This is a genomic window from Amycolatopsis sp. NPDC114503 (assembly GCF_055633655.1).
Map to the genome: position 1 here is coordinate 299,438 of NZ_JBVKDT010000004.1, position 43,086 is coordinate 342,523.

At 70.1% G+C, this 43,086-nt stretch carries 37 protein-coding genes; 18 read left to right on the top strand and 19 right to left on the bottom strand.

From position 1 onward, the window contains the following. Nucleotides 1-130: 130 nt before the first annotated feature. The 4 genes from ACZ7OI_RS18585 to benA are packed head-to-tail and all read right to left on the bottom strand — an operon-like array spanning nucleotide 131 to nucleotide 7,172. Nucleotides 131-2,764 (bottom strand): LuxR C-terminal-related transcriptional regulator, encoded by a 2,634-nt coding sequence (locus ACZ7OI_RS18585; protein ID WP_470265440.1) that lies wholly within the window; start codon nucleotides 2,762-2,764, stop codon nucleotides 131-133. A gap of 29 nt (nucleotides 2,765-2,793) precedes the next feature. Next, a complete protein-coding gene (gene benC, locus ACZ7OI_RS18590) occupies nucleotides 2,794-5,283 on the bottom strand; it encodes a benzoate 1,2-dioxygenase electron transfer component BenC (RefSeq protein WP_470265441.1) in 2,490 nt (829 codons plus the stop codon). Nucleotides 5,284-5,295: 12 nt separating this feature from the next. After that, nucleotides 5,296-5,805: a benzoate 1,2-dioxygenase small subunit gene (gene benB, locus ACZ7OI_RS18595; protein WP_344285087.1), complete on the bottom strand. Its 510-nt coding sequence runs from the start codon at nucleotides 5,803-5,805 to the stop codon at nucleotides 5,296-5,298. Next, nucleotides 5,802-7,172: a benzoate 1,2-dioxygenase large subunit gene (benA, locus tag ACZ7OI_RS18600; RefSeq protein WP_470265442.1), complete on the bottom strand. Its 1,371-nt coding sequence runs from the start codon at nucleotides 7,170-7,172 to the stop codon at nucleotides 5,802-5,804. The genes benB and benA overlap by 4 nt, the downstream gene beginning before the upstream one ends. A 234-nt stretch (nucleotides 7,173-7,406) precedes the next feature. Here benA and ACZ7OI_RS18605 point away from each other — a divergent pair, with 234 nt between their 5' ends. Genes ACZ7OI_RS18605 through catC form a run of 4 tightly spaced genes read left to right on the top strand, consistent with a single transcriptional unit; the run spans nucleotide 7,407 to nucleotide 10,587 of the window. Further along, complete coding sequence (locus ACZ7OI_RS18605) at nucleotides 7,407-8,315, top strand: LysR substrate-binding domain-containing protein (protein WP_344285081.1); 909 nt, start codon at nucleotides 7,407-7,409, stop codon at nucleotides 8,313-8,315. Continuing rightward, nucleotides 8,312-9,415: a mandelate racemase/muconate lactonizing enzyme family protein gene (locus ACZ7OI_RS18610; protein ID WP_470265443.1), complete on the top strand. Its 1,104-nt coding sequence runs from the start codon at nucleotides 8,312-8,314 to the stop codon at nucleotides 9,413-9,415. The genes ACZ7OI_RS18605 and ACZ7OI_RS18610 overlap by 4 nt, the downstream gene beginning before the upstream one ends. A gap of 32 nt (nucleotides 9,416-9,447) precedes the next feature. Further along, nucleotides 9,448-10,293 (top strand): catechol 1,2-dioxygenase, encoded by an 846-nt coding sequence (catA, locus tag ACZ7OI_RS18615; protein WP_470265444.1) that lies wholly within the window; start codon nucleotides 9,448-9,450, stop codon nucleotides 10,291-10,293. Between the two features lie 15 nt (nucleotides 10,294-10,308). Further along, nucleotides 10,309-10,587, top strand: a complete 279-nt coding sequence (gene catC, locus ACZ7OI_RS18620; RefSeq protein ID WP_037367634.1) for a muconolactone Delta-isomerase — start codon at nucleotides 10,309-10,311, stop codon at nucleotides 10,585-10,587. A gap of 33 nt (nucleotides 10,588-10,620) precedes the next feature. Here catC and ACZ7OI_RS18625 read toward each other — a convergent pair whose 3' ends face one another. The 6 genes from ACZ7OI_RS18625 to ACZ7OI_RS18650 form a co-directional block, all read right to left on the bottom strand. Beyond that, nucleotides 10,621-11,238 (bottom strand): ABC transporter ATP-binding protein, encoded by a 618-nt coding sequence (locus tag ACZ7OI_RS18625; protein WP_470265445.1) that lies wholly within the window; start codon nucleotides 11,236-11,238, stop codon nucleotides 10,621-10,623. Then, entirely contained in the window at nucleotides 11,235-11,897 is a 663-nt protein-coding gene (locus ACZ7OI_RS18630; protein WP_470265446.1) for an ABC transporter ATP-binding protein, read from the bottom strand. The genes ACZ7OI_RS18625 and ACZ7OI_RS18630 overlap by 4 nt, the downstream gene beginning before the upstream one ends. Beyond that, nucleotides 11,884-14,535, bottom strand: a complete 2,652-nt coding sequence (locus ACZ7OI_RS18635; RefSeq protein ID WP_470265447.1) for an ABC transporter permease family protein — start codon at nucleotides 14,533-14,535, stop codon at nucleotides 11,884-11,886. Before ACZ7OI_RS18635 ends, ACZ7OI_RS18630 begins: the two co-directional genes overlap by 14 nt. A gap of 151 nt (nucleotides 14,536-14,686) precedes the next feature. Continuing rightward, nucleotides 14,687-15,481, bottom strand: a complete 795-nt coding sequence (locus tag ACZ7OI_RS18640; protein ID WP_470265448.1) for a crotonase/enoyl-CoA hydratase family protein — start codon at nucleotides 15,479-15,481, stop codon at nucleotides 14,687-14,689. Beyond that, nucleotides 15,471-15,884: a Zn-ribbon domain-containing OB-fold protein gene (locus tag ACZ7OI_RS18645; protein ID WP_470265449.1), complete on the bottom strand. Its 414-nt coding sequence runs from the start codon at nucleotides 15,882-15,884 to the stop codon at nucleotides 15,471-15,473. The genes ACZ7OI_RS18640 and ACZ7OI_RS18645 overlap by 11 nt, the downstream gene beginning before the upstream one ends. Before the next feature lie 14 nt (nucleotides 15,885-15,898). After that, nucleotides 15,899-17,080, bottom strand: a complete 1,182-nt coding sequence (locus tag ACZ7OI_RS18650) for a thiolase family protein (RefSeq protein WP_470265450.1) — start codon at nucleotides 17,078-17,080, stop codon at nucleotides 15,899-15,901. A gap of 220 nt (nucleotides 17,081-17,300) precedes the next feature. Here ACZ7OI_RS18650 and ACZ7OI_RS18655 point away from each other — a divergent pair, with 220 nt between their 5' ends. The 4 genes from ACZ7OI_RS18655 to ACZ7OI_RS18670 all read left to right on the top strand — a co-directional run bounded on the left by ACZ7OI_RS18655 (nucleotide 17,301) and on the right by ACZ7OI_RS18670 (nucleotide 23,740). After that, nucleotides 17,301-18,371 (top strand): acyl-CoA dehydrogenase family protein, encoded by a 1,071-nt coding sequence (locus ACZ7OI_RS18655; protein ID WP_470265451.1) that lies wholly within the window; start codon nucleotides 17,301-17,303, stop codon nucleotides 18,369-18,371. Between the two features lie 3 nt (nucleotides 18,372-18,374). Beyond that, on the top strand, nucleotides 18,375-19,568 hold the full coding sequence (locus ACZ7OI_RS18660) for an acyl-CoA dehydrogenase family protein (RefSeq protein WP_470265452.1): 1,194 nt from the start codon (nucleotides 18,375-18,377) through the stop codon (nucleotides 19,566-19,568). Nucleotides 19,569-19,589: 21 nt separating this feature from the next. Then, a complete protein-coding gene (locus ACZ7OI_RS18665) occupies nucleotides 19,590-21,962 on the top strand; it encodes a CaiB/BaiF CoA-transferase family protein (RefSeq protein ID WP_470265453.1) in 2,373 nt (790 codons plus the stop codon). Between the two features lie 803 nt (nucleotides 21,963-22,765). Next, nucleotides 22,766-23,740 carry a LysR family transcriptional regulator gene (locus ACZ7OI_RS18670; RefSeq protein WP_470265454.1) on the top strand — a complete coding sequence of 325 codons (975 nt, stop codon included), beginning with the start codon at nucleotides 22,766-22,768 and terminating at the stop codon, nucleotides 23,738-23,740. Between the two features lie 51 nt (nucleotides 23,741-23,791). Here the strand turns inward: ACZ7OI_RS18670 and ACZ7OI_RS18675 are convergent, their stop codons facing one another. From ACZ7OI_RS18675 to ACZ7OI_RS18695, 5 genes are all read right to left on the bottom strand, one after another. Next, nucleotides 23,792-24,220, bottom strand: a complete 429-nt coding sequence (locus ACZ7OI_RS18675) for a MarR family winged helix-turn-helix transcriptional regulator (protein ID WP_470265455.1) — start codon at nucleotides 24,218-24,220, stop codon at nucleotides 23,792-23,794. 33 nt (nucleotides 24,221-24,253) lie between these two features. Further along, a complete protein-coding gene (locus ACZ7OI_RS18680; protein WP_470265980.1) occupies nucleotides 24,254-25,447 on the bottom strand; it encodes a CaiB/BaiF CoA transferase family protein in 1,194 nt (397 codons plus the stop codon). Nucleotides 25,448-25,506: 59 nt separating this feature from the next. Next, the gene (locus tag ACZ7OI_RS18685) at nucleotides 25,507-26,265 is read right to left on the bottom strand and encodes an NPP1 family protein (protein WP_470265456.1); all 759 of its coding nucleotides are present in this window, start codon (nucleotides 26,263-26,265) and stop codon (nucleotides 25,507-25,509) included. Between the two features lie 72 nt (nucleotides 26,266-26,337). Continuing rightward, complete coding sequence (locus tag ACZ7OI_RS18690; RefSeq protein WP_470265457.1) at nucleotides 26,338-28,170, bottom strand: FUSC family protein; 1,833 nt, start codon at nucleotides 28,168-28,170, stop codon at nucleotides 26,338-26,340. 130 nt (nucleotides 28,171-28,300) lie between these two features. Beyond that, the gene (locus tag ACZ7OI_RS18695) at nucleotides 28,301-29,488 is read right to left on the bottom strand and encodes an FAD-dependent monooxygenase (protein WP_470265458.1); all 1,188 of its coding nucleotides are present in this window, start codon (nucleotides 29,486-29,488) and stop codon (nucleotides 28,301-28,303) included. Nucleotides 29,489-29,622: 134 nt separating this feature from the next. Here ACZ7OI_RS18695 and ACZ7OI_RS18700 point away from each other — a divergent pair, with 134 nt between their 5' ends. After that, nucleotides 29,623-30,090, top strand: coding sequence for a MarR family winged helix-turn-helix transcriptional regulator (locus ACZ7OI_RS18700; RefSeq protein ID WP_470265459.1), 468 nt, complete (start codon nucleotides 29,623-29,625; stop codon nucleotides 30,088-30,090). A gap of 6 nt (nucleotides 30,091-30,096) precedes the next feature. Here ACZ7OI_RS18700 and ACZ7OI_RS18705 read toward each other — a convergent pair whose 3' ends face one another. Beyond that, the gene (locus ACZ7OI_RS18705; protein ID WP_470265460.1) at nucleotides 30,097-31,014 is read right to left on the bottom strand and encodes a hypothetical protein; all 918 of its coding nucleotides are present in this window, start codon (nucleotides 31,012-31,014) and stop codon (nucleotides 30,097-30,099) included. 72 nt (nucleotides 31,015-31,086) lie between these two features. Between ACZ7OI_RS18705 and ACZ7OI_RS18710 the strand changes: the two genes are divergently transcribed. The 4 genes from ACZ7OI_RS18710 (at nucleotide 31,087) to ACZ7OI_RS18725 (ending at nucleotide 35,717) form a co-directional block, all read left to right on the top strand. Next, nucleotides 31,087-32,169: a zinc-binding metallopeptidase family protein gene (locus ACZ7OI_RS18710; protein WP_470265461.1), complete on the top strand. Its 1,083-nt coding sequence runs from the start codon at nucleotides 31,087-31,089 to the stop codon at nucleotides 32,167-32,169. Nucleotides 32,170-32,180: 11 nt separating this feature from the next. Continuing rightward, nucleotides 32,181-33,005: an alpha/beta fold hydrolase gene (locus tag ACZ7OI_RS18715; RefSeq protein ID WP_470265462.1), complete on the top strand. Its 825-nt coding sequence runs from the start codon at nucleotides 32,181-32,183 to the stop codon at nucleotides 33,003-33,005. Nucleotides 33,006-33,028: 23 nt separating this feature from the next. Then, nucleotides 33,029-34,003 (top strand): pirin family protein, encoded by a 975-nt coding sequence (locus ACZ7OI_RS18720; RefSeq protein WP_470265463.1) that lies wholly within the window; start codon nucleotides 33,029-33,031, stop codon nucleotides 34,001-34,003. A 118-nt stretch (nucleotides 34,004-34,121) separates the two neighbouring features. Beyond that, nucleotides 34,122-35,717 (top strand): eCIS core domain-containing protein, encoded by a 1,596-nt coding sequence (locus tag ACZ7OI_RS18725; RefSeq protein WP_470265464.1) that lies wholly within the window; start codon nucleotides 34,122-34,124, stop codon nucleotides 35,715-35,717. A gap of 36 nt (nucleotides 35,718-35,753) precedes the next feature. On the opposite strand, the gene ACZ7OI_RS18730 is transcribed toward ACZ7OI_RS18725, so the two are convergent. After that, nucleotides 35,754-36,650: a phosphatase PAP2 family protein gene (locus tag ACZ7OI_RS18730; RefSeq protein WP_470265465.1), complete on the bottom strand. Its 897-nt coding sequence runs from the start codon at nucleotides 36,648-36,650 to the stop codon at nucleotides 35,754-35,756. A gap of 112 nt (nucleotides 36,651-36,762) precedes the next feature. Between ACZ7OI_RS18730 and ACZ7OI_RS18735 the strand changes: the two genes are divergently transcribed. The 3 genes from ACZ7OI_RS18735 (at nucleotide 36,763) to ACZ7OI_RS18745 (ending at nucleotide 39,345) form a co-directional block, all read left to right on the top strand. Next, a complete protein-coding gene (locus ACZ7OI_RS18735) occupies nucleotides 36,763-37,443 on the top strand; it encodes a response regulator (RefSeq protein WP_470265466.1) in 681 nt (226 codons plus the stop codon). Nucleotides 37,444-37,519: 76 nt separating this feature from the next. Beyond that, nucleotides 37,520-38,866 carry an ATP-binding protein gene (locus ACZ7OI_RS18740; RefSeq protein WP_470265981.1) on the top strand — a complete coding sequence of 449 codons (1,347 nt, stop codon included), beginning with the start codon at nucleotides 37,520-37,522 and terminating at the stop codon, nucleotides 38,864-38,866. After that, a complete protein-coding gene (locus ACZ7OI_RS18745) occupies nucleotides 38,863-39,345 on the top strand; it encodes a hypothetical protein (RefSeq protein WP_470265467.1) in 483 nt (160 codons plus the stop codon). The genes ACZ7OI_RS18740 and ACZ7OI_RS18745 overlap by 4 nt, the downstream gene beginning before the upstream one ends. Here the strand turns inward: ACZ7OI_RS18745 and ACZ7OI_RS18750 are convergent. Beyond that, on the bottom strand, nucleotides 39,342-39,941 hold the full coding sequence (locus ACZ7OI_RS18750; protein WP_470265468.1) for a TetR/AcrR family transcriptional regulator: 600 nt from the start codon (nucleotides 39,939-39,941) through the stop codon (nucleotides 39,342-39,344). The two genes, ACZ7OI_RS18745 and ACZ7OI_RS18750, sit on opposite strands and share 4 nt — an antisense overlap. Nucleotides 39,942-39,997: 56 nt before the next feature. Here ACZ7OI_RS18750 and ACZ7OI_RS18755 point away from each other — a divergent pair, with 56 nt between their 5' ends. Further along, a complete protein-coding gene (locus tag ACZ7OI_RS18755; protein ID WP_470265469.1) occupies nucleotides 39,998-41,233 on the top strand; it encodes an FAD-dependent oxidoreductase in 1,236 nt (411 codons plus the stop codon). A 724-nt stretch (nucleotides 41,234-41,957) separates the two neighbouring features. Here ACZ7OI_RS18755 and ACZ7OI_RS18760 read toward each other — a convergent pair. Beyond that, nucleotides 41,958-42,518 (bottom strand): NADPH-dependent FMN reductase, encoded by a 561-nt coding sequence (locus ACZ7OI_RS18760; RefSeq protein ID WP_470265470.1) that lies wholly within the window; start codon nucleotides 42,516-42,518, stop codon nucleotides 41,958-41,960. 94 nt (nucleotides 42,519-42,612) lie between these two features. Between ACZ7OI_RS18760 and soxR the strand changes: the two genes are divergently transcribed. Then, nucleotides 42,613-43,080 carry a redox-sensitive transcriptional activator SoxR gene (gene soxR, locus ACZ7OI_RS18765; protein WP_470265471.1) on the top strand — a complete coding sequence of 156 codons (468 nt, stop codon included), beginning with the start codon at nucleotides 42,613-42,615 and terminating at the stop codon, nucleotides 43,078-43,080. Nucleotides 43,081-43,086: the final 6 nt, after the last annotated feature.

The following is a 43,086-nucleotide window of genomic DNA, read 5'->3' on the forward strand; positions in this document are numbered from 1 at the left end:
TTGTGTTTGTGGGTGTTTTTTCAGGTCCTTTTTCCTTCTTGGACAAGCCGCCCCAGACCGTCATCACAATGGGCTTCGGGGTGCCCCCACCAAACGAGGCGCAATGTCGCCGCCAGGCGACGAGCCGCCCCTACTCCCCCTCCCCAGACCGCAACACAGCCAACTCAGTCCTCCCCCGAATCCCCAACTTCGCATAAATCCGGGTCAAGTGATACTGCACAGTCTTCACCGACAAAAACAACTCCGCAGCCACCTCCCGATTGGACTGCCCCCGAGCCACCATCCGAGCCACCGCCTCCTCCTGCGGCGTCAACAAATCCACCCCGCCCCTAGGCACATGCACGCCCCCGGCCCGCAACTCCCGCTCACACCGAGCCACATACGTCACCGCCCCCATAGACGCGAACCCGTCCCGAGCAGCAACCAGCTGCGTATCCGCCCGAGCCCGCCGCCCCAGCCTCCGCAACGTCTGCCCATAAGCGAACGCGATCCGAGCCTGGTCATACCGCAACGGCAACCCCGCGATCAACTCCACCGCGGCATCAAACGCCGCCACCGCCCCCACATGATCATTCCGCGCCCCCAACAACCGACCACGAGCAGCAGCAAGACGAGCCCGAGCAGAAGCATGCTCCCTCTTCCCCGCCGCCCGCTCATGCGGAGCCAGAAACACATCCGCTTCCTCGGACCGTCCACTAAGGACAAGCGCATGCGCGTAAAGATCCTGCCAAGGCCAATGCCCAGGCTCATCAACCGAAGTAGCCGACGACAACCGGGTCAACGGATGCAACGCCCGCAACACCCCAGCAGAATCCGCCGCAGCCTCAGCGACCTGCGCCCGCGCCAACAAAGCCGGAACCCGCATGATCTCGTAATCCAGCGATCCAGCAGCGCAAGCCAGCAACGCTTCCTCAGCCCGAGCCTGATCCCCCCGCAACGCATGCACCGCGGCCGAAGTCCACTGCAGCAACGGCGCGGTAACCACAATCCCAGTCCGGTCAACCAAAACCAGCGCTTCCCGAACCACCCGCAACGCGTCGTCCCATTCCCCGCTCAGGAACAACGTCCGCGCCAGCCAAGCCTGCGCCCACAAGGAAATCCGCGCCGACCCGCCCAAATAACTAGTAGGCACAGCACTTTCCAAATCCACCCGGGCGTCGTCGATCCGATCCGTCAGCAGATTCAGCCACCCTCGCGCCATCACCACCCGCTGCGCCTGCGCACCATGCCGAATCCGCTCGGACAACTGCCCGTAATCCCGCCGAGCCTGCTTGGCCCGTCCCGAAGCCGCGAGTCCCAGCCCCCGAATCGCCGCAGCCTCCACCGCGGCCGGGGTCTCGGGTACGGCCAATTCAAGGGCCCGATCCGCCCACCGCACCAGGTCCTCGGCGGAGTACCGGCAAAGTGCGTCAAGCACATACCGCTGACATATCAACGCAGCCGTCTCCGGATCCCGCGAAGCGTTGACGATATCCCAGGCCCGGCTCAACCGTCCGCCAGCTTCAGCGGCCCGGCCACGCACGACCGCGAGATAACCCAGCACCGCATCTCGCAACGGCGTCTCCCGCATGCTCTCGACTTCCGGAGCGAGCGCAGCAGCCCGAAACACATCGCCAGCGCCAATCAACGCGTCGACAGCCCGAGTGATCCGAGCCTGCCGCAGCTCAGCGTCCTCAGTAAGCCGCCCAGCGTCGTTGAGCAGCACCGCAGCCGTCCCCCAAGCCCCTGCCGCCGCCCGCTCGACCGCCAGCGCGTCAAGCCGATCCGCGACACTCGCGTCCGGCACCGGACTGGCCGCGACCAGCAACCGCAAACTCCGCGCCGGATCGTCGACCAGCTCCGCCGCCCGCCGCTGCAGCTTCGACCGCCGCTCCGGCCCCAGACCGGCGAGCACCGCCGCGCGAACCATCGGATCCGGCGGCCCCACCTCGGCAAGCCCCCGCGGCGCGAGCTCGACCAGCCGCGCCGCACAAGCCTCGTCCAGCACCGGCAGCGGATCCCCCTCGAGATCGGCCAACGACGCCGCCGACCGCACCGCCGTACCGGCACCGAGCACCGCAGCAGCCGCGACAAACCGTTCCGCCGCAGGGGAAAGCTGTGCGACCGTCTCCCGGACCGAAGCAGCGACGGCGGCCGGAGCAGGCAGGTTGGGATCGAACCCGGCCCAGATACCCCGCGGCACCTCGGTCAGCAGCTGCACCACAGAGCGCGGCCGGCCAAGAGTGTGCCGGCACAACCGTTCAGCCATCGTCGGATGCAAGGCGATACCGCGCGCCGAGGCCATTTCGGACACTTCCGCGGCGTCCAGAGGCGGCACGCGCACCTCGTCGCCGGACATCCGGGCGAGCAACTCCAGAACGCCCGCACGAGCGCGAGAATCCCCTGTGGCCGCGGTGAACAACACCGTGGCGCGAACCGCCGGATGATGCCGCAGCAGCGACGACAACGTCCGCACCGAGTCCACATCGGACAGGTGCGCGTCGTCGACCACCAGCAACGTCCCCGGCACCAGTTCCGCCGCGATCCGCCCCGCGACCGGCAACGGCCCGCCGTCTGCCGAAAGGCCCGGGAACAGCTGCTGCAGCACGGCGAACACGCTGCCGCTCTCCCATTCGGCTGCGGTCGCCCAGAGCACCGGCCCGGGGAACGCGTCGGCGGCCCGCCGCGCCAGCGTGGTGCGCCCGCATCCGGCCGGACCGCACAGCAGCACCGCCCGCCCCGCCCGGGACAGCAGGCCGGCCAGTTCCTCCGCCGCTGTCGTCACGGTCCTCCCCGCTTCGCCGGATGCCGCCGTCAGCCGAGATCGCCCCCGGCCACGGGCAGGACGGTGCCGGTCACGTACGAGGCCTCGTCCGAGGCCAGGAACGCGATCGCCGCGGCCTGCTCGTCCAGGGTGCCGTACCGCTTCAGCAATGACGACCCGACAGTCTGGTCGATGTGCGCCTGGAACCACTCCCGTTCCTGGTCAGTGGCCGGATCGGGGCCGCCGCGCGGAATCCGCCGGGGCGGGGCTTCGGTGCCGCCCGGCGCGGTCGCGACCACGCGGACGCCGGCGTCGGCGTACTCGAACGCCAGCGACGCGGTGAGCGCGTTGATCCCGCCTTTCGCCGCCGAGTACGGGATCCGGTGGATGCCGCGCGTGGCCGCCGACGACACGTTCACGATCACCCCGCCGCCCCGCCGCGCCATCGACGGCAGCGCGGCCCGGCAGGAGAACAGCGTGGTCAGCAGGGACCGACGGACCTCGGCTTCGATCTCGTCCGGGCCGAACTCGGTGAACGGCTTGAACCGCAGCGCACCGCCGACGTTGTTGACCAGCACGTCGATCCGGCCGAACCGGGCCAGCGCCGCCTCCGCGACCGCCTGCGCGCCCTCCCAGGCCTCCAGGTCGGCGACGACCGCGGCGGCCTCGGGCAGCTCGTCGGCCAAGGCGCTGACCAGACCGGACCGGTCGGCGAGCACCAGCGCGCCGCCCTCCGCGGCGATCCGCCGGGCCGTCGCCTCGCCAATCCCCTGCGCGGCACCGGTGACCACCACGACCTTGCCCGCGAAGCGTCCTGGCGACAGGAATTTCGGTCCCGCCGCCGCGCCGCCCATCGCCCGCCGAGTGGTGACCTTCGACCGTTCCGCGTGCTCGGCCACCAGCCGTCGCGCGGTCGCCCGGTCTCCGGACTCGAACGCGGCGACCAAGTCCAGGTGATCCTGCGTGCAGCGCGGATGGCACCAGGTCGCGTTGCGCAGCGTCTCGGCCATGTGGCCTTTCACGCCGAGTGCCTGATATGCCTGCAGCAGGTGCTCGTTGCCGGTGAGCGTGAACAGGTAGTCGTGGAACGCCGCGTTGGTTTCGGTGTAGGCAGCGGCGTCCAGGAACCGGTCACCGTCCACATAGGGCACTGTCGACTCGGCCAGCAGCCGGTATCCGGCGAGCTGGCCCGACGTCAGCCGTCCGATGGTCAATTCGAGCGCACCCAGTTCGAGCGCTTGGCGGGCCTCGAAAACGGCGTCCGATTCATGCACCGACGGGTGTTCCTCGCCGATTTCGTACTCGCCCGGCGTTTCGTCGGCCGCGGGCAGCATTTCCTGGCCCGCGATCGTCCGCGCGACCCGTGCTTCTTCCGCCGCGGACAGCGCCGCTCCGGCCCGCAACGGGGCCAATTCGACCATCGGGAACAACTCCTGCCCGGCCAGCGCACGACCCGCGACGAACTCCAGCTCCGGCTCAGGTTCAGGATCGGCCACTGCCACCGGCTGCACCGGGATCTCAGGTGCCCGAACCGGTGCGGCGAGCGCGAACTTCTCGTAATAGAACCCCGTCGGCTCGAACCCGGCCGACGCGAAATGCCCTCGCACCGCCTCCACCATCGGCGGCGGACCGCACAGATACACCGCGACGTCGCCGCCGTGCAGGTGCTCGTCGCGGATCAGCGTGGTCACGTAGCCCTTGTTCGGCGCGGCACTTCCCGGATCCGAGACGCAGTAATCCCAGGTCAGCCCCGGAACCTCCCCGGCGAGCTTCTCCAGCGTCGCCGTCTCCACCAGGTCGTCGTCAGTACTCACGCCGTACACCAGATGCGATGGCCTGGTCACGCCAGAATCGCGCATAGTGCGCACTATGGACAGAATCGGCGCGAGCCCGGTGCCCCCGGCCAGCAGCAACACCGGCCGGTCAGTCTCGCGCAGGAAGAAACTCCCGTGCGGCCCGGTGAACGTCAATTCGTCGCCGGATTTCGCCCGGCCAGTCAGATAATCCGACATCACGCCGCCGGGCGAGAGCTTCACCAGGAAGGTCAGCCGCTCGGCTTCGGGTGCATTGCTGAACGAATACGATCGCGTCGTCTCGGTGCCGGGAACGGTGATGTTCACGTACTGCCCAGGCAGAAACGCGAGCCGATCCCGATCACGGATCTCTACCGTCAATGACATCGTCGTCGGCGAAAGCCGTTCCAGCGCGACAAGGGTGCCGTGATGCTCAGCAGCCTGCGTCTTCGCGACCGCCGACGTGCTCGCGATCTGCAACACCAGATCGGACTTCGGCTTCATACTGCACGGCAGCACATAACCGCGCTCGGCCTCGTCCGCGCTCAAGGCGTCCTCGAGATAGGAACCGCCCTCGTACTCCCCCGATTCGCAGAACGCCTTGCAGGTTCCGCACGCACCGTCGCGGCAGTCGAGCGGGATGTTGATGCGCTGCCGGTACGACGCGTCCGCGACGGTCTGATCCGGCGCGCACGTGACGAAGCGGGTGACGCCGTCCTCAAAGGACAGAGCGATCCGGTGGTTCATGACCGCCTCCGCTCAGAAGTGGTACACGTCGACGACGTGATGGATGTAATCGTTCTTGAGCACCACCGTCTTCCGCCGGATCAACGGCGACGGACCGGAGAAATCGACGGTGTAGAACGAGGTCCCGTAATACGGATCGACCGTGTGGTACCGGAAGTACATCGTGTGCCAGTTGAACCGCACGTCCACGAGATCGCCGTGCCGCTCGATCAGCTCGACGTTCGAGATGTTGTGGCTGGTCCGCGGTTCCGGAATCGACGTCGCGCTGGACCGTTCGGTGCGGATCCGGAACACCCGGTCCTCGAGGCCGCCCTTGTTCGGGTAGTAGATCAGCGAAATGTCGCGCTGCGGATCCTCGGTCAGCAGATCGTCGTCGCCCCAGGAAGGCATCCAGTACACGACGTCGTCGGCGTAGCATTCCAGCCACTTCTCGAACTCGCGATCGTCCAGATATCGCGCCTCGCGATAGAGGAACTGCTCGACGTCGTGCTGGGTGATGGTCTTCTCGGCGGCGGCGGTCATCGGGTCTCTCCTCGAACGGCCTGCTCACGGGCGATCGCCGCGCGCATGGTCTCCTGCCAATACCCGTGCTGCACCGGATAAAGGCCCTCGTCCTCGTTCTTCTGCCCGGCCGACACGACACCGTCGAGCCCGAGCGACGACGCCACCTCGTCCGGCCCGGTGAGCCAATGCCGCGCGCCGCGGCTCATGTCGTTCCACGGCGCGGCCGTCGCGCGGAAAGTGAGCTGGCAGGACCGGAATTCCTCCAGGTCGTCCGGCGTCGCCATGCCCGAAGCGTTGAAGAAGTCCTCGTACTGCCGGATCCGCCACGCCCGCGACTGCGCGCTTTCGCCCTTCGGCGCGATGCAGTAGATGGTGACCTCGGTCTTGTCCGGCGCGATCGGCCGGAAATGCCGGATCTGCGTGGAGAACTGGTCCATCAGGTACACGTTGGGATACACGCACAGGTTCCGGGACCCGCGCACCATGAACTCGCCCTTGGCGTCGCCGTACTTCTCCTTCAGCTCCGCCATCCTCGGCCACAGTGGACGGTCCTGCGGGTTGCCCGCCCAGGTCCACAGGCACAGGTGCCCGTGCGGGAACGACCAGTAGCCGCCGCCGGACTTGCCCCACGAACCGGCGTCGAGTGTCTTCGTGTCGTTGGCCGATTCGCCGGTGTTGCGCCGGGCCGTGGTGGCCGCGTAATTCCAGTGCGTCGCGGTGACGTGGTAACCGTCCGCGCCGTTCTCCGCCTGGACCTTCCAGTTGCCGTCGTAGGTATATGTGGAAGCCCCGCGTAGTACTTCAAGTCCGTCCGGCGACTGGTCCACGAGCATGTCGATCACCTTCGTGGCGTCGCCGAGATGCTCGGTCAGCGGCAGCACATCCGGGTTGAGGCTCCCGAACAGGAACCCGCGGTAAGACTCGAAGCGGGCGACCTTCGTCAGGTCGTGCGAGCCGCCGGTGTCGAACGACTCCGGGTAGCCCGCACCGTCCGGGTCCTTGACCTTCAGCAGCTTGCCGTCGTTGCGGAAGGTCCAGCCGTGGAACGGGCAGGTCAGCGTGGGCCGGTTGTCGCGTTTGCGCCGGCAGATCATCGCGCCGCGGTGCGCGCAGGCGTTGATCAGGCAGTGCAGTTCGCCGGCCTTGTCGCGGGTGAGGACGACCGGCTGGCGCCCGATCATGGTGGTGAAGTAGTCGCCCGGGTCCGGCAGCTGGCTCTCGTGCGCGAGGTAGATCCAGTTGCCCTCGAAGATGTGCTTCATCTCGAGTTCGAAGATCTCCTCGTCGGTGAAGATCCGGCGGTTCGCGCGGTAGACGCCCGCCTCCGGGTCCTCCACCACCGCGTCCGCGACTACGGAAGCGGCGTGGGCATGCGTCTCGGTCATGACTCCTCCAACGGGCCTCTGATCTGCACTGATCTGCACTGATCGGCTCCTGAGCAGGGCGTTGACCGCACTGTGCCAGCCCGTGGCCGCCGCCACACCAGGGCAAGACCCAGTCCTGACCTAGGGTGTGATTATTCGATGCCGTTTATCAATCGCACGCAAACCGCTCCTTGTCTTCACTCAATGCCGGAACTTACGGTGAGCGGGACGAGGAGCCGGTGAGGAGGCAGCCCGATGGAACTGCGCCACCTGCGGTACTTCGCCGCCGTCGCCGAGACCTGCCACTTCGGCCGCGCCGCCGAACGCCTGCACCTCGCCCAGCCCGCGCTTTCGCACGCGATCCGGCAGCTGGAGGACGAGCTGGGCGTCGCCCTGCTCAGCCGCACGACGCGGCAGGTGCAGGTCACCCCGGCCGGCCGGTTCTTCCTGGCCGAGGCCCAGCGGATCCTGGACGCCGTCGAGGCGGGGGCGCGCGGAGCCCGGCGCATCGCCGACGGCCGCCGCGGGCTCGCCCGGATCGGCTTCACCGGCACCGCCGCGCTGTCGCACCTGCCGCAGGTCGCCCGCGCGCTGCAGCACCGGCTGCCCGAGGTCGAACTCGAAGTGCACGCCGACCTGCTCACCGGCGAGCAGTGCGAACAACTGCGCGACGGCACGCTCGACATCGGCGTGCTGCGTCCGCCGGTCACCGGCGGCGACCTCGACCTGCACGTCATCGAGACCGAGCCGCTCGTGCTCGCCGTCCCGGCCGACCACCGGCTCGCGGTGGAACCGGTGGTGGCGATGAGCGATTTGCGAGCCGAAGCCTTCGTCACCTACCCGGCCAGCTATTCCGTCGTCAACGAAGCGGTGCTGCGCAGCTGCCGCGACGCCGGATTCACCCCGCAACGCGAGCACGAAGCCGCCGGTACCGCGGTGCTGCTCGCCCTGGTCGCCGGCGGTCTCGGCGTCGGCGTCGTCCCCGCGTCCGCTCGGGCGCTGCCGCTGGCCGGGGTCGTGTTCCGCGACCTCGCCGGCGCCGCCACCGTCCAGCTCGCGCTCGCCTGGCACCGCGACCGGGCCTCGGCACTGGTCCCGGCCGTGCTCGACGCGCTCGGCGAGCTGTTCCCCGTCGAAGTGCCCGTGTCAGGGAGGACACGATGAAGATCACCCGGGTGGAGGCGATCCCGTTCGCCATCCCCTACCGCAAACCGCTGCGCTTCGCTTCCGGCGAGGTGCACACGGCCGAGCACGTGCTGGTCCGCGTGCACACCGACGACGGAGTGGTCGGCGTCGCCGAAGCGCCGCCGCGGCCGTTCACCTACGGCGAGACCCAAGCCGGGATCGTGGCCGTGCTGGAGACCGTGTTCGCCCCGCAGGTGGTGGGACTGAGCCTGCTCGAACGCGAGACAGTGCACGCCAGGCTCTCCCGCACGGTCGGCAATCCGGCCGCGAAGTCCGCTTTGGACATGGCGATCTGGGACGCGCTGGGGCAAAGCCTCGACGTCTCGGTCACCGAATTGCTCGGCGGCTACACCGACCGCATGAAGGTGTCGCACATGCTCGGCTTCGACGAGCCGGCCGCGATGGTCGCCGAAGCCGAGCGGATTCGCGACAGCTACGGCATCACCACGTTCAAGGTGAAGGTCGGCCGCCGTCCGGTTTCCCTTGACACCGCGGTGGTTCGCGCCTTGCGGGAACGATTCGGCGCCGAGGTCGACCTGTACGTGGACGGCAACCGGGGCTGGACCGCCGCGGAATCCGCCCGTGCGATGCGGGAAATGGCCGACCTCGACCTGCTGTTCGCCGAGGAGCTGTGCCCCGCCGACGACGTACTCGGCCGCCGCTGGCTCGTGTCGCAATTGGACGTTCCGTTCATCGCCGACGAATCCGCGGTGACCCCGGCCGACGTGACCCGCGAGATCCTTTCCGGATCGGCCACCGCGATCAGCATCAAGACCGCCCGCACCGGCTTCACGCGTTCGCAGCGCACGCACCATCTCGCGGAAGGTCTCGGGCTGGAAGTGGTCATGGGCAACCAGATCGACGGCCAGCTCGGTTCACTGTGCACTGTCGCGTTTGGATCGGCGTACGAGCTGACGTCGCGCCGCCCCGGCGAACTGTCCAACTTCCTCGACATGACCGACGACCTGCTCGCCGAACCGCTGTGCATCGCGGACGGCGAACTGGTCATCCGCCCCGGCGCCGGTCTCGGCGCCGCACTCGACCCCGGCAAGCTCCGGCACTACCGGCAGGACCGCTGAGCCGGAAACCCCCGATGGATCAAGGAGGATTCATGACTGCCACGCATTCCCCCACCGCCGCCGCGTCCGGAGCCAACGCCACCGAACGGTTCAAGAGCGACAAGTTCGCCGGCGTCGCGGGCACCCCGAAGGAACGGGTCAGCCTGCTCGCCCGCGAGGTGCTCGAGGCCGTGCACGCGACGATCCGCAAGCACAAGGTGACCTACGAGGAGTACAACGCGCTCAAGTCGTGGCTGATCAGCGTCGGCGAGGACGGCGAATGGCCGCTGTTCCTGGACGTCTGGGTCGAGCACGTCGTCGAGGACGTCGCCACCGAGCACCGCCAGGGCAACAAAGGCACCATCGAAGGCCCCTACTACGTGCCGGACGCCCCCGAGCAGGGCGCGCGCGGTTCGGTGCCCTCGCGGGAAAACGAGCCGGGCACCCCGCTCGTCTGGACCGGGCAGGTCACCTCGACCACCGGTGCGGCGCTGGGCGGCGCGAAGGTCGAACTGTGGCACGCGGACGCGGACGGGCTGTACTCGCAGTTCGCGCCGGACATCCCGGAGTGGAACCTGCGCGGCACCTTCACCGCCGACGACGAAGGCCGCTTCGAAATCCACACCGTGCGCCCCGCGCCGTACCAGATCCCGACCGACGGCGCGTGCGGCAAGCTGATCGCGGCGGCGGGCTGGCACGCCTGGCGTCCGGCGCACCTGCACGTCAAGGTGTCCGCGCCGGGGCACGAACTGCTCACCGCGCAGCTGTACTTCCCGGGCGACGAGCACAACGACGACGACATCGCGTCCGCGGTGAAGCCGGAACTGCTGCTCGACCCGCAGACGACCGACCACGGCGAGACCATCGAGTACGACTTCGTCCTCGACCCGGCCAACTGATTCGGCAGGAGACTCATGCTTTACCACGTGCGGATGGACGTCCGCCTTCCCCCGGACCTGGACCCGGCGGTCCGCGACGCCCTCATCGCGCGCGAGAAAGAGTACAGCCAGCAGCTGCAGCGCAGCGGGAAATGGCCGCACATCTGGCGGATCGCGGGCGAGTACGCGAACTACTCGGTGCTGGACGTCGCCGACCACGACGAACTGCACCAGATCCTGTCGAACCTGCCGCTGTTCCCGTACATGGACATCCAGGTGACCGCCCTCGCGCGGCACCCGTCCAAAGTGGACTGACCCGCTCGCTGCCTGTCGTCTCAGCCCGGCGGGTCAGGCTCCGACTGCCACGACCCGGTCCGCGTGCTCGGCCAGCAGCGGATCGTGGGACGCCACCAGCACCGCCGTCCCGCGATCCGCTGCCCGGCGCAAAGCCGTCAGCACCATCTCCGCGTGCGCACGGTCCTGATGCGACGTCGGCTCATCCGCGAGCAGCACCAACGGCCCGGCCGCCAAAGCTCGCGCCACCGCACCTCGCTGCTGTTCCCCGCGCGAAACCTCGCTCGGCAATCGGTCGGCCAGTTTCGCCAAGTCCAGAGTTTCCAGCAGTTTCGACTGATCTGGCGGCTCCGTCGCGGTCCGCGCGGCGAACGCGAGGTTGTCCGCGACCGTCAGCTCCTCGAACAGCGCGATCGACTGCGGCACGAAAGCCAGCGCGTGCCACGGCTGCTCCGGCACCGGCACGTCCGGCATCGGCGGATGCGCAGTCACCGTCCCGCTGTCCGGCGTATCCCAGCCGCCCGCGATCATCAGCAAAGTGCTCTTGCCTGAGCCGGACGGACCGGTCAGCGCGACCAATTCCCCCGCCGTCAGATCCAGGCTTGTGTGCCGCAGCACCGGCATCCCGCCATGGGAACGGCTTACGTCCGACAGACTCAGCAAAGCGCTCACCGGACCCTCCCGTCCACGAGTTCCACCACGTCGTCCGCCGCCTCGGCCAGCACCGGGTCGTGCGTCGCGACCACGACGGTCTGGCCTGCCTCCGCCAACGCACGGAATGCCTCCGCGACCAATCCGGCCGAGGAACGGTCCAATTGCGCGGTCGGTTCGTCCGCCAGCACCGCGTCCGGGTCGCCGACCGCGGCGAAGGCGAGCGCGGTTCGCTGCTGTTCGCCGCCGGAGAGCTGGCGCGGGCGGTGGCCGCGGCGGTCGTCGAGGCCCAGCCGGTCGAGCAAGGACAGCGAGAGACCGGTGCCGCGCATTTTCGCCGCCAGCTCCAGATGTTCCTGCACCGTCAGGTAATCCAGCAGATTGTCGACGGGATTCTGGAATACGTAGCCGATCCGCCGCCTCCGCACCGCCCGGCGCTCCCGCGCGGACAACGCGGTGACGTCCGTCCCGCCGACCTCGACCCGGCCCTCGTCCGGTCGTTCCAGGCAAGCCAGCAGCCGCAGCAAGGTCGATTTGCCCGACCCGGAAGGCCCGACCAGCGCGGTGATCCGGCCGCGCGCGGCGGCGATCGACACCCCGTGCAACGCGGTCAGCGAACGACCGGCGGTGCGGTAGCTGTGCGTCAATCCAGTACCCCGAACAGCATCAAGCCGTGTCACGCAACACCTCCGAAGGCAAAGCCCGCGCAGCCGCGCGCTGGGCCGCGTAAGTAACGACAAGCGCGACGACCACCGCCGCGAGCAGCAACCGCCCGCCCGGCCCCCACGGCACCGGGATCACGGTGCCCGGCGGAGTCGCCGGATCGAGGTCGTAACCCTCGGAGGTCACCGAGACCGCGAGGGCCGCGAACCCGGCGCCCAAAGCGAATCCGGCCGCCAGCAACCCGCCGACCTCGTAGGCGAGCGCCCGCCAATGCGCACCCGAGGTGATCCCCATCCGACGCAGCAGCACATACGCTCCGCGCCGGACGCGCGCCCGGGCGTTGAGATACAGCAAGAGTCCCACTAGGACAACCACACCGACCAAAGCGGACACTGCGGTCAGAAATGCGAAGGTGTAGGTGACTCCGCCGTACACGCCGTGCGCGGTGACGTCGGTCGCGCGGCTCACCGTCCCGGCCGGAACCCCGGCTTTGCCCAATTCCGGCAGCACCTGCGCCGGATCGCCGCGCGCCCACAGCTCGCGGTGCACGCTCTCTCCGGCGAACTTGGCGAGAATGTCCTTGCGCAGCAGCAATTCCGGGAACCCCGCGCTCTTCCCGGGAAGCTGCGCCACCGTGACGACTCGCAGCGGCAGATCCTTGCCCTGAATGCTGAGCGTCGCTTGCGCGGGAGCGTCCGGGACTCCGGCGATGACGCCGACCGGGCTGTCGCCGGACATCTGGTCGAGCAGCTCCGGCAGCGTCGGCCCGCTGAGGTGGTCGTCCCAGAACGCGGCGGAGCCGAAGGTCGACGGGTCGACGCCGAGCACGTTCACCGTCTTGCTGCCCAGATACGCCGAGTCGTAGCGATCGACCAATGTGGACTGTCCACTGAGGCCGGGCGGGATCGCGGCGGGACCGGTCAGATGCACCACGACATCCGAACCGACCACCAACTGGCCCTCGTCGTCGAGAGTGCGCTGGACGGAGCCGGTAACCGTGGTGGCGAAGAGCGAAAGCGCCACCGGTACCGCGGTCGCCCCGACCAGCACAGCCGCTGCGGCCGGCGCCGAAGCAAGCCGTCGCCAAGCCAGGAAAGCCACTGCCCGTTCTCGCCGCACCGCGCGTATCCGGGGCAGCATCAGCCGCACGACCCGGGTCACCAGCATCGCCAGCCCCAGCACCAGCAGCAACGGCACGACGATCAGCCGCGGCGGGATCCGCGCGACCGAACCGGCCTGACCGAGCCCGGTCTGGGTGCCGTCGCCGAGGGCGAAGTAGCAGACCAGCGCCGCGACGAGCGGGAGGATTTCCCACGGCAGATGCCGGATCCGCGAGGTGCGCGCGTCGAACATCGCCCGCGTGCGGAGGACGACCGAACCGGCGATCCCGGCGAGCGTCGCCAGGAACGCGACCGCCGCGCCGCCGATCGAATAGCCGAGCGCGGACGGCGTCACCAGCGGACTCGGCCCCAGCGCGCTGACCAGCCCGCGCGCGGCGAACCAGCCGCCGATGGCGCCGAGCAGCACGATGGAACCCAGCTCCAGCAACGCTTTCCCGGCCAGCGCGCCCGGCCCGGCCCCGCGCGCGGACAGCACCGCCAGCTCGGCCCGGCGGCGTTCGGCCCAGAACGACCCGACCGTCGCCGAAATGACCAGTCCGGTCATCGACCCGGCGACGCCGATCGGCACGACCGTCGAGGCGAGCGAGGATTCGACCTGGTCAGCCCGGTCGGCGATGCCGCGCAGCGACGAAGTGAACTGCATCCGGCCGCGCTGCGCGAACAGATCCGGCTGGTTCTCGGTGCGCGCCCGCACCTGTTCGAGGCCGGCGATCGTGGCGGGCGCGTCCGCGGTGGTCAGCCCGTTCTGGTCGACCGAGGCTTCGAGAAGACTGCCGATGCCCGAGTCGGCCGGGGTCAGTCCGAACAGAGCGTCCCGCGATACGAAGGCCACCGGGAAGACCGGAGCCTCGCTCAGCGGGTTCGGCCGGTACAGCGCCTGCAGATGGCACCAGAACGGCTGGTCCGGAAGCTCGCGCAGGTCCCGGTACACCGCGGCGACCGGCATCGTCTTGACCGGAGCGCCCGGCGGCACGCCTCCCTTCGGGGACCAGCCGCCTTGGATCACCACCTGGTCGCCCGCGTGCAGCCCGCGCGCCCGCGCGAACTGGCTGGACACCCAGATGCCCGGCCCCTTGCCGCCCTCCATGACCTGCAGGTGCGCGGCGAAATCGTCCTGGTAGACCAGCCAGCTCGCGGACTGTTCCGGGTTCGGCGAGCCCGCCCGGACCGGATTGACCTTCGCCGAGCTGGAGAGCGTCGACCGCACTCCGGACAGCCGCGGCACGTCACCAGCCGCGTCACGCGCGACGGCGAGCCGAGCCTCCTCGAGCGCCTTCCCGGTCGGCCCCGTAGCGCCCGGATACGGCTGGGACATCGGCAGCCCGCCGGACCACTCGGCCCCGACCGCCCACTGGCACGCCCGGTTCATCTGGTCGTGCAGCGTCGCGTTCCCGGCCGAGGACAGAAACAGCGCCACCGCCGCCGCGGGCAACGCGACGAGCACCGCCGCCGCGATGGCGGCCACTACGACCGCCGGTTGCCGCCACCCTGTTTTCGGCGCCCGTGTCCACGGCGTCGCCCCCCACCCACGCATCTGCCGAGTCTGCCACGATCCCGGTTTCGGCGGGGGCGCTGCTCAATGTCCGTGAAGGGCTCCTTGAGGGAATCTAATTCCCTCAAGGAGCCCTTCACGGACGTTCACGCACCCGATGCGAACAGAGCGCGTCTCTCCGAGTACAGAACGCTTACTTGGCCTGCCAAACCGGCGCGCGCTTCTCGACGAACGCCAGCGTTCCCTCGCGGACGTCCTCGCTCGTCATGACCCCGACGGCGTTCTCGCGGGTGTTGTCCCACGCGCTGTCCTCGGCCGCGATCGCACCGTCCACAATGCCCAGTGCGACGCGTTTGCTGGCCTGCACCGCCAACGGCGCGTTCGCGGCGATTTTCTCCGCCAGCGCCAGTGCCTCGGTCAGCACGTCGGCGTCCGGGACCACGTGGTTCACCAGACCCAGCGTCGCCGCGCGGGCGGCGTCCAGCGGTTCGCCGGTGAACATCATCTCCATCGCGATCTTCGGCGGGATCTGCCGGGGCAGCCGGAACACGCCGCCGGCCGCGGCGAAGAGGCCGCGCTTTACTTCGGGCAGCCCGAATTTCGCCGATTCGGCCGCCACCACCAGGTCGCTGGCCAGTGCGAGTTCGGTGCCGCCGCCGAGGGCGAATCCGTTCACCGCGGCGATCGTCGGCTTCGAGATCGGGTGCCGCGCGTATCCGGCGAATCCCCATTCCTCGTTGCCCGGCGCGGCGAGCGATTCGCCCCGCGACACGGCTTTCAGGTCGGCTCCGGCGCAGAACGCCCGCTCCCCCGCGCCGGTCAGCACGACGACGCGCGTTTCCGGATCCTGCTCGGCGCGCTCCAGCGCGGTGCCGACGAGTTCGCTCAGCTCGGAGTTGACCGCGTTCATCGCGTGCGGCCGGTTGAGCGTGATGACCAGGATGTGTCCGCGCTGGTCGACGAGCGCGGCCGGGGCGTCATCGGGCATGGTCTGCCTCCTCCGCCGGCGCGAAGACCGGCACCTTCTCGTGGTCGGGTTCGGGGCCGGAGGGCACGAAGACCGCCCGCACCGGCAGCTGCCAGAGGTCCGCGTCCGGGTCGGCGTCGAGCCGGCACCACCACCACGGTCCCTCGGTCAGCTCCACGATGCCGACGACCACGCGCTCCGGTTCGCCGCCGTCGCGCGCCCGCTTGTGCACCACCGACCACGACACCACCGTGCCGGTTCCCGCCGCGGCCGTCCACTCCAGATCGTCATCGGGGTCCGGGACCGTGCGCGGGTCGAGGTATTCGCCGGTGCCGCGCCGCCGCAACAGCCGGAACTCGCCGATCGCGGTTCCGTCGAAGAACGCCGCGGACTCTTCGTCGCGGGCGACTGGGTTGATACGCATCGTCATCCCTCCGCTCACGCCGCGCCGAGCACGAGCGTGCTGTGGTGGTCCAGAATGCCGCCGTTGCCGGAGACCAGCACGGTGTCGTGCTTCGGCACCTGGCGTTCGCCGCCCTGGCCGCGCGCCTGGATGATCGCCTCGGACAGCGGCGTCATGCCCCACAGGTAGTACGACGAGAGCTGGCCGCCGCCGGTGTTCACCGCGAGCTTGCCGTCCGGGCCGAGCATGCCGGGCGTCGCGACGAACTCGCCGCCTTCGCCCTTGCCGCAGAACCCGTAGTCCTCCAGGGTGAGCAGCGCGGTGAAGGTGTAGCAGTCGTAGATCTCGGCGACGTCGATGTCCTCAATGGTCACTCCGGCCATCTCCATCGCCGCCGGACCGGACTGCGCCGCGCCGCTCACGAGACCGAGATTGTCGTTGCGGCGGAAGGAGTTCCCCGGGTGCGCCTGACCCCAGCCGAGCACCTGGACGGCAGGCTGAGCCAGAGAAGCCGCGCGCTCCGCGGAAGTCACGATCACCGCGGCGCCGCCGTTCGACACCAGGCAGCAGTCCAGCAGGTGGAACGGTTCCGCGATGAACCGTGACGCTTGATGGTCGGCCAGGGTGATCGGATCCCGCAGCTGCGCCAGCGGGTTCTTCGCCGCCCACGCGCGCTGGGCGACCGCGATCGCGCCGAGTTGCTCGCTCGTGGTGCCGTAAGTCTTCATGTGCCGTCGCGCGGCGAGGGCGTAGAACGAGTTCGGTCCGGCGAAACCGCTGGAGCCCAGCAGGCTTCCCCAGCCGGTCGGGGTCGTGCGACGGCCGCCGTAGGCCGCGCCGGTCGCCTTGCCCTGCTTGAGCGGGGCGTCCGCGAACACGCAAGCGACGGTGTCGGCCATGCCCGCTTCGACGGCCATCGCGGCGTACTGCACCATCGCGCCCGCTGTCGAGCCGAACGCCTGCATCTGGGTGAACAGACGCAGGTCCCGCAGTCCTAAGTCGACTTGCAGGCTCAGGTCCACTCCGGGCGTCGTTCCGGCGGACACCAGCAGCCCGTCGATGTCCGACAGCCCGATCCCGGCGTCGTCAGCCGCGCGCCGGACTGCTTGCGCGGCGAACTGCCGCGCGCTCGGACCGTAGACTTTGCCCAGCTCAGTGAGCCCGAGGCCGGCGATTGCCGCCCTCCGGCGCGCCGGGGTTTCCCGCCTGCTCGTCATCTCGTCGCACTCCGTTCCCGACCGGTGGTCGCACCTCCACGTTCGCATCCCGCTGACCCGGCGTAAACGACCGGTCGGGACACCGGCAGATGAGCGCCCGCGACACGTGCGCCGATGTCCCTTCCGGAAACCTGCCGGTGTCGGAATCCGTGATGTACATCGCCGTTTTCCGCACCCAGCATGGGAATCGAGATCCGGCGACGGGAAAGGCGGTCCGGCGATGGCGATCAGCGCCGCGGAAACCGAACAGCTGCGGGAGGCGGTGCGCGACCTGCTCGCGGACTGCTGCACGGAGGCCGACGTACGCCGCGTGATGGCGACCGGCTCCGGTTACGACCCGGAGCTGTGGAAACAGCTGGCTGAGCTGGGGTTGCCCGGCCTGCTGATCGCGACGGAATATGGCGGGGTCGGCCTGGGCGCGGAAGAACTCGAAGCGGTTTCGGAGGAAATCGGGGCGGCGCTGGTGCCGTCGCCGTTTCTGTCCAGTTCAGTGCTGACGGCTTCGCTCATCGACGCGGCCGGGTCCGAAGAGGACAAACGCCGTCTGCTGCCCGCGCTCGCCGACGGGTCTTCGATCGGAACCGTCGCCGTCACTGGTCCTGCCGGCACTTGGACGCCCGAAGGTGTTGCGGTACAAGCGAACGGGACCCTCACCGGGACTGCTTCCTACGTAACCTTTGGCCAGCTTGCCGACGTCATTCTCGTAGTGGCTCGCACGGGCGACGACATCGGCGTCTTCGAGGTCTCGCCCGACGCAGCCGGCTTCACCCGCACTGCGGCGACGGTATTCGACCCGACCGTACGGCTATCTCAATTCACCTTCGCTGATACACCAGCGCGGCGAGTTGGTACTGCAGGGTGGGAAGCAGTGCAGCAAGCCTTGGACACCAGCGTGGTCGCGCTGGCCGGAGAACAGGCAGGCGGCGCTCGTAAGATCTTTGAGACAACCGTCGAATATCTCAAGACCCGCGTGCAGTTCGGCCGAGCGATCGGCAGCTTCCAGGCGATGAAACACCTCGCCGCGGACCGCCTCCTGGATGTCGAATCCGCGACCTCCGCCGCCCGGCACGCCGCGTCCGACGGCAGTCCGGGCGCGATCGCGCTCGCCGGGTTCGCCTGCGCGGAAGCGTACGAAACCGTTGCCCTGTCAGCGATCCAGATGCACGGCGGGATCGGCTTCACCTGGGAACACCCGGCGCACCTGTACCTGCGCCGCGCCCGCTCCGGCGCACAGCTGTTCGGCGGCTCGCGGCTGCACCGGGAGCGTTACCTCGTTTCGAAGGGGGCCTGACTCATGACCACCACCCTGCCCAGCGCGGACCAGCTCCGCGAAGAAGTCCGCGCGTGGCTCGCCGCGGAATGGACCGGGCTTACTCCACCCGAAGACCGTTGGGATACCACCCCGGAGCGCGTGGCATGGCTGGAAAAGGTCGTCGCCGCCGGATACGCCGTGCCGACCTGGCCGGTCGAACGGTCCGGCCGCGGCTACCCGGCCGAACTGGCCGACGCGATCGCCTCGGAGTTCGAGGCGGTCGGCGCTCCCGGCGCCCGGCAGGACAAGTACAGCATCCCGGCCAACACCGTCCTCGCGTTCGGCACCGAGAAACTCAAGAACGACCTGCTGTACGACGTCCTCACCGAACGCTCCCGGACCTGCCTGTTCTACAGCGAACCCGGCGCGGGATCCGACCTGGCCGGAGTCCGCACCACCGCGGTCCGCGACGGCGACCGCTGGATCGTCAACGGCCAGAAGGTCTGGACGTCCGGAGCGAAAACCGCGGACTACGCACTGCTCATCGCCCGCACCGACTGGGACGTCCCGAAGCACAAAGGCCTCAGCTACTTCGTCGTGCCGATGCACCAGCCCGGCGTCGACATCCGGCCGCTGGTGCAGATCACCGGCGAATCCCACTTCAACGAGGTGTTCCTGACCGACGTCGAAATCCCGGCGGACTACCTGGTCGGCGACGAGGGCAAGGGCTGGCGCGTCCTGCAGACCGCACTGGCGTACGAACGCTCCATCATGGGCGACGGCGCGCGGGCGTCACGGCACGGATCGATCGCCGACGACCTCGTCGGGCTCGCCAGGGAACGCGACCGCCTCGCCGACCCGGTCGTCCGCGACAACCTCGCCAACGTGCTCGCGTTGCGCGAACTGAACGCGTTGAACAACGCCCGTGCGAAGGCCGCCGCCGAACAGGGCACGTCGAGTTCGGTGATGTCGCTGGGAAAGCTCGCGATGTCCGGCATCTTGCACGCCGAAGGACGGCTGCGCACCGACATCGCCGGCCCGGAAACCCTGCTCGCCGGGAAGGAGAACCCGGTCGCCGACGACGTGAACTTCCTGGCGCTCAACGCTTTCTTCACCTCCATCGGCGGCGGCACCGACCAGATCCAGCGCACGATCATCGCCGAACGCGTCCTCGGCCTTCCCAAGGAACCCGAGATCGACCGCGATCTCCCCTTCCGCGCCGTCCGCCGCAGCTGAGCATCGAGGAGGCTGGTTCCCTTGTCCGACACTTACGACCCGCCGCTGTCCGGGGTCCGCGTGCTCGATCTGTCCTCCGGCCCGATGACCGCGACCGGACGGCTGCTGGCCGATCTCGGTGCGCGCGTCACCCGCGTCGTGCTGCCCGGTGTCACCGACCAACGCACCACCGGCCCGGTCGTCGACGGCGTCGCGATCGGCACCGCCATCGACCGGCACGGCTTCGCGCACGCCACCGCCGACCCCGGCTCGCACGGCTGGGAACAGCTGCTGGCGGACGCCGATCTGCTGATCGAAACCACTCCGCCGGGTTCGCCCGCCGAAGAACTCCTCGACGTCCCCGGCCTGCGCACCGGGCATCCCGCGCTGGTCATCCTGTCGATCAGCGACTTCGGCCGAGCCACGACCCGGCGGCACTGGCAGGCCACCACCCCGGTGTTCCACGCGCTGACCGGCGAACTCTCCCGCTCTGGTATCCCAGGCCGCGCGCCGCTGCTGCCGCCCGGCGAACTGCCGTACCACGTCGCCGCCGCGCAAGCCGCGTTCCAGGCGGTGAGCCTGTACCTGGACCGGCTGCGCACCGGACACGGCGACCGCATCGACTTCTCCGTCCTCGACGGCGCGATGCAGGCGCTGGACCCGGCGTTCGGCATGGTCGGCAGCGCCGCCGCCGGAGTGCCGTTGAGCGACCTCCCCCGCGGACGGACCGAAGAACGCCACCGGTACCCGATTTTCCCTTGCCAGGACGGGCATATCCGGATCTGCCTGCTGTCGCGGCGGCAGTGGTGCGGGATGTTCGCATGGATGGGCAGCCCGGCCGAGTTCGCCGATCCGAAGTACGACCAGGTGCGCGAACGCTACGCGTCGCCGGAGCTGCTGCCCGCGATCGGCCGCTTCTTCGCCGACCGCACACGCTCCGAGCTGGAGTGCGAAGGCCAGCGCCACGGCGTGCCGACCGCCGCCGTGCTTACGCTCGCCGAAGCCCTGCACACCGACCAGCTCACCGCCCGCGGCTTCTTCCGCGACACCGAACTGTCGCCCGGTCTCGTCGCGCCGGTCCCGGCTGGGATCGCCGAAATCGACGGACACCGCGCCGTCGCCGCCCCGGACACCGGCGCCCGACTCGCCGCCGCGCCGATCCTGGCCGCTCGCCCCCGTCGCGGCGAAGGCCGTCCGTTGGAAGGAATCCGGGTCCTGGACCTCGGCGTGATCGTGGTCGGCGGCGACACCGGACGGCTCTTCGGCGACCTCGGCGCGGACGTCATCAAGATCGAGAACTCCTCCTTCCCCGACGGTTCCCGCGCGGCGCTGCCGGGCCTGATGTCGCACGGATTCGCCGCCGGGCACCGCAACAAACGCGCCATCGGCGTCAACCTGCGGGATCCCGAAGGCCAGGCGCTGGTACGGCGGCTGGTCGCGCAGTCGGACGTCGTGCTGACCAACTTCAAACCCGGCGTCATCGCCTCGCTCGGGCTCGACCGGGCCGCGCTGTCCGAGGTCAACCCCGGGATCGTCGTCGTGGACAGCTCCGCCTTCGGCCCGACCGGCCCGTGGGCGAAACGGCTCGGCTACGGCCCGCTGGTGCGCGCCGCGACCGGGCTCACCAGCGAGTGGATCTATCCGGGCGAACCGGGCACGTTCAGCGACGCCGTCACGGTCTACCCCGATCACGTCTGCGCCCGGATCGGCGCGCTGGCCGCGCTGGCGCTGCTCGTCCGCCGCGAACGCACCGCGAAGGGCGGGGCGGTGAGCGTCGCGCAGTCCGAGGTGATGCTGAGCCATTTCGCGGACCGGATCGCCGCCGAAGACCTGGCCCGCCGAGGACACCGCCTCGCCGGACCCGCGCACGACGCACCGTGGGGCGTGTTCCCGACCGCCGGCGACGACGATTGGCTGGCGGTCACCGTCCGCGGCGACGCGGACTGGGGCGCGTTGTGCTCAGTGCTGGACCGTCCCGACCTGGCCGCCGACCCTGGTCTGGCCACGCGCACCGGCCGAGCTTCGGCCCGCGCCCGGATCGATGCCGCGGTGGCCGAGTGGACGACGCGGCATTCCCCGTTCGCGGCGATGGACCTGCTGCAGGCCGCCGGCGTTCCGGCCGGGGCGATGCTGCGGGCGGCTGACCTGCCGGAATGGGAGCAGTACCGGGAGCGGCGCGCGTTTCGGGAGGAGTTGCATCCGCACGCGGAGGAGCCGTATGTGCTGGAGAACGTGCAGATCCACGCCGCGCACGTCGCCGATCCGCCGGTGGGGCAGGCTCCGTTGCTGGGCGAGCAGACGTTCGAGGTCGCCGCGGAGTTGCTGGGGTTGGGGACGGCGGAGACGGCTGGGCTCGTGGCGCGCGGGGTGTTGGAGGCACCGGAGGAGGGCGAGCGGGCGGCTCGCGCGGGGTGAAGGGCGGTGGTCACGTCGCGCTGGATGCCGGTGGTGCCGCACGCGGGAACAGCGACTCCGCGAAACCGCACAGGCTCACTCCGGCGACCTCGCCGCCCGATCGATTCCGGCGGCGGCGCCCGCGAGCACCTACGACGGGCCACTCCAGCCCCTCTGCGAAACCGCACTCCGCCTCGCCGCCCGATCGATTCCGGCGGCAGCGACCGCGAGCACCTACGACGGGCCACTCCAGCCCCTCTGCGAAACCGCACTCCGCCTCGCCGCCCGATCGATTCCGGCGGCAGCGACCGCAAGCACCTACGACGGGCCACTCCAGCCCCTCTGCGAAACCGCACTCCGCCTCGCCGCCCGATCGATTCCGGCGGCAGCGACCGCAAGCACCTACGACGGGCCACTCCAGCCCCTCTGCGAAACCGCACTCCAGCGGCCTCATCGCCTGCTCGATTCGAGCGACGCCGAGCAAGCTGGCCACCCACCCCAGCCATGCCCGCCAGCACACGCGACGGCCCGCCAGTCCCGCGCAGGCCTGCCGCTCCGGGGCTCTCACCAGCCGCCCGACCCATGCAGCACCGAGCAAGCTGGCCACCCACCCCAGCCGAAGCCCGCCAGCACACGCGACGGCCCGCTAGCCCCCCGCAGGCCGATCACTCCGGCGCTCACCACCCACCCGACCCCGCGACACCGCACGAACACCCCACCCGCCCCGGAGCCCGCGAGCACACACGGCCGCCAACCCCGCCCGTCGGCGAACCTGCCCCGTCCAGCCCGCATCGACAACCGGCCGAACTCCCCTCCTCCGCCGTATGATCGCCGAAACCCGCCTGCCCGCCCCGCCCGCTGGACATTGGACGATGGAGATCGACTTCACCCGCCTCAAGTACTTCGTCGCGGTCGCCGACGAGCTCCACTTCAAGCGCGCGGCGGACCGGCTGCGGATCACCCCTCCGCCGCTCAGCAAGCAGATCAAGCTGCTCGAACGCGAACTCGGCGGCCCGCTGTTCGAACGGCACTACCACGAGGTCCGGCTCACCCCGCTCGGCGAAGCGCTTCTCGGCCCGGCGCGGGCGATCCTGCGCCAGGTCGACGGGCTGAAGGACATCGCGGCGGGAGTGCTCGAAGACGGCACTCCGATCCGGGTCGGAGCCACCGCGTACGCGCCGTCGGATCTGCTCGAAGACCTGGAAACCGCGGTGGGCGGGCTGGCCGCCCCGGCGACCTTCGAGGTGGCCGGTTCGGCGGCCGAAGTCACCGCCAAACTCGTGTCCGGGCATCTGGAACTCGGGCTGATCCATCTGTCCGTCGAGGATCAGCGGCTGCGCGCCCGCACCGTCGCGGAGTACCAGGGCGCGATCGCGGTCCGCGCGGACGATCCGCTCGCCTGCCGCGACCTCGTCCACATCGAGGAACTGCGCGACCGCGAGGTGGTCATCGACTTCGCCCGGCCGAATCCGGTCATCCTCGCCGCGCTGACCAGGAGACTCGCGAAGCGCGGCGTCCGGAACATCGTCCGCGCGGTCAGCGGGCGCGGCGGCGAGCTCGAAATGGCCGCGCAGGTGTTCAACCGGAGGCTGGTCGCGCTCGTGTCCTACGCGCCGGCGTCGTTCATCGGCCGGATGTTCTCGCCGCCGGAGTTCAAGCTGGTCCGGATCGACGAGGACGGCTGGGAACCGAGCCGGCTCGCGCTCGCCTGGGCGGCCGACCGCGCCGCCGGACCGCCCCGTCCGGCCGATCTCGCCGAGGACCTCTCCGCCAAGCTGGGCCCGATCCGCCGCGGCTGACCGAGACCCTCGACGCCCTGCGGCCGCGGCATGATCGTCCACAGTGGACCGCTAGGACTCGACGAACCTGCTCAGCAGCCGCCCGAACTCGACCACGTCGCGGCGGGGCCAGTCCCGCAACCGTTCTTCGAGCCGTTCCCGTTGCGCCGCACGGGTAATCGCCAGCGCGCGGTGCCCGTCCTCGGTCAGCTCGAGCCGCTGCCTGCGCGAATGCCGCGGATCCGGACTGCGCACCAGCAGCCCGGCGTTCTCCAGTTCCGCCAGCTGCCTGCTCACGGTCGAGGGGTCGAGCCCGTACTCCTGAGCGAGATCCGCCGCGTGCGCGCAGTCCGCGAGGTCGATCGAGGACAGCATCGTGTACTGCACGAACCCGAGCCCCTCGTACAGTTCGTTCGAGCGGACCCGGGACCCGCGGGAAAACAGGATCATCGCGCGGTGGATAGCGTCCAGGGCATCGCCGTCGCGGTCTTCTCCCGGCATGTCCCCGCATGCTAGAGATGCACCATACAACTGTCAACGCGGCTCGGCGGCGATCCCCCGGCCCAGCAGATCGTCCGCGTCCGCCCCGGCTTCTTCAAGCAGCGCACGGGTATGCGCGCCGAACGCCGGAACGTCGCCCATCCGCGCCTCGACGTCCGCGAACGTCACCGGAGGCAGCAGCGCGTCGACGGTCGCGTGTTCGGTGCCGATCGTCCGCCAGCGGTCGCGGGCGCGCAGTTGCGGATCGGCCACGACATCGGCGACCTGTTTTACTTGTGCGGCAGGGATTCCCGCATTCGCCAGCCGCTCGTCCAGGTCCACAGTGGACCATCGGGAGGTCTCGGCGGCGACTGCCGCGTCGCATTCCGCGCGGTGTTTCACCCGCAGGACATTCGTGGTGAATCGCGGGTCTTCGGCCAGCTGCGGGGCTTCCAGGACCGAGGTGACCAGCGTTCGCCAGCCGCTGTCGTTCTGGACGCCGATCAGCATCTGACCGTCTTTCGTCGGGTACGCGTCATAAGGGGCGATCGAGGCGTGGCTCAGACCCATCCGCGCGGGCTGGCGTCCGGAGTACATCTGGCTGTACATCGCGTAGCCCATCCATTCGACAGTCGCTTCGAGCATCGTCACCTCGACTGTCGCGCCTTGGCCGGTTCTCGAGCGGCGCAGGAGAGCCGCCAGCACTGCTTGTGCGCAGTACATTCCGGAGGCGATGTCGGAGGTCGGGATGCCGGTCTTGACCGGGGTGTCCGGGGTGCCGGTGATGCCGATCAGGCCTGCTTCGGCTTGGACCAGCATGTCGTAGGCCTTGCGTTGTTCCCTTGGGCCGCCGGCGCCGTAGCCGGAGAGGTCTACCGCGACCAGTTCCGGGTGGTCGGCCCGCAACTCGGCCGCGCTGAAGCCGAGCCTCGCGGCCGCGCCCGGGGCCAGGTTCTGGACGAAGACGTCGGCGCAGGCGATAAGTCGTCGTACGACGTCGCGGCCTTCGGCGGTTTTCAGGTCTACAGCCAGGGATTCCTTGCCTCGGTTGAGCCAGACGAAATGCGCGCCGGTGCCGTGGACTACGTGGTCGTATTCGCGGGCGAAGTCTCCGCCGTCCGCGCGTTCCACCTTGATCACTCGCGCGCCGAGATCGGCGAGGGTGCGAGTGGCCAGCGGGGCGGCGACGGCCTGCTCGACGGAGACGACGGTGAATCCGTCCAGCGGGAGCGCGGAGTCCGGGTGCATGCTGCTTACTATTACCCGGTTTTCGCGGGAATGCCGTGTTGCGTCGGTCATGCGGGCAGTCAGCCGCGCGGGTCGAAGGGAATTCCGGCGGGCTTCGACTTCTCCAGCAGGTCCTGGTAGCGGTCCTCGCTGATCTTGATCGTCGCGGCGCCGAAGTCGGCGGACATCAGACGGTCGCGCAGGGCGGTCGACGGCCAGCCGTCCCAGCCGACCAGGGGCGGGTACCGCCAAGCGTGGTAGTGGTTCTCCGGCGGTTCGTCGTGGGCGTCGGCGAGACGGAAGAAGTGCGTGCCGGGGCCGTCCTTGTGGTACACGGTCTTCGGGTGGGTGCCGTCGAAAGCCACCTTTGAGCGCGGGTAGGTCACCTGCGACGAGTGCTGCGTGGTCGTCACGTACTCGACCTGGTTCGACGACTGGTCGATCCACGAGATCACGTGTTCCCAGTCGTGCCGGTGCCCGCCAAGACCGCTGCCGTCGACGGCCTGGTCCTTCTCGAAGTAGCTCGCGTAGACGACCGCGCACCAGCCGTGGTTGCAGGTCGACCGGGAGTAGGTCTGGGAGTTGTCCAGGTCGGACTTGTCGTGGCAGTTGCCGTTGACCGCGCCGGTCGTTTTGAGGCCCGGCGCCAGCGTGCCGTCCGGGCCGATCGCCGGCGTGGCATAGCAACCGTCGCCGTCGTAGTCGTAGGCGGGCGAAAAGGTCTGCTCGTACCCGTTGGCGTTCTGCGGCAGGTTGTGCGGCGGATCGGCGTACGCCGGGGACACCGGGAACAGCAACGCCACGGACACAGTCACCGTCACGATCGGGAGTTTCCTCATGCCCGGATGGTGACATCGCGAACGCAGACAGTGAAGGGGCGCAAGGGAAGCATCTGGTGGCCGCACGGCCCTTCAGTTCGCGAGCACCTCCGCGCCCCGATGGACGCGCAGCAGGTCAGCCCGTACGAGGTCGGCCAGCAGGCGTTCCTCCTCGTCCGCGTCGGCCGGACGCGCGGGCAGTTCGCCGCTGCCCGCCAGCGCACCCGCAGCCGCCGAAGCGAAGGACGCCATCGTCGGCGACTGGCCGTCTCGCTGGAGCAGCGCGCCTGCCGACGCCGCGAGACCGCGCAATCCCTGTCCGGCTTCCTCCAAAGCTTCTCGTTGCTCCGACGACGGCTCCCGGCTGCCGGGCTCGGGGCTCAGCAGGTCCTGATGCGTCCGGGCGGCAGCACGGAACCGGAGCCCGACCTCGCGTCGTCCTCCCCCGCCGCGCAGCCGTTCCGCCACCGACGCGAGCAGTTCGCCGGTCTCGGAGACGGCGTCGGAAAGCCGTTGCGCCGCTGAAGGTTTCGGCACCCCGGGGACCGCGGCGAAGCCGAACAGAAGCCCGATCACCACCGCCAGCACCACCAGCAGCAGGTACTCCACGAGCACCGAAACCGCGTCCAGATGTCGCGTCGTGGCGTTCATCCCGACGCTCATCAGCACCATGCAGCCGTTGAACACCATCGGTTTCACCTGCATGAACGGGAATCCGACGAGCAGCGCGACAATTCCCAGCGGCAGCAACGCCCCTGGCGGCAACAGCCAGAGCGCGACCGCCAGCACCACGGCACCGGCCACCGCGCCGGCAGCGCGCTGCCACGCCTTCGCCAGCGTGTCCCGCCATTCCGGCTGCATGAGGGCGAAGGTGGTCATCAGGAACGACACCGTGAGCGGGTCGCCAGGCCGGAACGTCGCGATCACGGCCGCGACCAGCATGCCCAGCGCACACCGCACCGCATGCCGCAGCTGCGCGGACCGCCACGAGAACACCCCAGCCGCCTCGCGCCGCAAGGCCTCGCGGACGAGATGCCGCGGGAAGTCCACAATGGACTCGTCACGGGCCAGTACCGCTTCCCGGATCGCGGACAGCCCGGCCCAGGCTTCGTCGAGCAGCGCGCCGGTATCCCCGGGCAGCGCGACCTCCGGGTCGATCCGTTCGATCTCCGGCGGATCCGAAACGGTCTTGGCCCGCACGGCTTCCGCAAGCGCGGCAACCTGTTCGTCCGCGGCGTCGAGCACACTGGACACCGCCGCCGCCTGCTCCTCGTCGAAGGCGCGCAGCCGGTCCCGCAGCAACGCCGCCGTCCCGTGATACCGCGCGCCGCCCGCGAGAACCCGCGCCTGCCACGCTCGCGGCCGGTCGGTCACCCACAAGCGCACCGCCCGCTCCGCGCTCGCGCGATCCGGTCCGGCGAGTGCGTCGGCAAGTGCGGTGCGGGTCGGCTTGCCGGGATCGCCCAGCCCCATCAACAACCGCAGCACGAACACGACGCCGACGGCCAGCGCCGGCGCACAGATGATCTGCACCGGGCTGGCCGCGCCGCTCAACTGGAAGCCGTAGCCGAACACCGAAGCCATGCCGAGTCCGAGCCCGACCGTCACGTACCGCGGCCCGAGCGCGGGCACCAGCGCCGCCACGAACACCACCAGCACGAGCAGCGCGATCGACGCGACCGGCGACACCTCGCCCAGCAGCCGCGGCCCGGCCCCGCCGAGCACGACCGCCGGAACGAACGCCGCGAGCAGCAGCAGATCCGGCCGCAACGGCCCGCCGGTGGCGGCGATGAAGCAGAACAACGCGGTCAGCCCGGCCAGCATCGCCGTCCCGCCGAGCCCGAGCGCCACCCCGAGCCCGGCCGTGCCCCCGACGACCACCAGAATCGCCACGAGCATCCCGCCGCCGCGCGCAATCGCGTTCATCCCGCTCCGTTCCCCTCACCGCGCAATGCCGCCGGGTAGCCTCGCACGCCGCACCCGGGCGCCGCGCGGTGGGGAAGCTCGCCCTCGTGCGCGGCAATTCCGGTTCTAACCGGCGTAGGCACGCACGACCTCAGACGGTCGTGCGCTCCGGCGGCAACGTGAGCATGTTGTGCACCTCGCTGTGCTCCGCCCCCGGCAGCCCGTCCAACGCCCGCAACGCCGCGTTCCGCGCCGCCACCTCCGCGTCGGTCCGCGGCGACATCACCGCCGACCCGCCCGTAGCCAGCGCTTGGTTCGCCTCCACGAACTCCCGCGACCGCTTCTCGTACGCCGCGAAGGCGACGTCGTGCGGAGCGTCCGCCAGCTCGTAGGCCAGCAGGTACGCGCCGATCATCGCGAGGCTCGACCCCTGCCCGGACAGGAACGACGTCGCGTGCGCGGCGTCCCCGGCCAGCGCGACGCGGCCCTTCGACCACACCGGCATGTGAATCTGGCTGACCACGTCGAAGAACAGATCGTCCGCCGAGCGCATCGCCTCGACCATCCGCGGTGCCTCCCAGCCGCAGCCCTCGAAGCGGCTCGCGACCAGGTCGCGCTGCGCGGCCGGGTCGGCGAACGCGGTGAAGGGCGGCTCGGCGTGAGTGAACACCAGGAACCCGTGCACCTGGTCGCGGTCGCTGTCGCCCGCGGCGTAGAGCGACGCCGACCGGCCCGCTACCGCCCAGGACATCCCCTCGTGCGACAGGCCGAGGTAGTTCGGCATGGTGAACCCGGCGAAGCAGTAGCCGAGGTAGCGGTGGAACTGCTCCTCCGGCCCGAGTACCAGAGAGCGGGTCTTCGAGTGCAGTCCGTCCGCGCCGATGACCAGGTCGAACGTCTGGCTCCGGCCGCTGGAGAAGGTCACGTCGACCGCGTCGCCACGGTCGGCCAGCGTGGCGATCGATTCCGAGAACCGGAATTCGACGTCGTCGCGGACCGCGTCGTACAACAGGCTGGTGAGGTCGCCGCGGGCCAGTTCGATGTCGTACCCGGCCTCGTCCCCGGTGATCACCGTCGGCGCGACGCTGTTCAGAACGTCGCCGTCCGCGTCGACGAACGAAAGCCTCCGGGTGGCGACATGCCGCTCCCTGGCCGCCTCCTCCAGCCCCATCCGCCGCAGCACCTCGACGGCTGGGCCGCGCATGTCGATCGGGTAGCCGCCGCCGCGCACCGCCGACGACTTCTCCACGACGGTGACCTCGAAGCCGTACCGGTTCAGCCAGTACGCCAGCGCCGGGCCCGCGATGCTCGCCCCCGAGATCAGCACACTCCTGCTCATGGTTCTCCCCTTCGCCTCGGCAGACAGTAGATGCCTACCTTAGGTATCATTTTCGAGACCGGCCGGAACCGCCTCGTGCGATCCCGGTGACCCAACCATATACCTAACTTAGGTATCTAATCAAGGAGCCCGTGATGTCCGCCGTCCCTTCCCTGCTCCGGGACCTGCTTCCCCGGCTGAACGAGCTGAGCGGGTCGCTGCGCCGGGGCAAGCTGTTCGAGCGCGCGGTCGAGGCCACCGGGCTGCCGCTGGAACGGCCGGCGATGACCGTGCTCGGCATCCTGCACATCGAGGACGCGCCGCTGCGGGTGGGCGAGATCGCGAACCGGATGAACGTCGTCGGGCCGCACGTGACGCGGCAGGTGCAGGGGCTGGAAAGCCGCGGGCTGGTGCGGCGCGTGGCCGACCCGGACGACCAGCGGGCCCGGCTGATCGAGCTGACGCCGGGGGGAAAGGCCGCGGCCGAACGCTACGTCGGCGTGATCGAGGGCTGGTTCTCCGACGCGCTCAGCGGCTGGACGGCGGAAGACCGCCAGCTCCTCGACCGGCTGGTGACCCGGCTGGTCGAGGACCTGACGGCCCGGTTGTCCGATGTGGACTGAACGGTTTTACCGCGACAGCCGCAGGAATTCCCGCTGCTCGCGGTCGTAGCGCTGGGTGAGGCCGTTTCCGTAGCGGTCCCACCAGTTCTGCGTGTGCCCGTTCTGGCGGGTGGTCGTGTCGCCGTAGATCTCCCGGTCGTATTCGATGCGGGCGTCGTGGAACTGCTGCTGGAATTCCTGCGGAGACAAGCCCTGCAGCTGCTGCACCGCGGCCGGGTCGAGGGTGCGCGCGCTCCGCACGATGTCCGCGCCGCCCATGTGGTTCAGGATCGCCCGGACGCCGCCCGCGCCGCGCATGTGCGCGCCGGACATGATCGCGGCCTGCGTGCCCGCGTCGCTGAACTCCAGCGCTCCGGCGTGCCGCGCATTCGCGGTCATCAGCTGCGCGACCACTGCGTGCTCCTCGGCGCTGCCGATGCCGTACTGCTGGCGCGCGGCCATGATCTGGTCATAGCCGTTGTGCATGTTCTGCCGGAAGCCGTACGCCTCCGGCACTCCGCCCTGTTCGCCGGTCGCGCCCTCGGAACGCATGATCGAATCGACGACCCGGTCGTCCAGCTGCTGCGGTGCGGCACCCCCAGCAGCCGCACCGCCGCCGGCCCCGGCTCCCCCGCCGCCCGTTCCGCCGCCGTAGCCCTGGGCCACCGCGGTGTCGGCGTCGGCGTAGTTCTGCGCCGCGTGCTGCACCTTGCCGTTGACCTGTTCGATCAGCTTCACGAAATCGCCGAGCGACGACACGAGTTTCGACTGCAGCAAGGTGTTCGCCGCGGCGACCCCGCTGCCGATGCCCGCGAACGACAAGGCGTCGATCACGAGCGTCTCGAGGTCGCGCACGGCCGAGAACGCCGCTGACCCGAGGCCTTCCACGTTCTTCACGATCGCCGACACCTCGGCCGGCAGCACCCGGTAGGTTCCCGCTGTCATGCCAGTGACGATCGCGCACCGGCGCCGTCGCGCCCACGGCCGAATTACCCACTTTCGAAGGGGATCGATTCCTTGCCCGCTGGGTACCTGGGCGGCATGGAGTCCGACGAGGACCGGCACGACCGGACCGATCACGAGATCGAGCTGCTCGCCGAGCGGCTCTGGGCCTGGTCCCGCGAGCCGGCCGACGACCAGGCGCCCGGCCTCGGGCAGCTCGCCGCCGCCGGTTTCGAGGTGACCGGCGCCACCGCGGCGTACGGCGCCGGACGTCCGTGCGTCGCCCTGCTGCTTCCGTCCGACCGGCTCCGGGAATTCGGGCACAACCTCGTCGCCGCGGCGGTGATCGGCGCGGCGCTCGCTACCGCCCGGACGCTGGAATCCGGTTCCGTCGTCGTCACCGACCGCCCCGCCGACGGCATCGACGCGGTGCTGACTTTCCAGCCCGGCGTGCACACCTGGGCCGCCGCGCCGCTCGCCGCGCGGACCGAACTGCGGGTGACCGTGCACGGGAATTCCGGCCCGGCGCCCGAAGACTGCACCGACGCGGTCGCCTCGCTGGTGCAGGTTTTCACCGCGATCGCCGCGCTGCGGGCCCGGCTTCCGGCGGGTGCCGCGGTGCAGGGAATCGTGACGCACGGCGGGGAATCCACCGACGTGGCACCCGATTTCGCCGAAGCCCGCTTCGGGTTGCGCGCCCCGGATTCGGAGGCGCTCGGCCGCGTGGTCACCGAAGTGACCGCGGCCGCCGAAGGCGCCGCGATGGCGACCGGGACCAAGGCGAACGTCGAACGGTTCGGCCCGATTCACGCGCGGTTCCAGGACAATCCGGTGCTGTCCGGGCATTTCGCCCGGCATCTCGCGGCGTGCGGGATCCACGCGTCGCCGTCGGGTGCCGCGGCGGTCCCGGGCCGGGCCGAGGTGGGCGACCTGAGCGTGCGGGTGCCGACGATCCATCCGTCGGTCGCGCTCCACGATCCGGTGCGCGCCGTCGGCAGCCGGGCGTTCGCCGAGGCGACCGGGTCTCCACGGGCCCGCACCGTGCTTCTCGCGACGGCGTCGGCGCTGGCCCGAACCGCGTCGGACCTCCTCGCGCATCCCGCGCTGGTACGGCAAGCCTGGGACAATTTCGCCGATCGCGCGCGGCGAGGTGGCTAGAGTCCTCTGGCATGGGGACGATCACCACAGACCTGCCGCTCCCGGACGGCCGAAACCTCCGGGTCCACGACAGCGGGACCGACGGGTTCCCGTTGGTGTGGCACCACGGGACTCCGCAATCCGGCCGCCCGCTCGCACCCGTGGTCGAAGCCGCCGCCGCACGCGGGTTTCGAGTCGTTTCCTACGGACGGCCCGGATACGGCGGGTCCAGTCCGGACCCCGGACGGACGGTGGGCTCGGCCGCCTCGGACGTCCGTCGGCTGGCGGACGCGCTGGACCTGCCGCGATTCGCCGTGATGGGAGCGTCCGGCGGCGGCCCGCACGCCCTGGCTTGCGCCGCGGGGCTGCCGGACCGCGTGACGGCCGCGGTGTCGCTCGCCGGTTTGGCGCCGTTCTCCGAGGATTACGACTGGTACGCCGGAATGGCCGACGACAGCTCGCTGCGTGCTGCCCGCAAGGGCCGTGAAACCCGGCTGCGGCACGGAGAAACGCAGGAATTCGACCCGACGAGCTTCACCGACGCGGACTGGACGGCCTTGCGCGGCACGTGGGGACCGCTGGGCGAGGACGCCGGTGCTTCCGGTGACGTGGCCGCGGAAGCCGACGACGACCTCGCGTACGTGGCGCCGTGGGGATTTTCCGCCGCCGACGTGCGGGTTCCGGTGCTGCTGGTGCACGGCGGCGAGGACCAGATCGTCCCGGTCAGCCACAGCGAATGGCTCCTGCGGAACCTGCCCGACGCCGAACTGTGGCTCCGCCGCCGCGACGGGCACATCTCGGTGCTGAACGCGCTCCCGACAGCGCTCGACTGGCTGCGCAACCTCCTCGCCCGCTGACCCCGCCGGTTATCGTGTGCACCATGAGCAACGTCGAGACCGAACCAGCCGAACTCACCTGCGGCGAAGCCCCCGCCGCCCCCGGCAAGGTCGAAATCCTCGACGCCCGCTCCGTCCCCCTGGGCGGCCCGCGCGCGATGCCGGTCCGCCGCACCCTCCCCCAGCGCCAGCGCTCGCTCATCGGCGCGTGGTGCTTCGCCGACCACTACGGCCCCGACGACACCTCCGTCAGCGGCGGCATGTCCGTCGGCCCGCACCCGCACACCGGTCTGCAAACCGTGAGCTGGCTGTTCACCGGCGAGATCGAACACCGCGACAGCCTCGGCTCGCACGCGATGGTCCGCCCCGGCGAGCTGAACCTGATGACCGGCGGCCGCGGCATCTGCCACGAAGAGGTCTCGACCCCGGAAACCACCACGCTGCACGGGGTCCAGCTCTGGGTCGCGCTCCCGGACGAGCACCGGCACACCGCCCGCGACTTCCAGCATTACGCCCCGCCAGCCACCGAACTCGACGGCGCCACCGCACGCGTCTTCCTCGGCACGCTCGCCGGGGAAACCTCGCCGGTGAAGACGTTCACTCCGTTGCTGGGCGCGGAAATCGTCCTCGACCCTGGCGCGGCACTGAGCCTCGCCGCCGACCCGTCCTTCGAACACGGCGTCCTTCTCGACACCGGAGAAATCACCTTCGCGGGCACTGCGCTGCAGCGGGCGCAGCTCGGCTACCTCGGCATCGGCTCGACCACGCTCGACCTGCACAACCCCGGATCCGACCCGGCCCGGGCGATCGTGCTCGGCGGCCCGCCCTTCGGCGAGGAAATCCTGATGTGGTGGAACTTCGTCGGCCGCAGCCACGACGAGATCGCCGAGTACCGCGAGGCGTGGGAAGCGAATTCCGACCAGTTCGGCGCGATCGAGCCCTATCCCGGCGGCCCCGCGCGGCTGCCCGCTCCCGCGCTGCCCGCTGTGCGCATCAAACCCCGCCGCAACCCCTCGTGAGTGCTGGTTCAGGCACGATTTCCGCGGCGGAAGCCACCAGCCCGGAGCGGTGACGCCGCGGTGACGGTCCGCCTGGAGGCTGGTGGCCGATCGCGTCGGCACTGTTGGGGGCGTTGTCATGGATGAGGCCTTTGCCGCGGCGTCACGGCGGAACGAAGCACCTGCCGTCGCGCCGCCGATCGTGCACGAGGTCCTCAGCTCCCCGGGTCAACCGCTCGCGCAGGACACGCAGGCTGTCATGGGCTCCGAGCTGGACTGCGATTTCAGCGAAGTCCGGGTGCACACGGACCCGCGCGCCGCCGAGTCGGCCGCAGCGGTCGACGCTGCCGCATACACGGTCGGCCAGCACATCGTCTTCGGCTCCGGCCGCTACCAACCGCTCTCCGCGGCGGGCCATCGCCTGCTGGCCCACGAACTTGCCCACACCCGGCAACAGGCAACCGTCCCGGCTCCGGCGGACTTGCGCGTCGGCACCGCCGAGGACAGCACCGAACACGACGCCCGCCGAGTCGCCGCGGGCGGACGCGCCCCGGTCTCCGCGGGTCCGGTCGTGCTCCGCCGAAGCCCGCTGACCGACGAGTTGACGACCGACCTGCGCACGGGCGGCAAGGCCGGCGTTTTCACCCGGCTGCGGGCGCGGGGGCCGATCGCTCAGGATCCGGATCTGGGCCCCTGGATCGACCGGAACTTTCCCGGCGACACCGACGATCGCTGGCTGGCCAAGGAACTGGCGGCGCACGGTGCGGAGCTGCGCTGGACGGCCGCCGCCTTCGCCGAGCGGGAGCGCCGGGCCGGCGCGGGCCAATGGGATCCCGAACCCGGCAACATCGAAGCGCGCTTCGACGTCGGCCACGGCCCGAACCCGATCCAGGCTTTCTACTTCCCCGGGAAAACCAACCGCCACGCCATGATCGTGGGCGGCGTGCACGGCACCGAAGCGGCCGGAGTCCAGGTGGTCGAAATGCTGCTGCAGATCCTGCGGACGCCGGACGCCCAGGGCAAACCGCGCGTACCCGCCTTCAGCGTCATCGTCGTGCCCACGTTGTTCCCCGCGAATTACGCGGTCCGCCGCCGGCAGTCCCCGGGAGGCATCGACCCCAACCGGAATCTGCCCGCTCTCGGAAAGGTGGCCAGCGGCAAGGTCGATGAGCACCAGGGGCCGCTCGACGCGAACAACAACCCCGTCCGGCCGGACAGCACCGCCCCGGTCGACAAGGAACATCGGCCGCTCGACGCGCAGAACCGGCCGGTCCTTCCGGAAAACCTGGTGCTGCTCGATCTGGTCGACCGATTCCGCCCGGAGCGGATCGCCATGGTCCACGGCGTGTCCGGCGGTCCCAACGCGGGCGTGTCGACCGATCCGCGGCCCGGTCACGACCAGCCCGGATCCGCGGCCGCTCCGGAAGGGGACGATCTCGCGCTGACCCGCGAGATGGGCAAGAAGGCGATCGCCGGCGGGGCGCGCGCCCCGCTGAACGAGCGGGGCAGCGTCACGTACCCGACGCAGTCGGTGGCTCACCAGGAAGGCGTGACGTTCGGGATGTACGGCTCAAAGGCGGCAGGCAACCGGCCCGCGATGAACGTCATTCTCATCGAAACCCTGGGAAACACCCGGTCCGACGAAATCAAAGACCACGACGCCGCACGGAAAAGGCAGGTCGAACTGCAGTCGTTCGCAGAGGTGCTCAGAAACATCTTCCTCGAACGGCCCTGAACGCCCCGAACCGCCGCTCGGAGAAGCGACCTTCGCCTAACGCAACCGGTTCCGCGCCCCGGACGGATCGAAGTTCACCCGCCGGAGCGGTCCGGCCGCCAGCAACACCACCGCCACCGCGCTCAACGCCGCCAGCACCAGCGCCGCCACGAACCGAGCCGGCACCGACGTCGCCGAAGCCAGCACCACGTACCCGCCCAGTACCACCGCGGACGGCCCGAGCAGCACGACCGCCGTCAGCACCACCGGAATCCGGCCGCCGTCCGGCCGCCTCGCCGAGACGACCGCCGCGCCGGCCGACACCACCGCGGCCACCAGCAGGCACGCGCCCACGGTGTCCGACAGGCGGTGCCAGCTGAGCGCGACGGTCGCCGCGGCCACCCAGGCGACGCCGGGCGCACCCACGGCGAGCACCCAGGTCCGGAACCTCGCGGGCAGCACCACGGCCAGTGCCAGCAGCACGGCGGTGGCCGCGCTCACGTGCCCGCTCGGGAAACTGTTGTGGTGCGGGGCTCCGGCCGAACCGACGTCCGGCCGGTCGAGCAGGTAGATCTTGAGCAGCTGCGCGGCCGCCAGCGGCAACAAGTACAGCACCAGCGCGGTCACCCCGAGCGCGAACCGCTTGCGCAGCACGGCGAGCGCCACGACGACGATCCCGGCCGCGCCGAACACCTCGACCCCGTCGATCCCGGCCAGCGGGCGCGCCCAGTCCACAGTGGACCGCGGAAGGTTCTGCGCGAAGCGGACGACCCCGTCCTCCGCGCGCTGCCCGGCCTCGGTCCGCACGAACAGCAGATAGGCGACGACGAACGCGCCCGCGAACCCGATCGCGGACGCGACCAGCACGGCGGTCCGCGAACGCCGTCGAGGGGCGAGCGCGTGCCGGGGCGCGGAAAGGGGCACGGTCGGCGTTTCAGGAGTCAGCACTGCCATGCCTTCGAGACTGGCCGCGGGATTTCGGGATCTCGTCAGAGCTGTGTCATGGTTTCGCTACAAGATCCGCCCGGTTCGCGCGAATCCGCGGGCATTCCGAATAATGGCCACTGTGGCTGTGGTGTTGGTGGTCGAGGACGACGCGTCCGTGCGCGAGGGCATGGAGCTGGCGCTGCGCCGTCAGGGACACACGGTGCACACCGCCGCGACCGGCGAGGACGGTGTCGCGCAGCTGCGCGAACGCGCGCCGGACCTCGTGGTGCTCGACCTGATGCTGCCCGGCATCGACGGGTTCGAGACGTGCCGCCGGATCCGCGCGCTCGGCCAAGTGCCGATCATCATGCTCACCGCGCGCAGCGACGATTTCGACATCGTCGCCGGCCTCGAAGCGGGCGCGGACGACTACGTCGTGAAGCCGATCGAGCCGCGCGTGCTCGACGCCCGGATCCGCGCGGTGCTGCGGCGCACCGCTCCCGAACCCGGCGCCGCCGGTCCCGAACAGCACGGCGACCTGGTGATCGACCGGTCCGGGATGCTGGTCCGCAAGCACGGCGAGCAGGTCTCGCTCACGCCGACCGAACTGAAGCTGCTGCTGGAGATCTCGCGCACGCCAGGCCAGGTGTACAGCCGCAGCCAGCTGCTCGCCTCGGTGTGGGGGCACGACTACCTCGGCGATTCCCGCCTGGTCGACGCCTGTGTGCAGCGGCTGCGCGCGAAGATCGAGGACGTCCCGGCGCGGCCGGACCACGTGCAGACCGTGCGCGGCTTCGGCTACCGGTTCGGTCGCTCGTGAGGCGGGCCAGGCCGTGAAGCGGCTCCGGTCGTGGCTGTCCGGGCTGCGCCTGCGGCTGGTGCTGGCGTTCGCGGCGATGACCTTGGTCGGCGCGGGCGCGGCGGCGGGCGCGAGCTACGTGTCCGGGCGCACCACGATCCTGGCCGGCGTGCAGGACCCGGCGATGGTGCAGCTGCGCGACGAGGTCAGGACGTACCTGCCGCAGCTGACGCTCCCGCCCGACCAGCGGCAGCTCGACAACATGGCGAGTTCGCTCAAAGGTGTCACGACCGTGGTGTTCGGGTCGCTGCATTCGCGCGTCGGGCTGAATCCGGCGGACATACCCGCCGGGCTGCGCACCGCGGTCGCGGGCGGGACCAGCGTCCAGTTCCAGCGGGTCGTCGAGGGCGGGCGTCCGGTGCTCTACATCGGGATGCCGCTGCTGCGCTACGGCGCGGCGAGGGGAGAACACACCGGCATCGAGGTCTACAAAACGGTCCCGCTGGCCGCCCAGCAGGCCGCGATCGACCAGCTGGCGACGCGCGCGTGGCAGATGACCGCGCTGGCCCTGCCGATCGCGGTCGCGCTGGCGCTGCTGGCCGCGCGGCAGGTGCTGCGGCCGGTGCGCGCGCTGAACACGGCGGCCCGCAAACTCGGCGACGGGCAGCTCGACGTGCGCCTGCCCGCCAAGGGTTCCGACGAACTGGCCCAGCTGGTCACCACGTTCAACCACACCGCGGCGGAGCTGGAGCGCACCGTCGGCTCGCTGCGCGAGATGGAGGCCGACGCGCGCCGGTTCGTCGCCGACGTCTCGCACGAGCTGCGCACCCCGCTGGCCGCGATGAACGTGGTCACCGACGTCCTCGACGAGGACGCCGACCAGCTGCCCTCGGACACCGCCGTCGCGGCGCGGCTGGTGTCGTCCGAAACGCGCCGGCTGACCCGGCTCGTGCAGGACCTGGTCGAGATCTCCCGCTTCGACGCCGGACGGGCCGAGCTGCGCGTCGAGGAGGTCGACCTGGCCGAGGCCGTGACGAACACCCTCGCCGCCCGGGGCTGGACCGACTCCGTCGTCGCCGACCTGCCGAAGGTCACCGTGCCCGCGGACCCGCGGCGGCTCGACCTGGTCGTCGCCAATCTCGTCGGCAACGCCCTGCACCACGGCGCGCCGCCGGTCGAGATCCAGCTGAGCGCCGACGACGCGACCGTCTCCCTTGCGGTTGCCGACCACGGCCCCGGGATCCCCGAAGAGGTGCTGCCCAAGGTCTTCGACCGCTTCGCCAAGGCGGACACCTCGCGGGCCCGGTCCGACGGCAGCGGCCTCGGATTGTCGCTCGCGCTGGAAAACGCCCGGCTGCACGGCGGCGACATCGAAGCGGAAAACACCGGCGACGGGGCGCGGTTCACGCTCCGGCTGCCCCGCACCTCGCAGGAGGAGCGATGAAACTTCCCCGGCTCTTCCTCGCGCTGATTTCGGTCCTGCTCCTGGCCGGTTGCGGCGTCCAGCCGACCGGGGTGATCCCCGCCGGCGAAGCACCCGGCGGATTCCAGCTGGGCACTCCGCGTCCGCAAATCACGCTCTACTTCGTCTACGCGGGACAGCTCAGCCCGGTGCAGCGCGCCTGGGCGCGGGACGCGACCCCCACGACGGTGCTGACGGAACTGTTCGGCGGCCCGACTCGCACAGAAGAACAACAGGGCTTCTACTCGATGCTTTCGCCCGGCCGGCACGTCACTGTCGACACCTCGACCCAGCCGGTGACCGTGACCGTCTCCGAATCCATGAAACTGCTGTATCCGATCGGTCTGCAGCAGGTGGTCTGCACTGTGTCGGCGTCGCTGGCCTCCTCCGGTCAGCCGGTCGGCACGGGAATCACCGTCGTGGCCTCGGACACCAAGCTCGAATCCCTGTACTGCAACTAGCCTTTCTTCCCGGGCAAAAACCCGTACACGACCCGGTCGACGGTCGCCAGGACGACTTCCGTCGCGCTGCTTCCGCGCGGTGCCTGCCGCAACGCCGCCTCCAACGCGCCCAGCACCGCCCCGGTCAACGCGGCAGCCTCGACCCGATCCAGCTGCGGCCTGCACGTTTCGTAGAGTTTCTCCGCCCAGCGATCGCCCACCACGGCGTTGCGCAGCAGATACCCGGCGCGCAACGCGGGCACCCCAGCGAGCAGCCGGGTCCGCACCTCGGTGAGCGGATGGTCCAGCGGGAAACTCCACGCCTCCGCCGTCGCCAGCGCGTGCACAGTCCTGGTCACGAGCTCGGCAACCTGCTCGCCGGGCTCCGCCGCGGCGAACACCCCGTCCACCACCTCATCGTAAAGATGCTGGTCAGCGAAGACGACGTCCTCTTTGGTGGCGAAGTAGTTGAAAAACGTCGCCGGGGAAACCTTCGCCCGCGCGGAGATCTCGGCGACGGTCGTGCCGTCGTAGCCCTGTTCGTCGAACAGCGTGAGCGCCGCCTCGATCAGCGCCTGGCGGGTCCGCCGCTTCTTCTCTTCCCGCAACCCGGTCATGGCGTGAATCTTAGCGTTACTCTAAACTTAGAGTGTCTCTAAGATTGGAGGTCCTGATGGAACGGACCGGATGCGTGGTCGCCGGGGGCGGACCGGCCGGCGTGATGCTGGGCCTGCTGCTGGCGCGGGCCGGGGTCGAGGTGGTGGTGCTGGAGAAGCACCGGGACTTCCTGCGGGACTTCCGCGGCGACACCGTGCACCCGTCGACGCTGCGCCTGCTGGACGAGCTGGGCCTCGGCGCCCAGTTCGCCGCCCTGTCCCGTTCCGTCCTGGAACGCATGAAAATGGAGATCGGCGGGCAAACCGTGGTAGCCGCCGATTTCAGCAGGCTCCGCGGCCCGCACCGGCACATCGCGATGGTTCCCCAAGCCGAATTCCTGGGCCTGCTGGCCGAAGCCGGCGCCGCCGAACCGAAATTCACCCTGCGCATGGGCGCTTCCGTCGTCTCGTTGCTTCGCGGGGACGGACGCGTCACCGGAGTCCGCTACCGCGACGACACCGGCGCGGTCCACGAACTGGCCGCCCCGCTCACAGTCGGCTGCGACGGCCGCTGGTCGACGGTGCGCCGCGAACTCGGCCTCGCACTGCGGGAGTCGGAGGTCCCGATGGACGTCTGGCAGGTGCGGGTGCCGAAAGCCGGACCGGGCGAGCAGGGGGTGTTCGCCCGGTTCGGCCCCGGATACGCCTCCGTGACCATGGACCGAGGCGATTACTACCAGACCTCGTACCTCATCCCCCGCGGCCAAGACGCTTCTCTGCGTTCCGGCCCGATCGACGGGTTCCGCTCGCGGCTGGGCGAGTTGTTCGGCTGGACGCCCGCGCAGTTGTCCGCCGTGCGTTCGTGGGACGACGTGAAACTGCTGGAAGTGACCATGGGCCTCCTGCCCCGCTGGCACGCACCGGGCGCGTTGTGCATCGGGGACGCGGCGCACCCGATGTCGCCGGTGGGCGGTGTCGGGGTGAACCTCGCCGTGCAGGACGCCGTCGCCACCGCACGACTTCTCGCGGAACCGTTGCGACGCGGGGAAGTCCCGGCGTCCCGCCTGGCCGCCGTACGCCGCCGCCGTTTGCTGCCGACTGTCGCGGTGCAGACCAGCCAGAGGGGCGAACACGACATGCTGCTGCGCCCCGCACTCGACGGAACCCTGAACCGGCTGCCCACCCCGATGCGAATACTGCAGCGGTTTCCGGCGCTTTCCGGGGTTACGGCTTATCTGGGCGGGGTTGGGCTGCGGCCGGAGCACGCGCCCGCTTTCGCTCGACGGTCTACTGTGGACAGTTACCCGGGCTGAGCTTTCGCCGATCCGGGGCGGTGCCGTTAGCCAGCTCTGCGCTGGTTGGTGGCACCGCCCCGGATTTGCTGCGCACCTCGACGGTGCTGGGTGGGCGGTATGCCTTCGCCACTCCACTGTGGAGGGATTTGCCGGTGCGGGTGTGGGTTCGTACCGGTAGGCCGGTACCGCCCCTCGGCAGTTCCTCAGGCCCGCCACGCCCTGGACGGGGTTGGCGGAACACGCACCGGCTCATATGGCTTCACCGTGGAACTGCGGCATTCGCACGAGTCTCCGGCATGCCTCTTCGGACTCGCCGCTCCCCCGGACCGGGTCGGCCCGGACCATGATCCGCTCTCCGCTGTTCCACGGCGGAGAGCTGTGCCGGGCTTCCCGCACCCGCTTCCCAGCTGCCACCAACCCGGATTCCCCGCTCCCCCAGGCAACATCGGCCGGAATATCCGCCAACCTTCGCCGCCTAGGACGGAGAACTGCAACGGTTAACCCGTGCAACCGGGGGCCGCGCAGCCAGCCAGTACCCGCGCCAGCCACCACCCGTACTCGCCATCTGTCCAGGCAGCGTCGGTCCGGAACAAGCTCCGCGCCGCTCCACCGCCGATAGCTATGCCGGGCAAGCCGATTCCGCCCGAGGCATCGGCACCGCTTGCCGATACCGCATCGCCCCGGACTCGCCGCTCACCTGAGCAATGCCGCGGAAACGTGCGCCGACCGTCCCGAGGTTCGGTCACGCCGGATAAGCCCGCACCAACCGAGCGTCCTGCAACGCACGCGCCCACCATTCGAGCTGGTCGAGCAACGCCTTCGCCGCAGTCTCGACATTCGGGTCGAGCGGTTCGCCGTCCTCCCCGAACCGGCCGTGCGCGCCGTGGAAGCTCACCGTCTCGCGGATGGTGACCGCGTGCAGTTCGGCGAAGACCGGGCGGAGGTGCTCGACCGCGCGCAGCCCTCCGGAAATCCCGCCGTAGGACACGAAAGCGACCGGTTTGGCGTGCCATTCGCCGTGGAACCAGTCGAGGACGTTCTTGAGCGCGGCCGGGTAACTGTGGTTGTACTCCGGCGTGACCACGACGAACGCGTCCGCCGCCGCAAGCCGGGAGGCGACGGGCGCGGCCCCTTCGCCGTTCATCGCGAGCGGCAACGAGATCTCGGCGACGTCGATGATGTCGACCTCGAACCCGCCGTGCCGGTCGGCCTGGCGGGCGAACCAGCGCACGACTGTGGGGGCGAATCGCCCTTCCCTGGCGCTGCCGACGAGCACAGCGAGCCGGACCGGAGCTTCGGACACGTTTTTCTCCTTTTCCCGGGGCGGAACAGGTTTCCCGCCTCCGGAAGAGAGTCTCGAACTTCAACCTCCCTTTAAGTCAAGTTATGCTGAGCGCATGGCGAAGACGGAGCTGCCCGAACTGACCGTGGGCGAACTCTCGCACCGCAGCGGCGTACCAGCGTCGGCCCTGCGGTTCTACGAGGACGAAAACCTGATCCGCAGCAGGCGCACCGCGGGCAACCAGCGCCGCTACCGCCGCGACACCCTGCGACGGGTCACGTTCATCCGCATGTCGCAGCGGGTGGGCATGCCGCTGGCGCAGATCCGCGACGTGCTCGCGCTCCTGCCGGACGACCGGACCCCGACCCGCGCGGAGTGGTCGCGCATCTCGTCCTGCTGGCGCTCCGACCTGGACCAGCGCATCCGCCAACTGGAACAACTCCGCGACCAGCTGAACGACTGCATCGGCTGCGGCTGCATGTCCCTGGCTAAATGCCGCCTGGCCAACCCCAACGACCAACTAGGCCAAGACGGCCCCGGCCCGCGAAGGCTGCCGGACCACCGCGGAACGGGGTACGAGTGACGGCTG

Bases quoted from the DNA above. Each gene is read 5' to 3' on its own strand.
- benC (WP_470265441.1), bottom strand. From the start codon at position 5,283: ATGAACCACCGGATCGCTCTGTCCTTTGAGGACGGCGTCACCCGCTTC.
- benB (WP_344285087.1), bottom strand. From the start codon at position 5,805: ATGACCGCCGCCGCCGAGAAGACCATCACCCAGCACGACGTCGAGCAG.
- benA (WP_470265442.1), bottom strand. From the start codon at position 7,172: ATGACCGAGACGCATGCCCACGCCGCTTCCGTAGTCGCGGACGCGGTG.
- ACZ7OI_RS18605 (WP_344285081.1), top strand. From the start codon at position 7,407: ATGGAACTGCGCCACCTGCGGTACTTCGCCGCCGTCGCCGAGACCTGC.
- ACZ7OI_RS18610 (WP_470265443.1), top strand. From the start codon at position 8,312: ATGAAGATCACCCGGGTGGAGGCGATCCCGTTCGCCATCCCCTACCGC.
- catA (WP_470265444.1), top strand. From the start codon at position 9,448: ATGACTGCCACGCATTCCCCCACCGCCGCCGCGTCCGGAGCCAACGCC.
- catC (WP_037367634.1), top strand. From the start codon at position 10,309: ATGCTTTACCACGTGCGGATGGACGTCCGCCTTCCCCCGGACCTGGAC.
- ACZ7OI_RS18635 (WP_470265447.1), bottom strand. From the start codon at position 14,535: ATGCGTGGGTGGGGGGCGACGCCGTGGACACGGGCGCCGAAAACAGGG.
- ACZ7OI_RS18640 (WP_470265448.1), bottom strand. From the start codon at position 15,481: ATGCCCGATGACGCCCCGGCCGCGCTCGTCGACCAGCGCGGACACATC.
- ACZ7OI_RS18645 (WP_470265449.1), bottom strand. From the start codon at position 15,884: ATGCGTATCAACCCAGTCGCCCGCGACGAAGAGTCCGCGGCGTTCTTC.
- ACZ7OI_RS18650 (WP_470265450.1), bottom strand. From the start codon at position 17,080: ATGACGAGCAGGCGGGAAACCCCGGCGCGCCGGAGGGCGGCAATCGCC.
- ACZ7OI_RS18655 (WP_470265451.1), top strand. From the start codon at position 17,301: ATGGCGATCAGCGCCGCGGAAACCGAACAGCTGCGGGAGGCGGTGCGC.
- ACZ7OI_RS18660 (WP_470265452.1), top strand. From the start codon at position 18,375: ATGACCACCACCCTGCCCAGCGCGGACCAGCTCCGCGAAGAAGTCCGC.
- ACZ7OI_RS18670 (WP_470265454.1), top strand. From the start codon at position 22,766: ATGATCGCCGAAACCCGCCTGCCCGCCCCGCCCGCTGGACATTGGACG.
- ACZ7OI_RS18675 (WP_470265455.1), bottom strand. From the start codon at position 24,220: ATGCCGGGAGAAGACCGCGACGGCGATGCCCTGGACGCTATCCACCGC.
- ACZ7OI_RS18680 (WP_470265980.1), bottom strand. From the start codon at position 25,447: ATGCACCCGGACTCCGCGCTCCCGCTGGACGGATTCACCGTCGTCTCC.
- ACZ7OI_RS18685 (WP_470265456.1), bottom strand. From the start codon at position 26,265: ATGAGGAAACTCCCGATCGTGACGGTGACTGTGTCCGTGGCGTTGCTG.
- ACZ7OI_RS18690 (WP_470265457.1), bottom strand. From the start codon at position 28,170: ATGAACGCGATTGCGCGCGGCGGCGGGATGCTCGTGGCGATTCTGGTG.
- ACZ7OI_RS18695 (WP_470265458.1), bottom strand. From the start codon at position 29,488: ATGAGCAGGAGTGTGCTGATCTCGGGGGCGAGCATCGCGGGCCCGGCG.
- ACZ7OI_RS18700 (WP_470265459.1), top strand. From the start codon at position 29,623: ATGTCCGCCGTCCCTTCCCTGCTCCGGGACCTGCTTCCCCGGCTGAAC.
- ACZ7OI_RS18705 (WP_470265460.1), bottom strand. From the start codon at position 31,014: ATGACAGCGGGAACCTACCGGGTGCTGCCGGCCGAGGTGTCGGCGATC.
- ACZ7OI_RS18715 (WP_470265462.1), top strand. From the start codon at position 32,181: ATGGGGACGATCACCACAGACCTGCCGCTCCCGGACGGCCGAAACCTC.
- ACZ7OI_RS18720 (WP_470265463.1), top strand. From the start codon at position 33,029: ATGAGCAACGTCGAGACCGAACCAGCCGAACTCACCTGCGGCGAAGCC.
- ACZ7OI_RS18725 (WP_470265464.1), top strand. From the start codon at position 34,122: ATGGATGAGGCCTTTGCCGCGGCGTCACGGCGGAACGAAGCACCTGCC.
- ACZ7OI_RS18730 (WP_470265465.1), bottom strand. From the start codon at position 36,650: ATGGCAGTGCTGACTCCTGAAACGCCGACCGTGCCCCTTTCCGCGCCC.
- ACZ7OI_RS18740 (WP_470265981.1), top strand. From the start codon at position 37,520: ATGACCTTGGTCGGCGCGGGCGCGGCGGCGGGCGCGAGCTACGTGTCC.
- ACZ7OI_RS18745 (WP_470265467.1), top strand. From the start codon at position 38,863: ATGAAACTTCCCCGGCTCTTCCTCGCGCTGATTTCGGTCCTGCTCCTG.
- ACZ7OI_RS18750 (WP_470265468.1), bottom strand. From the start codon at position 39,941: ATGACCGGGTTGCGGGAAGAGAAGAAGCGGCGGACCCGCCAGGCGCTG.
- ACZ7OI_RS18755 (WP_470265469.1), top strand. From the start codon at position 39,998: ATGGAACGGACCGGATGCGTGGTCGCCGGGGGCGGACCGGCCGGCGTG.
- soxR (WP_470265471.1), top strand. From the start codon at position 42,613: ATGGCGAAGACGGAGCTGCCCGAACTGACCGTGGGCGAACTCTCGCAC.